At 69.9% G+C, this 44,665-nt stretch carries 35 protein-coding genes and 5 pseudogenes; 17 read left to right on the plus strand and 23 right to left on the minus strand.

Going from position 1 to position 44,665, the window contains the following annotated elements:
- Positions 1-543: 543 nt before the first annotated feature.
- The 3 genes from A2U95_RS00580 to A2U95_RS00590 all read right to left on the minus strand — a co-directional run bounded on the left by A2U95_RS00580 (position 544) and on the right by A2U95_RS00590 (position 3,145).
- Entirely contained in the window at positions 544-936 is a 393-nt protein-coding gene (locus tag A2U95_RS00580; protein ID WP_166020290.1) for a nuclear transport factor 2 family protein, read from the minus strand.
- Between the two features lie 236 nt (positions 937-1,172).
- On the minus strand, positions 1,173-2,018 hold the full coding sequence (locus A2U95_RS00585) for an SDR family NAD(P)-dependent oxidoreductase (protein WP_166020291.1): 846 nt from the start codon (positions 2,016-2,018) through the stop codon (positions 1,173-1,175).
- Between the two features lie 689 nt (positions 2,019-2,707).
- Positions 2,708-3,145 carry a hypothetical protein gene (locus A2U95_RS00590; protein WP_240957147.1) on the minus strand — a complete coding sequence of 146 codons (438 nt, stop codon included), beginning with the start codon at positions 3,143-3,145 and terminating at the stop codon, positions 2,708-2,710.
- Positions 3,146-3,807: 662 nt separating this feature from the next.
- Here A2U95_RS00590 and A2U95_RS00595 point away from each other — a divergent pair.
- Positions 3,808-4,155: pseudogene (locus A2U95_RS00595) on the plus strand (transposase); the annotation flags it as partial.
- Positions 4,156-4,175: 20 nt separating this feature from the next.
- On the opposite strand, the gene A2U95_RS00600 reads toward A2U95_RS00595, so the two are convergent.
- On the minus strand, positions 4,176-5,423 hold the full coding sequence (locus A2U95_RS00600; RefSeq protein WP_420856937.1) for an IS110 family RNA-guided transposase: 1,248 nt from the start codon (positions 5,421-5,423) through the stop codon (positions 4,176-4,178).
- A 118-nt stretch (positions 5,424-5,541) separates the two neighbouring features.
- Between A2U95_RS00600 and A2U95_RS00605 the strand changes: the two genes are divergently transcribed.
- Positions 5,542-6,075 carry an IS5 family transposase gene (locus A2U95_RS00605; protein ID WP_277350856.1) on the plus strand — a complete coding sequence of 178 codons (534 nt, stop codon included), beginning with the start codon at positions 5,542-5,544 and terminating at the stop codon, positions 6,073-6,075.
- Between the two features lie 205 nt (positions 6,076-6,280).
- Here A2U95_RS00605 and mmsB read toward each other — a convergent pair whose 3' ends face one another.
- Genes mmsB through chvE form a run of 3 tightly spaced genes read right to left on the minus strand, consistent with a single transcriptional unit; the run spans position 6,281 to position 10,217 of the window.
- A complete protein-coding gene (gene mmsB, locus A2U95_RS00610; protein ID WP_166020293.1) occupies positions 6,281-7,525 on the minus strand; it encodes a multiple monosaccharide ABC transporter permease in 1,245 nt (414 codons plus the stop codon).
- Positions 7,522-9,072, minus strand: a complete 1,551-nt coding sequence (mmsA, locus tag A2U95_RS00615) for a multiple monosaccharide ABC transporter ATP-binding protein (RefSeq protein WP_166020294.1) — start codon at positions 9,070-9,072, stop codon at positions 7,522-7,524. Before mmsA ends, mmsB begins: the two co-directional genes overlap by 4 nt.
- Before the next feature lie 32 nt (positions 9,073-9,104).
- Positions 9,105-10,217, minus strand: a complete 1,113-nt coding sequence (gene chvE / locus A2U95_RS00620) for a multiple monosaccharide ABC transporter substrate-binding protein (RefSeq protein WP_166020295.1) — start codon at positions 10,215-10,217, stop codon at positions 9,105-9,107.
- Positions 10,218-10,646: 429 nt separating this feature from the next.
- Between chvE and A2U95_RS00625 the strand changes: the two are divergent.
- Together A2U95_RS00625 and A2U95_RS00630 are read left to right on the plus strand one after the other, a co-directional pair.
- Positions 10,647-11,441 (plus strand): annotated as a pseudogene (locus A2U95_RS00625) (IS5 family transposase).
- Positions 11,442-11,629: 188 nt separating this feature from the next.
- Entirely contained in the window at positions 11,630-11,848 is a 219-nt protein-coding gene (locus A2U95_RS00630; RefSeq protein ID WP_166020296.1) for a hypothetical protein, read from the plus strand.
- Between the two features lie 456 nt (positions 11,849-12,304).
- On the opposite strand, the pseudogene A2U95_RS32315 reads toward A2U95_RS00630, so the two are convergent.
- From A2U95_RS32315 to A2U95_RS00645, 3 genes and pseudogenes are all read right to left on the minus strand, one after another.
- Positions 12,305-12,953: pseudogene (locus tag A2U95_RS32315) on the minus strand (MobF family relaxase); the annotation flags it as partial.
- 36 nt (positions 12,954-12,989) lie between these two features.
- Positions 12,990-13,693, minus strand: a pseudogene (locus tag A2U95_RS00640) (helix-turn-helix transcriptional regulator).
- Complete coding sequence (locus A2U95_RS00645) at positions 13,671-14,855, minus strand: threonine synthase (RefSeq protein WP_166020297.1); 1,185 nt, start codon at positions 14,853-14,855, stop codon at positions 13,671-13,673. The pseudogene A2U95_RS00640 and the gene A2U95_RS00645 overlap by 23 nt, the downstream one beginning before the upstream one ends.
- Here A2U95_RS00645 and A2U95_RS00650 point away from each other — a divergent pair.
- Positions 14,854-15,009, plus strand: coding sequence for a hypothetical protein (locus A2U95_RS00650; RefSeq protein ID WP_166020298.1), 156 nt, complete (start codon positions 14,854-14,856; stop codon positions 15,007-15,009). The genes A2U95_RS00645 and A2U95_RS00650 overlap by 2 nt on opposite strands.
- 835 nt (positions 15,010-15,844) lie before the next feature.
- On the opposite strand, the gene A2U95_RS00655 is transcribed toward A2U95_RS00650, so the two are convergent.
- A complete protein-coding gene (locus A2U95_RS00655) occupies positions 15,845-17,926 on the minus strand; it encodes a SpoIIE family protein phosphatase (protein ID WP_166020299.1) in 2,082 nt (693 codons plus the stop codon).
- Positions 17,927-18,540: 614 nt separating this feature from the next.
- Here A2U95_RS00655 and A2U95_RS00660 point away from each other — a divergent pair.
- Positions 18,541-19,473 (plus strand): glutaminase, encoded by a 933-nt coding sequence (locus tag A2U95_RS00660; protein ID WP_166024628.1) that lies wholly within the window; start codon positions 18,541-18,543, stop codon positions 19,471-19,473.
- A 138-nt stretch (positions 19,474-19,611) separates the two neighbouring features.
- On the opposite strand, the gene A2U95_RS00665 is transcribed toward A2U95_RS00660, so the two are convergent.
- Positions 19,612-19,764, minus strand: coding sequence for a hypothetical protein (locus tag A2U95_RS00665; protein WP_166020300.1), 153 nt, complete (start codon positions 19,762-19,764; stop codon positions 19,612-19,614).
- Positions 19,765-20,182: 418 nt separating this feature from the next.
- Between A2U95_RS00665 and A2U95_RS00670 the strand changes: the two genes are divergently transcribed.
- Entirely contained in the window at positions 20,183-21,124 is a 942-nt protein-coding gene (locus A2U95_RS00670) for an ADP-ribosylglycohydrolase family protein (protein ID WP_166020301.1), read from the plus strand.
- Positions 21,125-21,642: 518 nt separating this feature from the next.
- The gene (locus A2U95_RS00675) at positions 21,643-22,701 is read left to right on the plus strand and encodes an NAD(P)/FAD-dependent oxidoreductase (RefSeq protein WP_166020302.1); all 1,059 of its coding nucleotides are present in this window, start codon (positions 21,643-21,645) and stop codon (positions 22,699-22,701) included.
- 28 nt (positions 22,702-22,729) lie between these two features.
- Here the strand turns inward: A2U95_RS00675 and A2U95_RS00680 are convergent, their stop codons facing one another.
- The 5 genes from A2U95_RS00680 to A2U95_RS00705 form a co-directional block, all read right to left on the minus strand.
- The gene (locus A2U95_RS00680; protein ID WP_206282787.1) at positions 22,730-23,299 is read right to left on the minus strand and encodes a helix-turn-helix domain-containing protein; all 570 of its coding nucleotides are present in this window, start codon (positions 23,297-23,299) and stop codon (positions 22,730-22,732) included.
- Positions 23,300-23,797: 498 nt separating this feature from the next.
- Positions 23,798-24,142, minus strand: a complete 345-nt coding sequence (locus A2U95_RS00690; protein WP_166020304.1) for a hypothetical protein — start codon at positions 24,140-24,142, stop codon at positions 23,798-23,800.
- A 450-nt stretch (positions 24,143-24,592) separates the two neighbouring features.
- On the minus strand, positions 24,593-25,171 hold the full coding sequence (locus tag A2U95_RS00695; RefSeq protein WP_166020305.1) for a hypothetical protein: 579 nt from the start codon (positions 25,169-25,171) through the stop codon (positions 24,593-24,595).
- A 773-nt stretch (positions 25,172-25,944) separates the two neighbouring features.
- Entirely contained in the window at positions 25,945-27,753 is a 1,809-nt protein-coding gene (locus A2U95_RS00700; RefSeq protein WP_166020306.1) for a chitinase, read from the minus strand.
- Between the two features lie 470 nt (positions 27,754-28,223).
- On the minus strand, positions 28,224-28,589 hold the full coding sequence (locus tag A2U95_RS00705; RefSeq protein ID WP_166020307.1) for an STAS domain-containing protein: 366 nt from the start codon (positions 28,587-28,589) through the stop codon (positions 28,224-28,226).
- A 339-nt stretch (positions 28,590-28,928) separates the two neighbouring features.
- Here A2U95_RS00705 and A2U95_RS00710 point away from each other — a divergent pair.
- Positions 28,929-29,445, plus strand: a pseudogene (locus A2U95_RS00710) (transposase family protein); the annotation flags it as partial.
- Between the two features lie 11 nt (positions 29,446-29,456).
- On the opposite strand, the gene A2U95_RS00715 reads toward A2U95_RS00710, so the two are convergent.
- Positions 29,457-29,849 carry a winged helix-turn-helix transcriptional regulator gene (locus tag A2U95_RS00715; protein WP_166020308.1) on the minus strand — a complete coding sequence of 131 codons (393 nt, stop codon included), beginning with the start codon at positions 29,847-29,849 and terminating at the stop codon, positions 29,457-29,459.
- 112 nt (positions 29,850-29,961) lie between these two features.
- Here A2U95_RS00715 and A2U95_RS00720 point away from each other — a divergent pair, with 112 nt between their 5' ends.
- Complete coding sequence (locus A2U95_RS00720) at positions 29,962-30,336, plus strand: VOC family protein (protein WP_166020309.1); 375 nt, start codon at positions 29,962-29,964, stop codon at positions 30,334-30,336.
- Here the strand turns inward: A2U95_RS00720 and A2U95_RS00725 are convergent.
- Together A2U95_RS00725 and A2U95_RS00730 are read right to left on the minus strand one after the other, a co-directional pair.
- Positions 30,318-30,521 carry a hypothetical protein gene (locus A2U95_RS00725; RefSeq protein ID WP_166020133.1) on the minus strand — a complete coding sequence of 68 codons (204 nt, stop codon included), beginning with the start codon at positions 30,519-30,521 and terminating at the stop codon, positions 30,318-30,320. The two genes, A2U95_RS00720 and A2U95_RS00725, sit on opposite strands and share 19 nt — an antisense overlap.
- Positions 30,522-30,736: 215 nt before the next feature.
- On the minus strand, positions 30,737-31,342 hold the full coding sequence (locus tag A2U95_RS00730) for a L,D-transpeptidase family protein (protein WP_206282788.1): 606 nt from the start codon (positions 31,340-31,342) through the stop codon (positions 30,737-30,739).
- A gap of 205 nt (positions 31,343-31,547) precedes the next feature.
- Between A2U95_RS00730 and A2U95_RS00735 the strand changes: the two genes are divergently transcribed.
- Positions 31,548-32,546, plus strand: coding sequence for an ArsR/SmtB family transcription factor (locus A2U95_RS00735; protein ID WP_166020310.1), 999 nt, complete (start codon positions 31,548-31,550; stop codon positions 32,544-32,546).
- 879 nt (positions 32,547-33,425) lie between these two features.
- A complete protein-coding gene (locus A2U95_RS00740) occupies positions 33,426-34,049 on the plus strand; it encodes a TMEM175 family protein (protein ID WP_166020311.1) in 624 nt (207 codons plus the stop codon).
- Positions 34,050-34,253: 204 nt separating this feature from the next.
- Here the strand turns inward: A2U95_RS00740 and A2U95_RS00745 are convergent, their stop codons facing one another.
- Positions 34,254-34,736, minus strand: coding sequence for a hypothetical protein (locus A2U95_RS00745; protein WP_420856938.1), 483 nt, complete (start codon positions 34,734-34,736; stop codon positions 34,254-34,256).
- Positions 34,737-35,593: 857 nt separating this feature from the next.
- Here A2U95_RS00745 and A2U95_RS00750 point away from each other — a divergent pair.
- Both A2U95_RS00750 and A2U95_RS00755 read left to right on the plus strand, forming a co-directional pair.
- Positions 35,594-36,037, plus strand: coding sequence for an FAD synthase family protein (locus A2U95_RS00750; RefSeq protein WP_166020313.1), 444 nt, complete (start codon positions 35,594-35,596; stop codon positions 36,035-36,037).
- Between the two features lie 643 nt (positions 36,038-36,680).
- Entirely contained in the window at positions 36,681-37,598 is a 918-nt protein-coding gene (locus tag A2U95_RS00755; RefSeq protein WP_166020314.1) for a slipin family protein, read from the plus strand.
- Positions 37,599-38,056: 458 nt separating this feature from the next.
- On the opposite strand, the gene htpG is transcribed toward A2U95_RS00755, so the two are convergent.
- On the minus strand, positions 38,057-39,988 hold the full coding sequence (gene htpG / locus A2U95_RS00760; protein ID WP_166020315.1) for a molecular chaperone HtpG: 1,932 nt from the start codon (positions 39,986-39,988) through the stop codon (positions 38,057-38,059).
- Between the two features lie 258 nt (positions 39,989-40,246).
- Here htpG and A2U95_RS00765 point away from each other — a divergent pair, with 258 nt between their 5' ends.
- Positions 40,247-42,334 carry a glycoside hydrolase family 31 protein gene (locus A2U95_RS00765; protein WP_166020316.1) on the plus strand — a complete coding sequence of 696 codons (2,088 nt, stop codon included), beginning with the start codon at positions 40,247-40,249 and terminating at the stop codon, positions 42,332-42,334.
- 76 nt (positions 42,335-42,410) lie between these two features.
- A complete protein-coding gene (locus tag A2U95_RS00770) occupies positions 42,411-42,836 on the plus strand; it encodes a pyridoxamine 5'-phosphate oxidase family protein (protein WP_166020317.1) in 426 nt (141 codons plus the stop codon).
- Between the two features lie 177 nt (positions 42,837-43,013).
- Here the strand turns inward: A2U95_RS00770 and A2U95_RS00775 are convergent, their stop codons facing one another.
- Positions 43,014-43,802: an MBL fold metallo-hydrolase gene (locus A2U95_RS00775; protein ID WP_166020318.1), complete on the minus strand. Its 789-nt coding sequence runs from the start codon at positions 43,800-43,802 to the stop codon at positions 43,014-43,016.
- Positions 43,803-43,898: 96 nt separating this feature from the next.
- Between A2U95_RS00775 and A2U95_RS00780 the strand changes: the two genes are divergently transcribed.
- Positions 43,899-44,510, plus strand: coding sequence for an ABATE domain-containing protein (locus tag A2U95_RS00780; RefSeq protein WP_166020319.1), 612 nt, complete (start codon positions 43,899-43,901; stop codon positions 44,508-44,510).
- Positions 44,511-44,665: the final 155 nt, after the last annotated feature.

A 44,665-nucleotide genomic window follows, 5' to 3' on the forward strand; every position in this document is an offset into this window, starting at 1 on the left:
CACCTCACGCAAAGCCACCACCCGCCCCTCGCACTCCACGACGCGGGCCACTCCCGTACGCATGGCGAGAGCGATGCGGTGGTTGAGGGCCGGGGCAGCGAAGAAGGCGGCGAAGAGCTGGCTGCAGCGGGAGATCCCCACACGGACCGCCGTACCCAGAAGCCGCCCGCCCCGTCCACATCACCGGACATCCAGCCACCGCAGCATTCCTCCCCCACCTCGGCGAAGGAGCCGGTAGCAGGCCTGCCCCCTCACCCTCGGCACAGAACCGGCGCAACATCCCATAGCCAGGAGCGAGGAGACGCTCATGGCCCACGCGGGCAGGGTCCGCCGCCGACCGCAGACACGTCGGCAGACCCCCACACCCCTGACCTTCACGACACCCGACCGCAGACCGCCTTGTCTGCAGCCTTCCTCTCCCACGCCATCACCGCCCGGAACGACAGGGCTCCTGCGCGAGCTTCCGTCACGAGCGGGTCGTCGTTCGTCTCCCACACCCCCCATCGCCCCACCTGGCCCAACACCTGGCCGGAGCAGGTGTGTTCAGTCCTCCGGCACGGGAGTGCCCTGGTGGTAGTAGAGCCGCCATCCGGCCTCACCTCCACCCTTACGCCACAAGGAGCTGCGACGGGCCCGACGGCCGGCGATGACACTCTCGTACGTCAGATGCACGAGGCCCGGAGCAAGGAGCACCCCGCGCATGCCGAAAACCTCGATACGCGGGCTGTCCTCTCCACCGTGCAGCGTCGGCAGGGCCGCGACCATCTCCTCGTACGTCCAACGCCGCCCCGAAGCACCGACCTCGACGAACTCGGGATCGAACAACCCAACACCGACAGCGGAAACCCGGACAACAGGATCGTGCAGGCGCAGTTCACCGTCCACCGCCGCAGCGATCGCAGCCCGCTCCTCGGAGTTCTCAGCCGTGTCAACCATGAACGCATCCTCCCCCGCCCCGAACCCGTCGACAACGAAAGGCAGGAGGACGGCCGGGCAGGCACACAGGGCGCCAGGAGGCGTTCGCCGGACGGGACCGCGGGCTTCCAAAGGAAATACCGTACACACACGGGCAAGGCAGCAGGCTCACCGAACACAACTGCCCTGTACCAGCGAACCGACCCGAGAACCATGGGATCAGCTGCAAAGCATGGTGAACAGTATGAAAGCGACCTTTAGCGCGGGGGCGGAGTCGCGTTCTTGGCGGGGATGCCGTCAGCGGCCCGGATGACGGCATCCCAGGCGGACACACCGTCGAGCCGCCGCTCACCGGCCTCCACAGCCGCACGAAGGGCGAAGCTCCCCAACGGCAACCGCCGGGGCGGATCCACACTGTCCACGAGGGCGAGGACGGCCGGCACGGTCGCCTCGGGAGGCGGCAGAGAATCAGGGGTCAGGGTCGGATCGAGCAGGTCATGCAGAGGCGCGTACGCGGGATACGAGGCGGAACGCCGCGCGGCGGAGAACCAACCGGTCGCATATCCGCCCGGCTCGAGCACGGTGACCCTGATACCGAACGCCGCGACTTCCTCGGCCAGCGCTTCCGACATACCCTCCACGGCCCACTTCGTAGCGCAATAAAGACCCATACCCGCATACGCCTCGATGCCGCCGCTGCTCGACACCTGGATCAGATGGCCGCCTCCCTGAGCGCGCAGCAGCGGGAGCGCTGCCTGGGTGACGGCCAGGGTGCCGAGGATGTTGGTCTCGATGACGGCTCGGGCCTCGTGTTCCGTGACCTCCTCCACGCAGCCGATGTGGCCGACACCCGCGTTGTTCACGACGACGTCCAGACGCCCGAAATGGGCATGGGCACGCTGAACGGCGGCGAACACCGCGGCCCGGTCGGTGATGTCCAGCGGGAGAGGGAGTACGGCATCACCGCTGTCGTCCGCGAACGCCCGGAGGGCTGCTTCACTCCGGGCCGCTACGGCGACCTGGTCACCGCGGGCCACTGCCGCCTCTGCCCAGCAACGCCCGAACCCACGTGACGCCCCGGTGATGAACCAGACCTTGCCCACATGCCCTCCGTGAAAGATCAGGGGCCATCAACCGCGGCAACCACGGCGAACGACAAGGGTGTCCGGCCGCCACCACAGCACCTCCCAGCCGGCATGGCCATCCGGACGGCCTGTCCGCCAGACTGACAGACACATCGACGAACCGTCCAGGCCGCCTCCGGACCCGACCCGCCCCGACCAAGAGAACAATCCCAGTGACCCAGGTGGAGCAGGAAACGGGCCGGCCGACCCCACCCGAAGCAGCGCCCCGGACGGCGGCAACCACTTCGGCCCGCCTCCCCCACGACCCGAACCAGGCCCCACCCCAGACCCGCACCAACAAGCCCGAACACACCACCAGCCCTGCCACAGACACGCGTCCGGACCACCGGGACCGATCCATTCAAAATGCCGACTGAAGCGAGCTGCTCCGGTCAGGTGCCCCTCTCGTCCTGGTGCGCCCGTGCTTCCTCTTCAGGGAATGCAGGGCAATATGCCTAGATCAAACGTCCTCTCGGAGCAGCGGTGCTCCGCCACTGGAACGGCACTTCACCCCCGCGCTGCGCGCGGGGGTTCGCGCTCCCGCTCCGCGGGGAGAGTGACGGCCGTTCGGCCCTTCACCGCATTGCGGCCCGAACCGGGCGGGTCCTTCCGGCTGTGCCTCCAGAACCGTTGGGGCCCGCTGACGCGAGCCGGCTGCCGGGGTAAGGCTATTCGGGCTGAGTCACCGTCAAAGACCAGCGGACCCTCTCGTCAGAAGCGTCGACACCGATGGCGAAGGACCCGAATCTCACCACTCCCGCGTCCATGACCACCGAACCCATTCCCGGGGTGCCGGCGGGACAGTCGACGGTGAAGTCGGCGACCTGATACCCCTGGGACTCCATCGTCACGTCCACGCTGCCTCCCTCGCACGCCACCGTCAGCACCGTGGGCAGGCCCTCCCACGCACCACCGGAAGCCACGCCCCCGTCACCAGTCATCTCCTCCACCCACACCAGACCATCCGGGCCCGGATGAGGAAGAAGACCACCCGCCGCTGCTGCCGGCCCGGCGCCAGCCACAGCCATCACACCGGCCGCCAACAGCGCTGCTATCGACAGATTCCTCGCACGCATCACGCACGTCCCTCCCTGAATTACTGTCACAACATGCACTTCCCTACCCCTGCAGGCAGGGAAGTGCACATGAATACACCAACCCACGGACAGCAATCCAGACCGGCGGGCTCGAACCGCGCCCCGCCGACCGGACTCTGCCGGGCAGCGGGGCGGCCGACGGATTTTTCCTGACAATGAGCAGTGGCCGCTTCTGCCTGGCGGGCGGTGACTGCCAGATAACCGCGGGCAAGTATCGAACGGTCGAGGGCCAAGAGATGGCGGGAGCCAGGGGTCGCTTGTTCGTGTCGGCTTCGGTGTATCGCCTGCATCAAAATGACGCCGCATATAATGCTGGAGAAAATGTGGAGCGGGATTCGACGGGTCGCAAAGGTCAGCCGGCCCAGTCCTTCCAACGAGGATGGGCGGGTTCGCATTGCCCATTCTCGACTGCTTGTTGGTGAGCCTCCTCAGGGCTCAGCGGATTTCCGAAAGAAAGGAAGGTACAGTCGGGGTAGACCGGCTGCATGCCGTACCAACCGACTGACATGAGGAGCACGAGCAGGAGCGAAGCGAGAAGGTGCTTCCACGTTGGGGGACCTGAAGTGGGACGGATCACGCAGAGAGCGTAGGGCAGTTGTGAGCTGTCGGACCTGCTGGTTCCCCACTCGTCCCCTAACAAGTCATCTCATTTGGCCGGATAGGCTGCTGCTGTGGCGGGGATTGTTGAGCGGCTGGTGCCGGATGAGCTGTGGGACTTGTTCCAGCGGGTGGTGCCCGAGGCGCCATCACGGCCGCAGGGCGGCGGCCGACATCGACACGGCGACCGCGAGGTTCTGGCCGCGATCGTGTTCATCGCGACCTCGGGCTGCACGTGGAAGCAGCTGCCGACGGCTTCGTTCGGGCCGTCCGGCGCGACGGCCCATCGCCGGTTCACCGAATGGACCAAGGCCCGGGTATGGGCCGAACTCCACCGCCTGGTCCTCGACGAGCTCGGCGCCCGCGGCGACCTGGACTGGTCACGGTGCGCGATCGACTCGGTCAGCATGCGGGCCCTGAAAAGGTGCCCCTATGGTCTCCGTCAAGCTGATGTGCCAGCTGGAGCTTGGTAGAAGGTGCCGTCACGGAGCATGGCGAACAGGACGTCGACTCGTCGTCGGGCAAGGGCGATGACGGCTGCGACGTGGTGTTTCCCTTCCCTGCGTTTCTTGTCGTAGTAAGCGCGGGACTCCGGTTGCTTGAGCGAGGCGAACGCGGCGAGGTAGAGAGCGCGTTTGAGCTGCCTGTTGCCGCGTCGGGCGGGGTGCTCGCCGCGGATGGAGGAGCCCGAAGTTCGGGTGACCGGGGCGAGGCCGGCGTAGGCCGCCAGGTGCCCGGCGGTAGGAAACGCGGTGCCGTCGCCGACGTCGATGAGGATGCGGGCTGCGGTCCTGGTCCCGATGCCAGGCATGGAGGTCAGGACCTGGGAAAGAGGGTGGTCCTCCAGGAGTTCCTCGATCCGCGCGGCCAGGGCCTTGCGCTGGCCGAGGACGGAGGAGAGCGAGGAGGCCAGACTGAGGATGATCAGTGCTGCGGCCTCGGTCCCGGGAACGACGACGGTCTGCTCGTCGAGGGCGGTGAAGATGTCGTCCGCCAAACGCTCCGCCGTCCGAGGCGCCTTCGGTCGCAGCAACGAGACCAGGCGGCGACGTCCGGCCTTGCGGATCTGTGCGGGTGAGCCGAAGCGTTCCAGCAGTGCGAGAACGGCGGGATGGTCCAGGCGAGGGCCCAGGACCTGTTCAAGTGAGGGATGGATGTGGGTGAGCAGACCACGCAGGCGGTTCTTGATGCGAGTGTTCTCGGCGGCGAGGTCGTCGTCGAAGCCGGCGACCATCTGCAACTCGGCCGTGGTCTCATCGGCCGGGCCGACGGCGCGGAGCGTGTGCGGCATCGCGCGGGCAGCGTCGGCGATGACGTAGGCGTCCCTGGCGTCGGTCTTGGCCTCACCCGGATACAGGTCGGCGATCCGGCGCATCGTCAGGCCCGGCAGGTAGGCGACCTGGCAGTTCATGTCACGGGCGACTGCCAGCGGCAGAGCCCCCATGGAGGCCGGCTGGTCGACGACGACAAGCACGGTGCCGTGTTTGGCCTGCAGCTTGGCGAACAACTCGCGTAACTTCGGCTCGGTGTTGGGCAGCGGCTTGTCGAAGGTCTTCTTCCCGGCCGGGGTCAGCGCGGTGGCGTGATGCTCACCCTTGCCCACGTCCAGGCCCAGATAGATGTCGACGGTCTCGTGCTCGTTCACGATCTTGTATCCCGACTCCGAACCGTCCCGGCCTGCCTGCGGCATCAGCGTGCCGGCATCCACGTTACGAAGAGCCTGCCTCACCCTGTGCGGGATCGGCGCCCATGCCCCTGATCAGCGGTCTGCCGATGCCTCCGTGCCCGGTGACAGCACCTTTTCGATCATGACCGACTGGGGACCTGAGTCATGCCGGGACCGGAGGCCGGGAGCCCCATTGCGGGGCCACGAAAAAGGTAACGGGGACCTGACAGGTCCGAATCCTGTCGACCGGGGCAAGTACGGCTCGAAGATCCATCTGATCACCGAGCGGACCGGTCTGCCCATCTCCGTCGGCATCTCCGGCGCCAACGTCCACGACAGCCAGGCGCTGATCCCGCTCGTGAAGGGCATACCCCCGATCCGGTCCCGCCGCCGCCCTCGTCGGCGAAGGCCCGGCAAGCTCCACGCCGACAAGGGCTACGACTACCGTCACCTGCGGCAATGGCTGGCACAGCGAGGAATCCAGCACCGCATCGCCCGCAAGGGCGTCGAAACGTCACAGCGAGTCGGCAGACACCGCTGGACCATCGAACGGACCATGGCCTGGCTCGCCGGCTGCCGCCGACTCCACCGCCGCTACGAACGCAAGGCCGAGCACTTCCTCGCCTTCACCAGCCTCGTCTGCACCCTCATCTGCTACCGCCGACTCGCCGAATGAGATGGCTTGTCAGTGAGGACGGGTGACCCGGAAGTCGGCAGCCACCCGTTCCAGCATCACCCCAGGCACAGGGTTGTGCGCGAATCGTACGTTCCAGATGTCAGCCAACCCTGCAGCAGTCCCGTTGTGCCGTCGTGACCAGGGCCGGAAACAGTCCTGTGCGAGGAGACAAGGGCCCCGCTCCTGGGAGCGGGGCCCGGGCGGCTTATGAACCGACCCTGCGCTTGTTCCACACGTCGAAACCGACCGCGGCCAGCAGGGCAAGGCCCTTGATGACCTGCTGCCAGTCGGTCCCGACGTCGAGGAGGTTCATGCCGTTGTTCAGCACGCCGAGGACGAGGCCGCCGATGATCGCGCCGAAGACGGTTCCCACTCCGCCGCTCATGGACGCGCCGCCGATGAACGCCGAGGCGATGGCCTCGAGTTCGTAGTTCAGGCCCGCCTTGGGCGAGGCCGCGTTGAGACGGGCGGCGATCGCCATGCCCGCCAGGGCCGCCAGCGCTCCCATGTTCACGAAGACCAGGAAGGTGACCTTCTTGTCCTTCACACCGGACAGTTTGGCCGCCGGCAGGTTGCCGCCGATGGCGTAGATGTGACGGCCGAAGACGGTGTTGCGCATGACGTAGCTGTAGCCGACCACCAGCACGCCGAGGATCAGCAGCACGATTGGTGCACCCTTGTAGCTGGCGAGCAGCAGGGTCACCACGAGGATCGCGGAGGCCATCACGGCGAGCTTGAGCAGGAAGATGTTGCGCGGCAGCACGTCGAGGGCGAACTCCTGCTGCCGCCCCCGGTCCCGGATCTCCTGCAGGACCACGAAGACGATCAGCGCGATGCCCAGCAGCAGGGTGATGTTGTGGTAGTTGGTCTCCGGGCCCGCCTCGGGCATGAAGCCGTTGCCGATCTTCTGCATGCCCTCGGGGAAGGGACCGAGGGTCTGGCCTGCCAGCAGGATCTCGGTGAGACCGCGGAAGATCAGCATGCCGGCGAGGGTGACGATGAACGACGGTATGCCGCCGTAGGCGATGAAGAAGCCCTGTACCGCTCCGGCCACCGCGCCGACCAGCAGACACAGCACCACGGCGACGGGCCAGGAGATGTCCTGCTGCACGGTGAGCACTGCGGCGAAGGCGCCGACGAACGCCGTCAGCGAGCCGACCGAGAGGTCGATGTGGCCCGCGATGATCACCATCATCATTCCGACGGCGAGGACCAGGATGTAACTGTTCTGCAGGACCAGGTTGGAGACATTGCGCGGCAGCAGCAGGTCGCCGTCGGTCAGCCACGCGAACAGCGCCACGATCAGACCGAGGGCGATCAGCATGCCGTACTGACGCATGTTCCGGCGCAGACCGTCCCGCATCAGCTGCAGCAGGCCTCCGCCCGAGGCCGGACCGTCCTTGCCGGGCGGTGCCGGAGCCGACGTCGTGGCAGTCACATCGGTGCTCATCGTGTTACCTCTTTGTCCTTCGTCATCTGACGCATCAGCGCTTCCTGTGAGGCCTCGGCCCGCGAGAACTCACCGGTCAGCCGGCCGGCCGCCATCGTGTAGATGCGGTCGCACATGCCGAGCAGCTCCGGCAGTTCGGAGGAGATGAAGACGACCGCCTTGCCCTCGGCCGCCAGTTGGTCGATGACCGTGTAGATCTCGTACTTGGCTCCGACGTCGATGCCGCGCGTGGGCTCGTCCAGGATCAGCACGTCGGGACCGGCGAAGATCCACTTGCTGAGGACGACCTTCTGCTGGTTGCCGCCGGACAGCTTGCCGACCGGTTCGAAGACGGTCGGCGCCTTGATGTTCATGGACCTGCGGAAGCCCTCGGCGACCTTCCGCTCCTCGTGCTCGTCGACCACGCCTCGCTTGGCGACCTTGTCCAGTGCGGTCAGCGAGATGTTGCGGTTGATGGTGTCGATCAGGTTGAGCCCGTAGTGCTTGCGGTCCTCGGTGACGTACGCGATCCCGTGCGCGACGGCGTCCGCTACGTGCCGAGTCTGGATCTCCCTGCCGTCCTTGAGGACCGTGCCGCCCGCGTAGCGGCCGTACGTCCGGCCGAATACGTTCATCGCCAGCTCGGTGCGACCGGCGCCCATCAGGCCCGCGATGCCGACGATCTCCCCGCGCCGGACGTGGACCGACACGTCGTCGACCACCTTGCGGGTCCGGTCGATGGGGTGGTACACGGTCCAGTTGCGGATCTCCAGGGCCGGGGCCGCGCCCTCTTCCGCCCGGTGGGGAGTGCGCTCGGGGAAGCGGTGGTCGAGGTCGCGGCCGACCATGCCGCTGATGATGCGGTCCTCGGTGGTCTCCGAGGCCTTCACGTCGAGGGTCTCGATGGACCGCCCGTCACGCAGGATCGTCACCGAGTCGGCGACCCTGCGGATCTCGTTCAGCTTGTGGGAGATGATGATCGAGGTGATGCCCTGCTTCTTCAGCTCCAGGATCAGATCCAGGAGTTTGCCGCTGTCCTCGTCGTTGAGCGCCGCGGTCGGCTCGTCCAGGATGAGCAGCTTCACCTTCTTGGACAGGGCCTTGGCGATCTCGACCAACTGTTGTTTGCCCACGCCGATGTCGGCGACGCGGGTCTCCGGGTGGTCGTCGAGCCCCACCTGGCGCAGCAGCCGGGTCGCGTGCCGCAGCGTCTCGTTCCAGTTGATGAAACCGCGCCGGGCATGCTCGTTGCCGAGGAAGATGTTCTCCGCGAGAGAGAGATACGGCACCAGCGCGAGCTCCTGGTGGATGATGACAATGCCGCGCTGCTCGCTCGCCCGGATGTTTCTGAAGCGGCAGGGCTCCCCCTCGAAGAGGATTTCGCCCTCATAACTTCCGTGGGAGTGAACGCCGGAGAGGACCTTCATCAGGGTCGACTTGCCTGCGCCGTTCTCCCCGCAGATGGCGTGGACCTCGCCCTGGCGGACGGTCAACGTGACGTCCGACAGCGCCTTGACGCCGGGAAAGGTCTTGACGATCGAGCGCATTTCCAGGACGGGTCCCGCCATGGTCGTGCCTTCCAATCAGTGGGGGATGGAGGTTACTTGAGGTCGCTCGCCTTGATGTAACCCGAGTCGACGACGACCTTCTGGTAGTTCTCCTTGTCCACGCTGACCGGCTCCAGCAGGTGGGCCGGGACGACCTTCGAACCGTTGTCGTAGGTCTTCTCGTCGTTGACCTCGGGTTCCTTGCCGTTGAGCAGGGCGTCGACCATGCTCGCGGCCACCTTGGCCAGCTCGCGGGTGTCCTTGTAGACGGTCATCGCCTGCTCGTCCGCGATGATCGACTTCACCGAGGCGACCTCGGCGTCCTGACCGGTGACGATCGGCAGCGGCTTCGCCTTGGAGCCGTAGTTGTCCGACTTCAGCGCCGACAGGATGCCGATGGAGATGCCGTCGTACGGCGAGAGCACCGCGTCGACCTTCTCGGACTTGTACGACTTGGTGAGGATGTCGTCCATCCGGCGCTGAGCCGTGGCGCCGTCCCAGCGCAGGGTGGTGACCTGGGTCAGCTCGGTCTGGCCGGAGCGGACGACGAGCTGCTTCTTGTCGATGTAGGGCTGCAGGACCTTCATCGCGCCCTGGAAGAAGTAGCGCGTGTTGTTGTCGTCGTTGGAGCCGGCGAACAGCTCGAGGTTGAACGGCCCCTTCTCGCTGCCGTCCTTCAGTCCCAGTTGTTCGATGATGTACGTGCCCTGCAGCTCGCCGACCTTCTCGTTGTCGAACGACGCGTAGTAATCCACGTCTTCGGTGCCGAGGATGAGTCGGTCGTACGAGATCACCGGGATGTCGGCGTCCTTGGCCTGCTGGAGCACGTTGTTGAGCGACTTGTTGTCGATCGCGGCCACGATCAGAGCGTCCACACCCTGCGCGATCATGTTCTCGATCTGCGAGACCTGCTGGTCCGGCTTGTCCTCGCCGAAGACCAGCTTGGTCTCGTAGCCCTTCGCCTTCAGGTTCTCCACCACGTTGTCGCCGTCAGCGATCCATCGTTCCGAGGACTTTGTGGGCATCGAGATGCCGATGGTGGCACCCTCGCTGCCGCCCTTGCCTTCCTCGCTGCCCCCCTCGCTGTTCTGGCCGCAGGCGGAGAGAGTGAGGGCGAGGGAGGCGGCAGTGGCCAGGGAGGCGAACGCGGCTCTGCGGTTGCGCATGGTCATCATCCTTGATGTGTGCGGGCGAGGTCTGCGGCCAGGAGTGTGCAACGGTGCGGTCGGGCGGGAAGAGGGCTGCCGCGAACCTTGTGAGCACGTTCCACACGAGCCGACCGGACGCGGAAGACACTCCTCAGTGTGAGCGCTAACAATTCCGGAACGCAAGGGTCGTGAGCTGGAAAGCTTCGCCGAATCGGATGGCGGTCAGGAGTTCTGGCCTGCGCCATCAGGCAAGTCGCCGAGCGAGGGTTCAGCGACTTCGACAGTCGACAGGGCACTCGCCGCCTCCACTCAAGGCGATGTAGGTGTAACGCCCGCTTCGGAGGGGTTGAGTCTTGTCATTGTTAGCGCTAACAATGACGCTTTAGGTCGTGTCCTACGTGGTGAGGCGGACGTTGTCCCGGTATGGGGCGGGGGACGTGAAGCTGGATCGTGCCGGACGGCTTGCGGGAGATCGCCAGGCCGCTGATTCCGGAGCAACGGCGGCGGCCGCCAAGGGGGAACACAGAACACCGCTGATGAGACGGTGTTCGCGGCAATCGTCCATGTGCTGGTCAGCGGATGCGTCTGGCGGTCACTGACGCCCTGCTTCGAGGTGTCGAAGTCGACCCGTCCACCGCAGGTTCCTGATCTGGTCCAGGGCGGGCGTCTGGGGCCGACTGCACGAAGCCGTGTTGCACCGCCTGGACGACGCCGGCCTCCTCGACGTCTCCCACGTCGTCCTCGACACCGTCCACGTCAGGGCCAAAAAAAGGGGGCGAACACACAGGTCCGAGTCCCGTGGACCGGGGCAAGCCGGGTTCCACGATGCACGTCCTGTCGGACGCGAACGGCTTGCCCGTCCTTGTCGGCGTCTCCGCCGGCAACGTCCACGGCAGCGAAGGACTGAAGCCGATGATGGAGGGTCACCGAACGAGACCCGCCCCTCACCGCGGCCGCCACTTCAAGCCCCGGCGCCTGCACGCCGACAAAGCCTACGACCGGGCCGAGCTGCGCAGATGGCTGCGCGGAAAGCGGATCAGCGTGCGGATCGCCCGCACGGGAATCGAGCCCGGCGAGCGATTGGGACGCCGCAGATGGGTCGTCGAGCGAACGATGTCCTGGCTGTCCGGCTACCGCCGCCCCAGCCCCCGCTACGAACGCGACCCCCGCAACTACCCGGGCTTTCCCGGTCTCGCCGCTGCCCTCTGCTGCTACAAGCGGCTCGTCCGCCTCACCACGTAGGACACGCTCTCATACGTTGCACTGCCACGTATGAGACGGCGGAGTCGGCACCGCAGGCGGCCCCCACCGCTCCCTGACCCACCCTCAAACGGGCACAGGAGCGCGCCCTGCCGCTTCCCCCGGCTTGCGCCATACGGGAGGAGCATGTGGCTCCAGGTATCGGGGAAGTTGCCACCCAAGGAGGGTGCATGAGGCGACGGGTGTCGAAGCGGGAGTTGGTCGAGCGGCTGGAGGCCGTGGAGCGGCGCCTGGACCGACTCGAGGCGAGTCCGCTCGCCGGGCAGGAGACCATCCCCGTCATCCCCACGGTCCACGACCACCACTACGAAGGCCCCGGCCCCTGCAGCGCGGACGTGTTCGGGCAGGAGTGCGGTGCGCACCAGGCCCTCCACGCCAACCCCGACTAGAGATCGTCGATCATCGCGGCGCGGGCGGCGATCGACTGCCCGTCCGGCTACGTGCGCATCTACCCCTAGATCAGTTTCGGCGGCCGGCCCTCGGTACGCCGGGCCTCGGACGGCAGCGTCGACGACCTGCCCTCCGCGACCGCTCCATCCATGACCTGCGCGGCTACAACCTCAACGACCGGGCTCGCTCCCTGAAAAATCAGCCGCAACGACTGTGACTGAACACCCCGGCAAGCGGATACAGGAAGACCCCCGAGCCTGAACAGCAGGATCGGGGGTCTTCCTTGTGGAGCGCCGGGCAGGCCTTGCACCTGCATTTCCCCGCAGGAAGCGGGGCGTCTTTCCTTGGACTACCGACGCACAGCACGCCACCGACAACCTGGCGACGCGTTCAAGATCTACTCTACCGCACTCACAGCACGCCACGCACACCCCGGATACCTCCCGCCAACCCATCCCTAGTCGGTCCGCGCGGCGCACCGCCTGGGCGCGGACCCTCAGTGCGTCGGCGGCGATGCGTGCCCGCTCGTACGGCGGGGAGGTCCGCTTGCGTGTCAGTGGGCAGCACGGCCTGATCCTCGGTATCGCGCGGATACAGGGCGCGCAGGTCGGCGGGCGGATGTAGTCGTCGACGGCCGTCTGCACGATCTGTTCGTCCAGACCCACCTGGTGGGGCCGACGGCGCAGGACGTAGGAGAGGTGGCGGCGGGCTTCGGCGAGCAGGTGGTGGCGCTTGAACGCGCCGCGCATCACGTACACCACGGCGACGACGTCGACGGCCGCCAGCGCTACGTCGACCACCGGCCGCGCCCGCGCCCACACCGCTGCGGCCGCCGCCCGCGCCCGCTGTGCCGGCCGGTAGACGGTGCAGGCGCCGAACGCCCGGATCGCCGAGGAGTGCCATCGCGTCCGCAGCTCGGTCAGCGACCGCATCTCCGTGGGTTTGGGCGGACGCATCCGGTCGGCGGCCCGGCGCGTAGGCGGCCCGCTCCCCCGGTGCGTCTCCCTGCCGCTCCTCGTACCTGGCGGTCAGGACGGGCAGCGCGTCCTCGATCTGCTGTCGGCGGGTCGACTGCCAGCCGATGGGACGCCGGTCAATGCCCGTCCTGGTGGGGCACATCACGGCCGGTTCCGAGGGTGTTCACAGGCCCGGCTGCTTCGTGTAGTCGTAAACGGTCGCCCGGGATACGCGGAGTTGGCCGGCGATGAGTTCTGCGGTACTCCGGGTCTCGAAGAGGCCCTCGCTGTTCAGCCGACGTACCGGCCCGTGTTTCTGGCCGTGGTTGAGGCCACGCGGGGTACTGAAGCGCTGCGCCGCGAAGGAGCCGAGACCGGGCGGAGCTCGCGTCCGCTGCGGTCGCGTGGCGCCTCCGGAGCTCCACCCTGCTGCTCGGAATCCATGACGACGAGGTCGGCCAGGGTAAGGGCCAGCAGGGGACAGCGTGTCGACGTCCAGGTTCGGGCACAGGGCCGCGACGTAACGTCCTTCGGCGCTTTGATGCCGATCGAGGTGCTCTTGGGCGGGCGTCCATCGGGGAACTGGTTGCTGTAATTCTGGATGACACCGGGGTGGTCGGGGCCCGCGATGCGGCGCAGGCTCAGTTCGGTGGCGGAGTCGCCGACCTGCCGTCCGGACAGGTTGTTCTCGATGATGCGGATGGCGCTGTCAGGTCGGCGCAGATCGTGCGGGACGACCTCGCACGGACCTGGGAACGTGCACCCGACGGCGACAGCGATGCGCTCGGCCTCCCGTACGGGATGCCCGTCTTCCGGTACGGCAGGCTGATCGGGGCGTTCCCCATCCGGTCGGCCGGTGAGCGGGTTATCGAGCGCTGTTCGATTCATGAGCGCAGTCATCGTGCTCGGCGAACACTGCGGCCATCTTCTCGGCGGACTTCAGCCCCGCACCGGTGAGCACGACCACGGTCGTCTCGTCCGGAGCGATCTCTCCGATCGCGATGAAGTGATCGAGGGTGGCCGCGGCGACGCTGCTGGTCGGTTCGGCGTACAAGCCGCGCGCGCTCAGGGCGCGGACCGCGGCGTGGATCTCCGCCTCGGGGACGGCGTAGGCGGCGCCGTCGGAGCGGCGGATGGCATCCACCGCCTCGGGCAGCCGGACCGGGTGGGCGATGGACGCGCCCTCTGCGATCGTCGGCACCCGCTCGCCGCGGCCGGCCGGGTCAATGCCGTTGAACGTGTCGGCGATGGTCGCCCAGTGCTCGGGCTGTCCGACGAACAGGCGCGGGCGCCTGTCGATCTGGCCGGCGTCGAGCAGTTCGCCGAACGCGACGTCGCACCCGATGATGTTGCTGCCGGCCCCGGCCACGAGGACGACGTTGTCGGGCGCGGTGAAGTCGAGCGACTCCCACATTTCGTAGGCGATGGTCTTGGTGCCCTGGATGAACATGGGGTGCCAGTTATGGCTGGCGTAGGGGATCTGCTCCGACTGCCGGATTGCCTCGTCCGAGACCTCGTCGCGGGTGCCGCCCACAAACTCGATCTCGGCTCCATAGGCGCGGGCCTGGAGGATCTTGGCCACCGAGGTGGAGGCGGAGACGATGATCTTGGCGCGGATACCGGCAGCGGCCGCATAGGCGGCCACCGCTGCACCGCCGTTGCCCGAACTGTCCTCGAGTACACGGTCAGCGCCGTGCGCCGCGAGGTGGGACATCATCACCGATACGCCCCGGTCCTTGAAGCTGGAGGTCGGGTTGAACCACTCCAGCTTGAAGTGAACGCGCCGACCGGCCCAGACGACCGGGACCATCGGTGTACACCCTTCGCCCAGGCTCACCCGTCGGGCGGCCGGAACAGGCAGGGTCGCGTGGTAGCGCCACAAGGACCGTTCAGCGGTGTCGATCTGTTCGGGACGCAGGCCTGGCAGTGCGCTGACGGCGAGAGGGCTGCCGTCCTCGCCCCGCCAACGGGGGTCGTCCAGGGAGTAGCGCTTCCCGGACCGGTCATACATGTCGGCAGTGACGAGGGCTGAGCGCTGTCCGGCGTTCATGGGTGATTCCGGTTTCTCTTCAGGCCCGGAGCTGGGTCTGGGCGTCGAGGAGGAGGTCCTGGGCCTGGCGGGTGCGGCCGGTGCGGCGCAGCGGGCCACGCGGGCCGCGGCGGCGGCCAGCAGCGGCGGCAGTGTCTGCCGGAGGCAGGCGTAGTCGTCGGCCGCGAACAGGTGGCGCACCGCGGCGACGTCGCCGGCCGACAGCCCCGGCGCGCTGGGATGCGGGGGCGGCCCATGCAACCGGGCCGCCTGCCAGTGCCGCAGCTCCGAGGGCGGCTCCTGCGGTCAGGACACCCTGTCGGTCCATGTCCGTCTCCTCTCCCCGCCCGGGCCCGGGGCTGGTGTCGGTGTCGGTGTCGGCTCGACACTACGGGCGGGCGGGCCGGTCCGGGCAGGGCGCACGGGTGGCAGGCGAGTGCGCCCTGCCGCCTGCCCAGGACCGGGCGGGTCGCCGGGTCCGTCCATGTAGCCCTTCGCGATGAGCCGCCCCCGTTCGTCCGTCTCGCCCGTCAGCTGATGGGTCCAGCCGGCTTTGCTCAGTACCTCTCCGTACGCGGCCGATGCCGCCTCCGCAGTGAGGATCCATCCGTCCTCCGGACCATCTTGCAAGATCACTCGTGTTGTCATGGGGCGCGCCGTAGAGGGGTCGGCGTCCTGACGTCGCGCGCTCGGCGTCGAGCTCGGGTCCGGTGTGTCGGTGGGGCGCTGGACGCTGCACCTCATGCCGACTCCGGATGATCTGTCGCCGCATCGGCGGGCGAGGCTGCTGTGGCGCCGGGCCCACAACGTGCACGGGCTGGAGGAGATGGTCCGGGAGCCGGGTGAGCCGTGCCGCGTCGGCGGGCCGACCGGGCCGTGCCCGGTGACGGCGGACAGCGGGACGTCGAGGGCCGCCCGTGCTGGAGGGCCGCCGGTTGTCCGCGGTCGGTGGGGGCCGTGGTGGGCGCAGGGTGGTGAAGACCTGGGTGGGGATGCCGACGACGAGCGGTTCAACGCCCTCGGTCACGCGTTCGGCGACGCGGTGCAGAGGGGGCCTGCGTGGAGGAGGGCCGTGCGCCGCCCGGGCCGGCGGAGTTGTGGCCGGAGTTCCCTGGATCGGCGCGGAAGGAGATCAGGGCCGTGTCGTCGCGCTTGTCGGAGAGGTCCTGCAGCCGCCGCAGCAGTTCGGGCAGGGGGTTGTCGCGGTGGAGCGCGGCAGCGGCCAGGAGCCTCTGCTGCCCTTCGTCGAGGGATGCGGCGGGTCTCTCGATGAGGCCGTCGGTGTAGAGCAGGACGGTGTCGCCGGGGGCGAGCTGGTGGGTGTGGCTGGTGCGGTGCATGCCGGGGAGGGCGCACAGCGGGGGGTCCTGGTCGTCGCCGGTGAGGAAGTACGGTGCCTCGTGGGCCGGGAGGAGGAGGGGCGGCGGGTGTCCCGCGTTGGACCAGGTGAACCGCCATGCGCCGTTGGGGGTCCGGCGCAGGCGGGCATGGACGGCGGTGGCGAAGGAGGCGATGTCGAGCCCTTCGGCGGCGCTCTCGAGCCTGGACAGGACGGTGGACGGCTTGCACGTGGGGCCGTTGCTCCAGGCGAGGCCGCGGAGCATGCTGCGCAGCTGCACCATGGCGATGGCCGCGGTCAGGTCGTGCCCGGCGACATCTCCGATGTCGAGGACGAGAGTGCCGTCGGAGTGGACGACGGCGTCGTACCAGTCACCGCCGATCTCGTTGGCGGAGCTGGCCGGTTGGTAGCTCGCGGCCAGACTCGCGCCGGGCACGGCCGGCGGGTTGGTGAGGTGGGCCCGTTGGAGGCGCAGGGCGGTGCGACGCGCCCGCTGGAGGTCGAGGGTCTTGCGGAGGGGCGGTTCCACGTAGTGGAAGACCCTGCGCAGCAGTTCGGTGTCGGTCGGCCCCGGGGCGGGCGAGTCACCGATCGCGCTGGTGACGGCGTAGCCGAGCATGATGTCGTCGGCCATCAGCGGGTGGAGCGTCACACTGGTGGCGGCCGCGTCGGCGAGCCACCGCTCAGTGACCTCCGGGACCAGGCCGGGCGGCACCCGTCCCCCCACGGTGAGGTGGATGGTGTGAGGGGTTCGGCTCTCCAGGACCGTGCGGACGGCGTCATTGATGACGACCTCGCCCTCCAGCAGGGGAGGTCGAGGTGGCAGATCGCGTCGGGTCGCCGAGGCGGCCCGCCGGGCCGTGACGGCGGTGTTCTCCGGCGGCGGCCACTCCTCACCGGTCAGCAGCATGATCACGCAGGCGTCGACGAGTTCCGGGACAACGACGTGCACGACCGCCTCGAAGACCTCGTCCAGGGTGCCGCCGGACACCTCAGCGAGGTGCGCGAGCAGGTGCTCGCGCAGCGCCGCGCTCCATCTGTCCTCGACGTCCTCGGTGGCGGCGATCCATTCCGTGGTACGGCCGCCGCGCATGATGGGCACCGACCGGGTCGCCACGTGGCGGTACGAGCCGTCGGCGGTCCGTACCCGGAAGGCGGTCTCGACGATGCGCGGGGGATGCCGAGCCAGCATCAGACGCCGGTCGTGCTCAAGCCGGTGGCGGTCCCGGGGATGGACGTACGTGGTGAAGCGGCTGTCCATCCGACCGTGCCACGGCTCCCCGGTCAGCTCCTGCCAGCCGGGGACGATCTCCTCCGCGGAGCCGTCCGGGCGCAGTACCCACACCATCTGCGATACGGCCGACGCCACCGCCTGGTAACGCTCGAGGGCCACGATCTCGGCCGTGGTGTCCAGCGCGACGACCATCGCCCCGGAGCCCTCGGCCGTGGTGACGGGCGTGCAGGAGTAGACGAAGAACCTCGCCTGTTCCGGAGAGCCGGGATCGGGTTCGCGTGTTTCGGGGAGGCGGCGGGGCCGCCCCGTAGCGACGACCTCGTCCAGCACGGCCATGAACATGTCGGCGTCCTGTTCGGGGAACGCCTCCCGTGCGGGCAGTCCGAGGGGCCGTGCGCCGAGCAGTCGGGCGCACGCACGATTCTGGTAGACCAGCCGGTGTTCCGGACCGGTGAACAGGGCGACGGCCGCCACGGTCTCGTCGAAGAGCCGCACGTCGAGGGGCTCCAGCGGACTCATGGCCGTTCCCTCGTGCCCCGTGACCGTCGGACGTCCGACCGGTCGGGGGTCCGCCGGATCAGCGCCGTCACCGCGTGCTCCGCTCCCGCCGAAGGCCTCAAGGACCTCACCCTTCTTCCCGCGCCCGAGTCCGAGGCCGGGGTGCGCGAACTCGCACCACTGCCAGCATCACCTGTGCGCGGCGGGCCCGACGACCGGGCCTGCGTCGTACGAGTGAGCACATGCGCCCGGGTCCGGCACGCTCGGTCTCGTGGGATCGCGGTCAGGGCGACTTCGGAGCCGGTGTGCCGTCGCGCAGAAGGTCTCCGGCCTGGCTTTGGTCACGAGTCCCGGTTCTGGCTCAGGTTCCGTGCGGCGGCCGGCATCGGCCCGCGCCCTCACGGACGATGTCGTCGGTCAGGGAGCCGGAGTCGGTGGTGCCGTCCTCGTCGATCGCGCTGAGCACGGCCTGGACGAAGCCTGCGGCGGGCCGCTTCCAGGCGTTCGGCGTGGTCCACCGCGAAGATCCGCGGTAGCGACCTGTCGAGTCCTCCGGGCAAGGGTCGGAGGTCGCCGACGGTTCGCGCCGTCGCCGGCGAGGGCCTCACCGCAGCCCCGTGGGCCTTGTGAGCACAATGGGCGCCGTGACATCGACGATGGACTATCAGCAGGTTCTGGAACAGATTGCCGAGGAGATCGCGCGGACGCCCGGCCGGGGACGGTCCGCCGACTACATCCCGGCGCTCGCCGCCCGCGACCCGCGCGCCTTCGGCATGGCCGTCGCCGAGCTGGACGGCACCGTCCACGGGGTGGGCGAGTGGCGCGAGCCGTTCTCCACGCAGTCCATCACCAAGGTCTTCACCCTGGCACTGGACCTGGCCCATGAGGGCGACGAACTGTGGGAGCACGTGGGCCGCGAACCCTCCGGCAACCCGTTCAACTCACTGGTACAGCTCGAGCACGAGAACGGCATCCCGCGCAACCCGTTCATCAACGCCGGCGCCCTGGTCGTCACCGACCGCCTCCACACCCGCACCGGTGACGCGGCGGGCGAGCTCCTGCGGCTGCTGCGTGCCGAGAGCGGGAACCCGGACCTTGATTTCGACCTGGCGGTCGCCGCCTCGGAGACCGCGCACGGCGACCGCAACGCCGCCCTCGGCCACTTCATGGCCTCCTACGGCAACATCGACAACCCCGTCCCGCTCCTGCTCGACCAGTACTTCCGCCAGTGCTCGGTCACAGCCTCCTGCGCCGACCTCGCGCTGGCGGCCACCCTCCTGGCCCGGCACGGCATACGCGCCGACGGCACCCGGCTGCTGACACGCAGCCAGGCCAAGCAGGTCAACGCCGTCATGCTGACCTGCGGAACCTATGATGCCGCCGGCGACTTCGCCTACCGCGTCGGCCTGCCCGGCAAGAGCGGGGTGGGCGGCGGCATCATCGCCGTCGTGCCCGGTCGCTGCGCACTGTGCGTGTGGAGCCCCGGCCTGGACGAACGGGGCAACTCCGTCACCGGAGTGGCGGCGCTGGACCTCTTCACCACGCTCACGGGGCTGTCGGTCTTCTGATCCCGCCACCCCGCACAGCAGCCGGGCGTGCACCGCGGCCGTCGATGAGTCGGCCCCCGGCCGCGTGGTGCTGTGGGTGTGGCTGCTGCCCTTCGGCAGCGCCACCGAGGCGGCCGGTGAAGGGATACAAGGTGCACGTCACCGGCTCGTCACCCCTGACACGGGCGGTCCCGTCCAGGGCCACTGCTGGTGGACGTCGTCCAGGTCGATCCGGTGGACCGCGGCGCCGTACCCCTTGCCGAGCGCCGCGACGGTCAAGTGGTCACCGCGCAGTTCGACAAGGAAAGACACCAGCCGCTCCTCTCATGTGCAGGTCGCCGACAGGGAGAACCGCTTGTCGGCGTGAGTGTCGAGGCAACTCCCTGTGCCATTTCCTCCGGAGATGTTCGATGGTTGCCGGCAAAGAGGGCCAGACGGCCATCTGTCCGGCCGGTCACGGCTGCGGTCCGCCGACAACGCGGGTCCTGGATCGGCGAGGGGGCTCCGTGGTTCAGGCCGAAGGCCGTGCCGGCCGACTGGGATCTGTCGCGGCAGTTGTCCAGCATTCCGCCGGGATGGCGTTGACCGCTGCCGCGGGATGGGTGTCCCGGACCCGGGTGTCCCAGACGGTGAGCCTTCGCAGATGAGGCTCTTTCACCGCCGGAGATCAGGGCTGCGGGGAAGGAATGGGGCCACACGGCCGTCGGCGCGCCGCGGATAACCTGCGTGAATGAAGCAGATCCAGCGGGCCGCCGGCGCGGTCGTCGGCTCAGCGGTGGGGGACGCCCTGGGCGGACCCTTCGAGTTCGGTCCCCAGGGCGCGTTCTCCGCGCGGTTTCCCACGCCCGGTGCCGGTGACGAGATGTGCGGAGGCGGCGGCTGGGACCCCGGCGAGGCCACCGACGACACGCAGATGGCAGTCCTGGTCGCGGAATCGCTGCTGGAGCGGGGCGGTCTGGACCTGCCCGACATCTTCGCCCGCTTCCAGCGGTGGGCGGCATCAGACCCCAAGGACATCGGCCTGCAGACCGAGGACGTCCTGACCAACGGCATGCCCTGGGACCTCGCCGCCGCGATCCATTTCCAGGTCAACCAGCGAGCAGCCGGAAACGGCTCCTTGATGCGGGCATCAACCTCTGCGGTCCACTTCGCGGCGGCCGGTCGAGAAGTCACCATGGACGCGGCCCGCCGCATCGCCGCCCTGACCCACGGTGACCGTGCGGCCTGGGAAGGGACCGCGATCTTTCACGAACTCATCCGCCTCACGCTCGAGAACGCCGATCCCCTCGCCGCGCTCCCGGACGTCTTGGCTCTTGCCCATCCCGACCACCGTGGCCGCTACGCCACCGTCCTCGCGCCCGACTGGCACCCCGATCAGGCGACCGAGTTCAACGGTGCCGTCTGGCCCTGCCTGGGTTCCGCCGTCTGGGCCCTGCGCACCACCAACAGTTTCGAAGACGCGATACGCGCGGCGATCGATCTCGGCGGCGACACGGACACCGTCGCCGCGGTGACCGGAGGCCTCGCCGGGGCGTACTACGGACTGGACGCCATCCCCGCCCGCTGGACCCAACCGCTCCACGTGCCTCTCCCGGGCTTCGACGGACGGGTACTGCATCTGACAGACCTGCTCCACCTCGCGCACCGCCTCCTGGAGGAGGGCCGTCGATGAGAAGACAGACGTGGCTGCCCACACGAGCGGTGAGCTGGTGGTGTGGGAGGCGGACCCGCCTGCCTTGCGGCCATCAATGCCGGGACAGGATCTCGAGAACCGCCGCACCCGGCAACCGGACCCGGCACGGCGTCCGGGGCCGGCGCAGCGCAGTACGGACGGCGTTCGCGGCCGGGCCGGGCGTTCCACGACTGCCGCATCGTGCGCGGGTCGTACCGGCCCGTGCGGCCGGTCCTGGTCACCGCGGGCGAGCGACCCTTCTGGGTCGGAGCGCTAGACGCGGGAAAGGCCCTGTGCCGGTGCGTCGCGGGTGGTGGCGAGCAGGTCGGCGGCTTCCCCGACGGTGACGACGGGCTGGAGTCCGGGCACGTGCGGCCAGCCCGGCCGGCGCGGCATCACCCGGCGGCATCGCCCGGCGCCCGGCGCGGGGCCGCCTCAGTGCACATCGTCAGGGAATCGTCTTGCTGGTCCGGCAAGAGAAGTGGCCCCGCCGGCGGGGGTGCAGCACGGTGGGCCGCATGAACACGGAAGAGATGCCCGAAGAGTTCGATGTCGTTGTCGTCGGCGGTGCGACCGCCGGTCTGTCGGGGGCGCTGACCTTGTCCCGGGCCCGGCGTTCGGTGCTGGTGCTCGATTCCGGGCAGCCGCGCAACGCCCCCGCTGCCGCGGCCCACGGCCTATTGACGCGCGACGGGGCGGCGCCGCAGGACCTGCTGCGCGCCGGCCGTACCGAGGTGGCCCTCTACGGGGGCACTCTGCTTCAGGAAGGCGCGACGTCCGTACGCCGGACGGACGGCGGGTTCGTCGTGGGCACGCAGGGCGGCCGGACGTTCCGTGCCCGCCGTCTGCTGGTGGCGACGGGCCTGACGGACGAGCTGCCGGAGGTACCGGGTCTGTGGGCGCGGTGGGGGCGTGACGTGCTGCACTGCCCGTACTGCCACGGCTGGGAAGTGCGTGACAAGCTGATCGGGGTGCTGGGTACCAGCGCCGCGTCGGTGCACCAGGCGCTGCTGTTCCGCCAGTGGTCACCGCGCGTCACGCTGTTCCTCCACAACGGCCCCGAGCCGAGCGAGGAGCAGTGGGAGCGCCTCGCGGCACGCGGCATCGAGGTCGTCCGGGGCGAGGTGGCCGGCCTGGACATCACCGACGACGCCCTGAGCGCTGTCCGGCTGGCCGAGGGGCCACGCATCCCGGTGGAGGCGCTGGTGGTGGCCCCGCGGTTCGTGGCGCGCAGTGAAATCCTGGCCGGCCTGGGGGTCGACCCGGTGGAACACCCCATGGGAATGGGCACCTACGTTCCCTGCGGACCGGGCGGCGCGACGGAGGTTCCCGGGGTGTACGTGGCGGGCAACGTCACCGATCTGATGGGCGGCCTGCCCGCCGTGCAGGCGTCCGGAGTGGCGGCGGCTGCGGCGATCAACGCCGACCTGGTGAACGCCGACGCCGACGAGGCAGTGGCCCGCCGCCGGTCCGCACAGGTCTTCGGCCCGGTCAACGAGACACTCGTGTGCGAGCGGGTCCTGGGCGACCGCCGGCACGGTCTGGAATCGATGCTGCCCCCCGAATCCGGCCGGTAACGGGAGGACACACCCCGGCGGGCGGGTGTCAGGCGGGGCGGGCGCGCAGGTGGGCGCGTTCGCCCTGCTTGCCGAAGATGACCAGCAGTTCCACCGGCTGGTCGTTGTCGGGGCCCAGCCAGTGAGGGAGGTGGGTGTCGAACTCCGCGACTTCCCCCGGCCCCATGACCAGGACGCGGTCGCCGAGGTGAAGGCGGAGCCGGCCGTTGAGGACGTAGACCCATTCGTAACCCTCGTGCGTCCGGAGCTCGGGCTCACCCGCAGTGGGGCCGATGATGAGCTTGTGCGCGTGCATGCCGCCCGGCCTGCGGGTCAGCGGCACGTACGTCATGCCGTCGCGCGTGACGGGGCGCAGATGCACGCGGGGATCGCCCGTCTTGGGAGCGCCGACGAGATCGTCGAGCGGGACGTTGTACGTGCGTGCCAGGGGCAGCAGCAGTTCCAGGTTGGGTTTGCGGCCCCCGCTCTCCAGGCGGGAGAGCGTGCTCTCCGAGATTCCTGTGAGGTCGGCCAGCGCGGCCAGTGTGATGGCGTGCCGGCGGCGCAGGTCCCGTAGCCGGGGCCCGACACCGGCCAGCACCTTCTCGAAGTCGTCCATGCCCCGCATCTTGCTGAACCGGCATGACGGATTACAACTCTTCCTCAGCTGGGCGCACCCTCCTGGCGTCGTGGTCCACGTCCCTTGTGGACCACCGAGCCCCTGCCCCTCGTCGCGTCGGTCGCCACCCTCATGGTCGTGCTGGACGTGTCCATCGTGAACATCGCGCTGCCGCAGGCGCGTCCTCGTCATCGGGCTGTTGGGCTTCGTCGCGGCTTCCATGCTCGGCGGCCTGGCGCCCAATCCGGGGACCCTGTTCACCGCACGCGCCCTGGAGGGCGTCTTCGCCGCGCTTCTGGCTCCCGCGGCGCTCTCCCTCATCACCGTGGCGTGGCCTTCACCGACCCCGAAGAACGTGCCAAGGCCTTCGGGATCTTCGGTGCGTTCCAGGGCGGCGGAGGAGCCGTCGGGCTTCTCCCGGGCGGCGTCCTCACCCGGGCCGCCTGACACGGTGCGCGCCGCGGCACGCCGGTCCGCACGAGGAGCGGGGCCGGGCGGTCAGCCCAGCAGTCCGTATACCTGCCACGCGGGCCACGCGACCACCAGCCCAGCCAGCACGAGCATGGCGGCCACCAAGACCTTTCCGTGCCGGTGCCGCGACAGCGGCGGCACGTGGTACGCCGCGCAGACCCAGCCGGTGAAGGCCAGCAGGCTTCCCACCAGTATCGCGGGACTCGAGCCCGACGGGCAGGGGACGCCGTACCTGCCGCCGCAGGAGTTGCCGGGCATCTGATGGAATCCCCACGCGATGCCCACCACACCCAGTGCGAGCACCGCGCCCGCGATGACGACCAGGAGCACCGCCCTTCTCAGTGGCCGCAGCTCGTCGGTTCGCTCCGTCATGCTTCCCCCCGGAAGTCGGTCGTCACCGCCCGCGGCGGCAGGCCAGTGTAAGCATCTCGGCAGAGGACGCCCTTGGTCGGCTCAGGCTGCCATGAGGAGCGCGGCGGCGGTGGCGCACAGACCGCTGTGGTCGGTCATCCGGGCGGCGAGGTTGCCGGCGCTGTGGTGGCGGCAGCGGACCGCGCAGGGTGCCCACCTCACGCCCGTCCCCGGTCCGGCACAGCAGGTGCTGGGAGGCCAGGCCGGCTTCGGCTCGGCGCGGCTGGTGGTCTTCCAGGCGCTGGCCGCCGTCGGGACCAAACACGAGCAGGCCGACACCGTCGTGCGAGGCGGCCTGCACGACGGCCGCTGGTCCCGGCGTGGGAGGAGCGGCGGCCCGAGCCCGGTGCGGGCGCGGCTGGGTGACGGCCGGGTCCGGCGGCGTGCCGGGGCCGGCCGTCGTTGGATCTCTCAGGTGCGCGGCCGGGCCGCGGCCGGGCTCGAGGTGCTGGGCGCGGTCCGGGTGCTGAACCCGCGCTGCTGGGCCGTGGCCCGCACGAACGAGATGTGGGTGGGACACGTCTCGACCACCGCCACCTCCAGGCCGTCGGCGTCGACGAGGGCCAGGCGCTCGGCGGCGGCGGGGACCTGCCCGTAGCGGTCGCGCATCCCGCGCCCGACGCACACCTCGCACTCGGTGTAGGAGCCGGGTGGAAGGGGCGGTGCGGGGACCTCGACGGTGATCTCGCGGACGACCTCGACCACTTCGATACGGGTCATCGCGGCGCGCTGTGCGGCCTTGACTTCTTCGGAGTCCACCTGGGCCGGCGGCATCGTCCACTTCGCCTCGATGGCCGCGGCCCTGGAGGCCAGGTCGGCCAGCCGCTGCTCGGGCGGCAGTGCGAGACGGGCCTTGCGGGCAAGTTTCGCGGCGCGGTTGCGTTCGTTCTCCGCGCGCCGCCGGGCCTTGAGCTCCGCCTGCTCCACGGCGTCCCGCCGACGTCGCGCCTGGGCGTGCCGGACGTCGCCCGGCGTCGGTGTCCCTGCCATCCCCGTCTCCTCACGAACCGGCCGGCCTGAGCCTGCTCGGCAGCAGGTTGACGACGCCACCCGCCGCTGCCGGGCTGTTCCAGGACGCGGTAACACGATCGGGTGCCGAGCCGACCGCGGCGAGCCGGACCGGTACGAACCACCGGCCACACACGGCCCAGTCGCTGCCTCGTCCGGACGGCGCGCGGTGGTGGCCACGGCCGTCCGGCAGGTCGGGGCTGTCGGGCGGTCAGCCGGCCGTCCGGGCGAGGTCAACCTCGCCGGCCTCCACCAGGGCCCGGCGCGACTGCCGCGTCCCGGTGGAGCGTTCGACCTCCGGCAGCGCCGTGGCGGCGTGGAGCACGGCGCGGGCGGCGCCGGGGGGGCGGTGAGCGCGGTCAGCAGTCGGCTGGCCGCGGCCGCGCCGCCGGGGCCTGTGGTCCGGGTCCGTCCAGGCGGCCGCCGGATCGCCCAGGACGTCGTCGGCGCGGTGAGCAGGGCGCGGGCGAGGTGCTGGTCGGCACTGGGCGGGTGCTCGCGGACTGTGGCCAGGAGCGGGCTCCGTCCGAGGGCGGCCGGCAGCAGCGGGTCGGGGCCGCCCCGGACCCGGGAGCCGGGAAGCGGCCATGCCGGACGACGAGCCGCACCTGCGCAGCCTCCCGCCACGCGTCGGTGTCCGAACCCTCGGTCTGCGGGTGACACCGGCGGAACAGACGGGCCGGACCTCCGTGCCGTTCCGGCCCGCCTGTTCCGCGAGGTGACGGGCCGAGCCGTCACCTCGCGGAGGTGGGTCGTCAGTTCCAGGTGTAGGCGTCGAAGTTCCGGCTGAACTCCCAGTTGTTGAAGCGGTCCCAGTTGATCGACCAGGTCATCAGGCCGCGCAGGGACGACCAGGTGCCGTGGGTCTGGTAGGAGCCGCAGTTCTGCTTCTTGGTGAGGCAGTCCAGGGCCTTGTTCACCTCGGCGGGACTGGTGTGACCGTTGCCCGCCTGGGTGGAGGCGGGGAGGCCGATGGCCACCTGGTCGGGGCGGAGGCCGGGGAAGAAGCGCTCGGCGTTGCCGGCGACCGGGAAGCCGGTGAGCAGCATGTCGGTCATGGCGATGTGGAAGTCGGCGCCGCCCATCGAGTGGTACTGGTTGTCGAGGCCCATGATGGGGCCGGAGTTGTAGTCCTGGACGTGGAGCAGGGTGAGGTCGTCGCGCAGCGCGTGGATGACCGGCAGGTAGGCGCCGGCGCGCGGGTCCTGGCCACCCCAGGGGCCGGAGCCGTAGAACTGGTAGCCGAGCTGGACGAAGAAGGTCTCCGGGGCCATCGTCAGGACGAACTTCGCGCCGTACTTCGCCTTGAGGGCCTTGACCGCCTGGATGAGGTGGACGACGACCGGGCTGGTGGGGTTGCGGAAGTCGGTGTCGCCGGCCTGGAGGGAGAGCGAGTGGCCCTCGAAGTCGATGTCGAGGCCGTCGAGCCCGTACTCGTCGATGATCTTCGAGACGGAGGAGACGAAGGCGTCGCGGGCGGCCGGGGTGGCGAGCTGGACCTGCCCGTTCTGGCCGCCGATGGAGATGAGGACTTTCTTGCCGGCGGCCTGCTTGGCCTTGATGGCGGCCTTGAATTCGGCGGGTGACTCGACGCCGGGGCACTCGGCGGCCGGGCAGAGGCTGAAGCGGATGTCGCCCGAGGTCACCGAGGTGGGCTCGCCGAAGGCGAGGTTGATGACGTCCCAGGAGTCGGGTACGTCGGCCATGCGGGTGTAGCCGGAGCCGTTGGCGAAGCTGGCGTGGAGGTAGCCGACGAGGGCGCGGGCGGGCAGCTCGCCGCCTGCCCCGCCTCCCCCGCCTGCGGAGGCCGTGGTGGCGGTGACGGCCGTGGACTTCGCGGACTCGCCCGCGCTGTTGACCGCCGAGACCTGGAAGGAGTACGCGGTGCTCGGGCTGAGGCCGGTGGCGGTGTACGAGGTGCCGGTCGCGGTGCCGAGCGGGTTCCCGCCCCGGTAGACCTTGTACGAGGTGGCTCCCGCGACGGCGGGCCAGCTGAGCGGCACCGAGGTGGCGGTCGGGGTGCCGGCGGTGAGGCCCGTCGGGGCGGCGGGGATCTGGACCGGGTCGCCGCCGGGCCCGATGAGGGAGAGGTCGTCGGCCTGGTAGGCGGGGGTGCCGTACCAGCCGTGGGTGTAGACCGTGACCGAGGTGGTGTTCGCGCCGGTGGTGAAGGTCTTGGTGAGCTTCTGCCAGTCCGGGGCGGACTGGGTCCAGGCGTACCCGTCGGTGGTTCCGGTGCCGGTGACGCCGAGGTACACGTAGCTGCCGCGGACCCAGCCGTTCAGCGTGTAGGTCGCGTTCGGCTTCACGGTGACGGTCTGGGAGCACTTGGCGTTGTCGCTGCCGGCCGGTGTGGCCTGCAGCGCCTTCGTGCCGCTGCGCACGGGGGTGGTGACGGCGGCGCCGCTGCCCGCCGTACAGCTCCACCCGTCCAGGCCGGCCTCGAAGCCGCCGTTGCGGGTGAGTTCGGAGTCGGCGGCCTGGGCGGCCGGAGTGAGCGCGGCGAGCCCGCCGACGGCGAGCGCGCCCACCAGCAGCAGGGCGAGAGGTCTGGTGCGGTCCACGACTGCCTCCGGGAGTGAGGGATCGGAGTGGAGCGCGCCACAGCATGGTCCAGACCAATCAAGTGGTCAAGACCTCTGTACGGGACTCGACGAGCGGGCCGACGACCACACCCGTCCGCGTGTGCGTCCGCAGCGCCGGCGTCAACGGTCGCCGCAGGAGGGAACCGTGCGCAGCGCCACCACGCCTCGGTCGGTGCCGTTGCCGGCCGGTCTTCTCGGGAACGGCGTGCGTGATGCCGCGGGCGGTCAGCGGGAGGCGGACAGGACCGGGTGGCCGATGTGGTGGTGCTCGACGTCGACGCCCCGCGCGCCGCTCCACGCGGTCCAGACGCGGCGGGCGACCGCTTCCCGTGACCGCTGGCGCTCGGGTGCCCGTCACGGCAGTACCGCGGCCCCCCACGCACCACGCCCTGAACAGCTGGACGAACACACCCCGGCACGCTTCCGCGCGACGCGCGCGGGGTTCGCCCTCACACGGCCAGAGCCTGTTGAAGGGTGGGGTAGCAGGGGATGATGCCGTCCAAGCCGACAATCCTGATGACGTGCATGACAGACTTGAAGGGACCGGCCAGACGCAGCCAGCCGCCTGAGCCTTGGGCGGCGTGGTGGGCGGTGATGAAGGCGTTGATGCCGCTGGAGTCGATGAAGGTGACAGCGCTGAGGCTGATCACCGTGCGGGCCGCAGCCGCGCCGTGGGGGAAGAGCAGGACGTCTCGCAGGTGATCGATGTTGTGGTAGTCGATGTCGCCGTGCAGTGTGATGACGCTGATGGCTTCGGCGGCCGTGGTCTGCCCGGATGACAGCTGACCGTACGGTGCCCCGTAGTGGGATGGCATGGATGCCTTCGATGAGCTGTCGAGGACAGGGAACTGGGGTCCTGTCCGGGGATGGACGACTGACGGGCCCTTTCGAGGATAGGCATTGTCTGCTCGCGGCGTCTGCGGTCCGCCGGCCGGCCTGACGGGTGGCCCAGGGGGCGGAGACAGCCGTGACGCGGGGAAGCGGAAGGGAGCAGGTCGTGCTGCAGCTGACCGGCCGCAGCGAGGACCTGACGGTCGCCGCACTTCCACAAGACGTCGATCTCTGCGCCTGTGAACCTCTTTCGTCCTGTGCTGCAGGGGTGAAATGAGCTGCTCAGTGGGGGTGGTGACGCGGCAGGGCCCCTCGTCGCCGGCGTGGTGATTCCACTCGGCACGCCGGCGACCGGAGGGGCCCTGTTGGTTCCGTATCCGCCATGCTCGGCGTTCCTCACGAGCCGGTCGAGCATGTCTTCTGACTCCTCCACGCCCGAAGGCGTGAACTGAACTCGCCGTGGCGGAAGCCGGGCTGTTTCCAGCAGGCCTTGCCCGCCCTGGCACATCTCCGGAAGAACGAGACATTCGCCCAGCTCGACACTGGTTTCGCTGCCTCGGGGCAACGGCCCGGCGCCATGCCGACGAGGCCCTGGACGTCCTCGCCTCGCGGGCACCCGGCCCGCACGAAGCCCTTACCGGACTGGGCGAGGGCAATTTCGTCATCGTGGACGGCACGCTGATTCCGATCGAGCGCACCGCTGCGGACGAGCCGTACCACTCGGTCAAACACCGCGAACACGGCATGAACGCGCAGGTCATCGCCCGTCCGGATGGCACCCCGCTGTGGTTCTCGCGCGCAGCCCCGGGACGTACCCATGACCGGCCCGGCTGTTCCCACCTGCAGTCACGTCACACCGCACGGGCCGAGTCGAACCGGCGCCGCGCCTCCTCGATATGGTCCAAATAGGTGCGGGTCCAGGCGCACATGCCGTTGACCGTGGTGCGCAGTGCCTGGCCGGCTTCGGTGAGGCGGTATTCGACACGTGGCGGCACCACCGGGTGAACGGTCCTGTCGACCAGCCCGTCTCGTTCGAGGTGCCGCAGTGTCTGGGACAGCATCTTGTGACTGATGCCTCCGACCTGCGTCTGCAACTCGGTGAACCGCAGGGTGCGGTCAGCCAGGACGTTGATGAGCAACAACGCCCATTTGTCGGCCACGCCCGCGAAGACCTCACGGGCCAGCGAGTCGGCGCGGGTGAGATCCGTGTCGGCCGGATCACGGGCGGGGTGCTTGGTTACCACGAGGTGCCCCTCTCACGAAAAGGTGCGTTCTTCCAGTTCGGAGCACACTCTCCTACGGTTAGTCCGTTCCTGCTGGAGATTGAGGCAGCCTGAACGGACCCCTGGAGCAACGATGATCCTCAAGACGTACGCCCGTCTTTGGGCCGACGACCTGAGCACGGCCCTTCCCCTGCTGGAGCGCCTGACGGGAACGCGTCCACACTTGCACTTCGCCTTCGACGAGATCGAGCTCGCCGCCATCGGTGACTTCCTGGTCATCGCCGGACCTGCCGAGGAACGCGCTCGGTATGCCCACGCCACGGCCACAGTGATTGTCTCCGACCTGGATCAGGCGCGCGCGGCCCTGGACGAGGCAGGCGCCGAGATCACAACGGGGGAGACAACCAGCGCAACCGGCCGCTTCCTCTACGCCCGTCATCGGGGCGGAGTGGAGGCCGAGTACGTCGAATGGAAGCCGGAGGTGCGGCGTCAGGTACTCGGCGCGTAGGTGTCGGCCTCGGTGAGAATGCCGAGCTTGACCAGGCGTTTCAGCTTGGTGCGAGTGCCTTCGACATCCTTCGGCAGCAGTTCGTGGCTGAGGGCCTCGCAGACATCCTTGGTCCGTAGTGGTCCGGCCGCGTGGCGGAAGGCGTCGAGGATGCGGGTGGCGTGGCCCCGCCTGAATTGCAGCAAGGCAGGACACCACTCAGGGCGCCGGCCGTTCCATCACGGCCCGGCCGGTGGGTGCGGGTTCCCCACCCACCGGCCGGGCCGCTCGAAGCCCTGTGCCACGCGCTACCGCGCCCCGGAAAAGCCGGCCTCACACGGACAGGCGCCCCGGCCCTCAGGACAACCCCCTTCGTCCCAACCACACCCGCCCATGCCTGGGAGGCGCGGTCCGAGGGCCGTCAGGAGACGACGGTGAGCTTGGCGGTGACTGTGCGGGAGGCCGGGTGGTACCGCTTGTAGTGGCTGGCCAGGGACTTGATGTCGGCGGGCTTGAGCTTGATGCAGCCGTTGGACTTGTAGTCGCCGTTGCCGTCCCAGCGCTGGGACTCGACGTTGCGGTTCTGGCCACCGCTGCGGGTCATCTCGCTGTGGATGAACAGGTCGGTGCGGGTGGTGGTGCCCGCGGAGCACTTCTTGTTGTTCAGGCGGAAGGCGACGCCCTTGATGATGCTGCCGTTGTAGCTGGGGTGGAGCGTGATGTCGTAGGAGCCGTTGGGCAGCCACCCCTTGTTGCGGGTGCAGTCGTTCTTCACGCCGATGCCCGATCCTGCCCGCCAGGAGACGTCCACGATCTTCCTCTGGCGGCCGTTGTCCTCGACGCGGTAGACCCGCCAGTACAGACGCGAGTTGCTCGGGTCGGCGGGGTTCTTGTCGAAGATCAGCCGCGTGGAGTAGCCCACGGCAGCCGTGCCGACGGGTGCGGCGGCCGCCGGCGCTGCCAGGGCCAGAGTGGCGGTGGACACGGCCACGGCGGTGGTGGCGGTGATCTTCCTCAGGTTCCGCATGGTTTCTCCTTGTGGTTCGGCTACGGCTCCGCCGTGGCCGTGGACGGGCAATGCGCGCAGGTCTCCCGGCGTCCGGGGGCGGCTTCGGGCCGCGGCCGTCAGCCTGCATCGATCGGGTCTGCCGCGGCGCCGTTCCGTGCCACGATTCGAGGAGGTTCGAAGGGAAAGGGCCGCGGGTGCGGCGCGGCCGGACAACGGGAGGGTCATGATCGAGCTCACCGTCGACGCCGCGGGGCTCGCCCGTTCACGCTTCGCCGTGTCGCCGTTGCACGAGGTCGTCGCGACGCTGCTGCCCTGGGGCCTGCAGCCGGCGCCCGGTGCCGATCCGTGGGTCGCTCGCGCACGGCGTGTGCTGCGTCGGGCCCACCTGCCGTTGCTGTCCGAACTGGCGCTGGACGGACCCGGTTATGTGCCTGACTTCCTCACCCCGTACCCCTGCGGCCCCTCCCCCACCGTCGAGGAGGAACTGGAGCGGGTCCGGTGCACTCCCCCAAGGCGTGTCCTGGGCGAGCTGGAGGCGTTACGCGTCGGACGGCCGTGCAGCGGCCTTGCCGGTTCCGGGCTGCCGGAGGGGGTGCGCAGGGCCATGATGCGAGGTGGCGCGCATGTGGCCCGGCAGGCGGCGGACGAGTTACGGCGTTACTGGGAGCTGGCGTTCGCCCCGCACTGGGAGGCCGCCAAAGCCGTCCTCGACGCGGAGGTCGGCCGGTGCGCCGGGATGCTGGCCGGACACGGAGCAGCGAGGCTCTTCAACTCCTTGCACCCCGCGGTCGAATGGGCGGGGGGCACTTTGCGTGTCGAGGGCGGGTTGCGGATTGCGCTGCCGGTGCCCATGGTGGTCGTCGTGCCGTCGATCGTCGCGCCTCGGCCGGGTGTGGGAGTGGATCCCACGCGAGAGGAGGACCGGCCCCCGACGCTCATCTATCCGGTGCGTGACAGGGTTGTCGTCGACGCCATCGCTCCTGCGGTCCCCTCCGCCGAGATCGCCCGTCTGCTCGGCCCCACCCGCGCCGGGCTGCTCGCCGCGCTGACGCGGCCGGCTTCCACCGCGCAGTTGGCGGCGCGTTACTTCCTCAGCCCCGCCACGGTGTCCTATCACCTTGGTGTCCTGCACCGGGCCGGTCTCGTCACTCGCGCCCGGTCGGGCCGGTCGGTGCTCTACCGTCGTACGCTCGAGGGATCCCGGCTGGCGAGAAACCGGTAGGCAGGGTGACGACCCCGCGGCACCGTCATCCCGCACAGGACATCCCGCCGTCCTCGTCCGGCCGTCCCTCGTCGCCGTCCTCGCGCAGGCACCGGTACTGGACGCGGGAAGGAATCGGCCGCGGGTGCGGGCTGCAGCGTGCTCGGGCCGATGCGACAGGTGCCGCTGGGCTGGAACTGGTCGACGGCGAGACCAACGGCGGCACGGGCGCACCGACCGGGACGGACCTGCTGCATCGACGCCCCGAGGGCGAAGCACTCCCTTCCTCACGGTCCGTCGGCGGCCCCGCGCCGTCTGCTCAGGAGGCCTGACCGGTGTAGCGGAACGTCACCCGCACCCGTGCCGGACTCCGCAGCTCCTCGGCATCCGAAGGTACGCGCTCGAGGAGGATTGCTCCGGCCGACGGTGTGCCGTACCGGACCGGCTCTCGCAGGACCTCCAGGCACGCCTGCTCCCTGCCACGAGCTCGTGCCCGGCACCCGGAGTCCGGAGAGACCCGGCTGCGGGCGCAGGACGTGGAGGCGTGGATGAACGCCGTCGGCGTGGACGGCGTGGCCGTCGCTGCCGCCTGCTTCACCACGTCCCTCTCCCTGTCGGCGATGGACGTGGTTCTGGACGGCATGCGCATCAAGCACGCCCGCGGGGAGGAGAACCTCTCCCGTCCGTCCCGGCCCGCGCGGGCCCTGTCCTTCTCCGGCGGGGCAGCCGGGGCAGGCAGGCGGGCTGCGGTGCAGGGTGCGCGGTCCGACGCGACCGGCAACGTCAGGGAGCCGGCCGGACAGCCGGACACATCCTGGTCCGGAGTCCGGTCCGCGACACGCGCGCGGCCCGGTGGACGGGTGCCGGGGTGTCGCGCTCGGGTGGTGCTACCACAGGACGATGGATACGGGCCACAGGCACACAGCCGCCCCTTCGGAGCAGATGTACCTGCCGAAGCACAGGATTCTCGCGCTGACCGACGGCGTGGTGGCCATCGCCATGACGTTGCTGGTGCTCGACATCGACGTGCCCGAAGGGCTCCGGGGGCAGGCTCTGGTGGACGCGCTCGACGACGTGCAGGGCCAGGTGTGGACGTTCCTGTTGAGCGCTGTCGTGATCGCTCTGTTCTGGCGGGTCCACCACTCGGTGCTGCGCGACGCGGAGTGGATCAACGGCTCCCTCTTCTGGTGCAACGTCGCTTTTCTGGCGCTGGTCTCCTTGATCCCCTTTCCGACGAGGGTGCTGGCCGACTACGGCCACCGGCCGCTCGGACCGGGCCTGTACGGCGCGGTTATCGGCACGGCCGCCCTGGTGCTGTACGTGATGGCCGTGTGCATCGCCCGGGGATCGGGGCGCCGGAGGCCCTTCCCGCCCTTTCCCGCGCAGGCGTGCGTCTTCCTTCTCTCCGTCGGGATCGCCCAGTTCTCACCCCTGGCGGCCGTCTACAGCTGGATCGCCTCCGTGCCCCTCTCCGTGCTGGCCCACCGGCACGCCGCCCGCGCCTCGCGGGCCTCCGGGCCCTGACCGGAGACCGGCGGCAGGACGACCGCACCGTCTCGTCGTTCGGATCGCTCGTGCCGCCTGGGGGAAGGTGCCGTCAGGACGGCGGATGCCGCCGGCCTTCGGTCGGCTGCGGCTCTGTTGGAACGGCCAGGGCCGGCGGGTGGGCCGTGGTGCAGGTTGCGCGGTCCGACGCGACCGGCAAGGTCAGGGAGCCGGCCGGCCGTCTCACGCCGTCGCAGGTGCCCTCTCGGCTGCGGAACGGCGTTTCCCGTACGCGACGGTCAGCACGCCCAGCAGTGGCCCCCACAGGGTCAGCGGCGCGTAACACAGATAGAACCAGGCAGTTTCCCAGCCGCCGACTCGGCTGGGGTGGTCGGCCGGCAGGGCGCCACCTCGGACCGTGGTCCCCCTGATCTCGGAGACGACGAACAGAAGGGTGAACAGGAGGGTGAGGCTCGCGGCCCCGATGGTGGCCAGGAGGACGGCCACCCTTCTCGGAACCCGGCGGTCGCGAAGGAACGGGATCCAGCGCGGGAACACCTCACCCCAGTGGGCGATCAGACCGATCGCAGCGAAAGCGAAGACCTCGGACAGAACCGACAGGAAGACGACGTACATCCGTTCACCGAGTCCGCGGCCGTCGCCGAACGCGGCCGGGAGCCGCCAGATACTGGAAGGAAGGACGGCCAAGGGCACGGCGTAAGCCACGAGCCGAATCCGTCGTGACACTCCGGCAACGGGCTCGTGGGCCGTCCGCCATACGACGCGTAAGCGTCCGAGGGGGACGGTAGTGGATTCCTGGGCGTGCTGGAGCTGCTGCATGGGCGGTCCTCGGCTTGGATGAACTGCTGTTCGACTGTTCAGTAAGGAAGATCCCAGCCACGAGGGCTCCGAGCGTCACTCCGAAGGCCGACTCGGCTCCGGCTGACGGCCGATGAAGGGGTACGGCCGGGGAATGAGTAACGGCCTGTCGACGGTGCGGGTCAACGGATGGCCGTGAGGAAATCGACGTCCGCGAGCTCCTGGCCCTGGCTTGCGCGTTTCCCGCATGGTGAACCGTCACCGCAGTGGCGCCTCCGCGGAGCCGCCCTCATCGAATGACCGGGCTCACGCATCCACGGTTGCGCTTGACTGCTTTGTGCAGGATGCAAGCGTTCCGAGTCCTTTTCGGGAACGACTTCACGCTGCACCATTCGGCAGTGGGTTTTATGGGAGCAAGCAGGCAGGGCCCAGGCCGGCAAGGACCAGGCTCCGGTCACGGAGGTACACGGCTCCCCAGTGCTGGACCGTGCAGTCGACGGTGGCGTGCGCTCCTCTTGCCTGCAGACAGCACGACCCGCGAGAGCGGTAATGCACACGCGTGGGACATCGGGCGCGGGCAGGCTGCGTCATATGTTATGACTGACAGCCAATCAGGACGCTGCCTACACTGTGGCAGCGCCATCCACCCCAAGCGCCTCGACCGACCCGCCCCTTCTCGCGCGCACCCCGCACTTGTCCCGGCGTTCCGGCACGGCAGTGACCCGGCTCGGCGCGTCTTTCGCCTGTCACGAAGGAGTACAGCCATGTCTCGGGTTGTCGGCTACGCCTCAGGGGTTTTCGATCTCTTCCACATAGGTCACCTCAACCTGCTCAGACACGCCAAGGCACAGTGCGACCATTTGGTGGCCGGCGTACTCACCGACGAGGCGGCAGGCCACAAGGGCCACGCCCCCGTGGTACCGCTGACCGAACGAATGGAGATCGTGAGCGCCGTCAAGTACGTGGACGAGGCGATCGTCGACCACACCCTGGAGAAAATGGAGGCATGGAGGCAGGTCCGGTTCCACAAGCTCTTCAAGGGCGAGGACTGGAAGGGCACCGCCCGCGGCAGGCAGTGGGAGCGTGACTTTGCCGAAGTAGGTGTGGAAGTCGTCTACCTGCCGTACACGATGCACGTTTCAAGCACGAACCTTCGCCAATTGATCCAGAGCGTGATCGATGACGCCGACAGGCGGCTGGGTCAGTAAGCTTCGCCACCAGGCCGACGAGAACTCAGCCGACGATCAGGAAAGCCGTAAGCGCGGTGTCCTGCCCGGTACCTTTTGACATTCCGGACACCGAAACGCTCGAAGAGGCATTGCCTGTCGCCTCCAGGCCGGTCCTCATCCGCGTCAGCGTCTCGGCTTGCGCATTTCAGAGCTGCTGGGGACGCCCTTGCCCGTATCGGCCTTGGCGATGGTGAAGGCGGGCGAGCTGTGGACGCCGTTCCGGCGGAGGAGCATTCCGGCGGAGGAGCATCGCCGACGGAGGTCATACGCCCGCAAGGGCATCGAGTCCTCCACGCGGTTCGACCGATGCCGCCGGGTCGTCGGGAGAACGGTCTTCTGACTCGCGGGACGCCGAAGGTTGCGCTGCCGCTACGAGCGCAGGCTCGGGCACTTCCTGGCCTTCACCGGCACAGCCGCGGCCCTCGTCGGCTCATCACGTGAAACGACGCCCGAGCCCTGCTCAGCGGGTCCGCGCCTCGCGCGGCCGGGTTTTCCGCCGCCCCGCCAATACCGAGCCGTTCGGGATGCCGGTCTGTCGCTGAAGGATGCGACGGGACGGTTTACCGTGGAAGAAATAGACCAATTATTCAATTTCTTTCATTTTGAGCCTCAAGGGGTCACGATGATCGAGGAACTGCTGATGGTGGGCGGGTCGCTGGGGGCCGTCGGCGCGGTATATCTGGCTGCGGCGGTGCGGGTCGTCAAACAGTACGAGCGGGGTGTCGTCTTCCGTCTGGGAAGGCTTCGGACCCCGGCACGCGAGCCGGGTCTCACGCTGATCGTTCCGGCGGTGGACCGGCTGCGTAAGGTCAACATGCAGATCGTGACCCTGCCGGTGCCCGCGCAGGAGGGGATCACGCGCGACAACGTGACCGTGAGGGTGGACGCGGTCGTCTATTTCAAGGTCGTCGACGCGGCCGACGCGATCGTCCGGGTCGAGGACTATCGTTTCGCCGTTTCCCAGATGGCACAGACGTCGCTGAGGTCCATCATCGGCAAGAGCGACCTCGACGACCTCCTGTCCAACCGGGAGAAGCTGAATCAAGGCCTGGAGCTGATGATCGACAGCCCAGCGGTCGGGTGGGGCGTGCAGATCGACCGGGTCGAGATCAAGGACGTGTCCCTGCCTGAGAGCATGAAGCGCTCCATGGCCCGACAGGCCGAGGCGGCCCGGGACCGGCGAGCCCGCGTCATCAACGCCGACGCAGAGCTCCAGGCGTCGAAGAAGCTGGCCGAGGCGGCTCAGCAGATGGCCGACACCCCCTCCGCGCTCCAGTTGCGGCTGCTGCAGACGGTGGTGGCGGTGGCCGCCGAGAAGAACTCCACCCTCGTCCTGCCCTTCCCCGTGGAACTCCTCCGCTTCCTGGAGCGCGCCGCCCAGCCACAGGCTGCTGGAGCGGTCGGGCCGGTCACCAGGCCGACGACCATGGCGCCGCCGCCCACCGCGACGGCGCCGGGCGAGGGGGCGGCGGAAAGCATTGTCGAGCGTCTGCGGGACCTTGCGGAGTATCCGCAGCGTGCGCAGGAGCGGGGCAGGTGAGGCGCTTGACGGTGACGTTTCCTTGCGGCCGAGGCGGCTGCTGGTGAGGCCGGGGCGGGGGCGTCTGCGAGCTTTCCCGCTCCGCCTGGAACGTCACCGGGCCGACCGCGCGGCCCTCCGGGGGTGAAGCGGTTCTGCGGCGCCCGCCCGGCTTCCGCCCGTCGTGTACGTGCTCGCGCTGGGCACGTTCCCGATGGGCACCACGGAGTTCGTCGTGGCCGGCACCGTCTTCGCCGCACTGCCCCTGATCCCCGCCACCGTCCTCGCCCTGAACCGCCGCCACCGACCTCGACGGCGTCCCGGCCGGCCACCAGGACACGGCCGACCGCAGGGGCCTGAAGGTGCCCGGAGGGGCGAGGACGCGTATACGCGTGTGGGCACTCGGATGGGATGTCGCGCCGCCGCCCGGGACCGGCGGGTTCCGGGCGGCGGCGGGGTGGTGGGGCGTGATGTCCCGTCTAGAGGGTCCTCTCCAGGCGGTCGGCGACCAGCCTGACGAACTTCGAGGGCTCCTTCGGGCGGCCGCCCTCGGCGAGGACCGCCAGGGTGTGCAGGAGTTCCGCGGTGTCGGCGAGTTCCGTACGGTCCCCGTCCTGCGCGTACGCCCGGTTCAGCCCCTTGACGAGCGGGTGCTCCGGGTTGAGTTCGAGGATGCGCTTGACGGCGGGCACCTCCTGGCCCATCGCCCGGTACATGGCCTCCAGCGCCGGGGTCATGTCGTCGGTGTCCGAGACGACGCAGGCCGGGGAGACGGTGAGGCGGGAGGAGAGGCGGACCTCCTTCACCTCCTCGCCGAGCCGCTCGGTCATCCAGCCGAGCAGACCGGCGTACTCCTCGTTCTGCCCGTCCTTCCCGGAGTCCTTGCCCTCCTCCCCGTCGGTGCTCTCCGTGCCGAGGCCGATGTCGCCCTTGGCGAGCGAGCGCAGCTTCCTGCCCTCGTACTCGCCGACCGTCTCGGCCCAGACCTCGTCCACGGGGTCGGTGAGGAGCAGCACCTCGATGCCCTTGGCCCGGAAGGCCTCCATGTGGGGCGAGTTCTCGATGGCCTGCCGCGAGTCGCCGGTCATGTAGTAGATGTCCGTCTGGCTCTCCGGCATGCGCTCGGCGTACTGCGCGAGCGTCGTCGGCTCCTCGGCGTCGCGGGTGCTGGCGAAGGAGGAGACGGCGAGGAGGGCGTCGCGGTTGTCGGGGTCGGTGACCAGGCCTTCCTTGAGGACGGCGCCGAACTCCCGCCAGAAGGCGCGGTAGCGCTCCTGGTCGGTGTTCATCATGTCCTTGACCGTGGACAGGACCTTCTTCGTGAGGCGGCGCTGCATCATGCGGATGTGCCGGTCCTGCTGCAGGATCTCGCGCGAGACGTTGAGCGAGAGGTCCTGCGCGTCCACGACGCCCTTGACGAAGCGCAGGTAGGAGGGAAGGAGTTCGGCGCAGTCGTCCATGATGAAGACGCGCTTCACGTAGAGCTGCAGTCCGTGGCGGTAGCCCTGGGTGAACAGGTCGTGCGGGGCGTGGGAGGGGACGAAGAGGAGCGCCTGGTACTCGAACGTGCCCTCGGCCTGCAGACGGATCGTCTCCAGCGGGTCACGCCAGTCTTGGCTGATGTGCTTGTAGAGCTCGTGGTACTCGTCGTCCGAGACCTCGTCGCGGGAGCGGGCCCACAGCGCCTTCATGGAGTTGAGGGTCTCGGGCTCGCCTGCGGCCGTCTCCTCGTCGGTGGCGGCGTCGGACGTGGCGGTCCCGGCCGGGAGCAGCCGGACGGGCCAGGTGATGAAGTCCGAGTAGCGCTTGACGATCTCCCGGATCGTCCACGGGGCGGTGTAGTCGTGGAGCTGGTTCTCGGGGTCGGCGGGCTTGAGGTGGAGGGTGACGGCGGTGCCCTGGGGCGCGTCGTCGACGGTCTCCAGCGTGTAGGTGCCCTCGCCCCGCGAGGTCCAGCGGGTGCCCTGTCGTTCTCCGGCACGCCGGGTCACCAGGGTCACCTCGTCGGCCACCATGAAGCTGGAGTAGAAACCGACGCCGAACTGCCCGATGAGACCGTCGGCGCCCGCCGTGTCCTTGGCCTCCTTCAGTTCCTGGAGGAACGCGGCGGTGCCGGAGTTGGCGATGGTGCCGATGAGACGCGTGACCTCGTCGTAGGACATCCCGATGCCGTTGTCCCGCACGGTCAGGGTGCGGGCCTCCTGGTCGGCCTCGAGTTCGATGTGGAGGTCGGAGGCATCGGCGTCGAGGGACTCGTCCCGCAGCACGGCCAGACGCAGCTTGTCGAGCGCGTCGGACGCGTTGGAGATGAGCTCCCGCAGGAAGACGTCCTTGTTCGAGTAGACCGAGTGAATCATCAGCTGGAGCAGCTGACGAGCCTCAACCTGGAACTCAAACGTTTCGGTCGGCATGATCCGCGTATACCTCTCAGGGTCGCAGGCGTGGGAACCGGAAGTGGTACGCGCCTACTCTAGATCGCCGCGAGGGGGCCGGGGGGCAGGACCGGTACGGCCGGACGGGCCGGCGCGAGTTCCCGGAGGTCCTTCCCCTCGCCGTCCCCGGGCCGCGGCCGCCGCTCCCCCGCGCCCCGCCCCTCGGCTGTTTCCCCGCTTCCGGCCACGGGTACCCGCCTGCGCACGCTCCCGTTCCGGCAGAGGGGACATGGTGGCGTGACAGTACGGATCGACCCCTTTGTGACGGCCGAACCGGAGCCCGGGGCCGGGGCCGGAGCCCTGCGGGTGACCTTCGCCTCGGGCCGTGCCGTACGGGTGGAGTGCTCCGTGCCCGTGGACGGCGTCCTGCGCCTGCGCACGGACGGCCTGCCCGGGCCGGGTGGCAGGAGCGGGCCGGACCGGGATCCGGAAGGGCCGTGCTCCCGCGCGACGGGTGCCGCCGATCCCGTCCTGCTGGACCTGCCGCACCGGCCGGCCCGGCTCGCCCGTGTCGCGGGAGGAACCGAGATCACCGGCCCGGGCGTGCGGGCGGTGTGGGAGTCCGGCAGGGACGGGGGCGGCGGCTCCCCGGGTCTGCGGTTCGGGGCCTTCCGGCGGTTCTGCGAGCCCGAGGGCGACACCCTCCCCTTCACCGCCGGCTGCCTGCTCGACGACGGCTGTCCGGCCGGATGGGCGGAGACCGTCCACCTCGCTCCCGACTCCGCCGTCCACGGGGGCGGCGAGAGCTACCAGGGCCCCAACCTCCGTGGCCGTCACCGCGCGCTGCGGAACGTCGAGGAGAACCGTGCGGCGGGCCGGGACTCCGCCTACCTGAACGTCCCTCTGCTGTGGTCGGACGCCGGCTGGGGGCTGTTCGCGCACGCGGGCGGGCCGGTGCGGGCGGACCTGGGCGCCACGCACGCGGAGGCGGCCCTGGTCGAGATCCGCAGCAGCGCCCTGGACCTGTTCCTCGTCTCCGGTGACGCCCCCACCGTCCTCGCCCGGTACCGGGCGCTCACCGGCCGCCCGTACCGGCCTCCGGAGTGGGTCTTCGGGGTGTGGATGTGCCGCTCGTCCTACTTCACCGCGGAGGAGATGGTCCGCACGGCGGACGGTCTGCGGGAGGCCGGCTGCCCGGTCGGCCTCATGCACGTCGACGAGTGGGCGTCCGAGGCCGTCCTGGAGACCGCGTCGTGGAACACCGGCGCCGACCGCGACCGCTTCCCCGCCGGCTGGGCCCGCCCTCTCCACGAGAGGGGCATCCGCACCAGCCTGTGGATCAACCCCTACGTCGAGCAGGGCACCTCGCTCACCGACGACCTGGTCTCCCGCGGCTTCCTGCTCCTCGGCCCCGACGGCAGGCCGGTCCCCACCTCCGGCAACCCGCGGACCTACCTGGTCGACTTCCTCAACGCCCGGGCCAGGCAGTGGTGGTGCGAACGGCTGGCCCGCACCCTGCGTGAGGAGGGTGCCTCGGCGGTGCTGGCCGACTTCGGGGAGGAGATCCCGGAGGAGGCCGTCTTCGCGGACGGCAGCCGGGGCGTGGACCGGCGGGACACCTACGGTCTCTTCTACCAGGACACGGTGGTGGAGGCGGGCCGCAGGGTCCACGGCGACGCGTTCGTGTCCGTGCACCGGTCCGGCACGGCCGGGTCGCAGCGGACGGCCGTCCACTGGGCCGGTGACCTGCCGTCCACCTGGACGGGTCTGGTCTCCGCCGTGCGCGCCCTGCTGTCCATGTCGCTGAGCGGCTTCTCCGTCGTCGCCCACGACGCGGGCGGCTACTGGACCCCGGACTCGTTCGCCCGGGCCCACGAGCTGCGCCGGACCATGACTCCCGACGCCCTCCCCGCCGACGTGGAGCCGGAGTTGTACGGCAGGTGGGCGCAGTGGGCGGCGTTCTCGCCGGTGATGCGGTTCCACGGCATGGGCCGCCGCGAGCCGACGGCCTACCCCGAGCCGGTACGCGGTGCCGTCCTCGACGCCTGCCGCCTGCGGCCCCGGCTGAGCGGCTACCTGGCCGAGGCGGCCGGCGAGCCCCTGCCGCTGATGCGCCCGATGCCCCTGGCCGTGCCCGGCGACCGCGCCGCCCGTGACGCCGACCTGCAGTACCTGCTGGGCCCGGACGTGCTGGTCGCCCCGGTGCTCGAGCCGGGAGGCGAGCGCACGTTCTACGTCCCGTCCGGGGTGTGGCTGCCGCTGATGGGCTGCCCGCCGCTGCAGGGGCCGGGCTGGCGCACCGTGCTCTGCGCGGCCGACGAGTTCCCGGCGTACGTGCGCGCCGAACGCGGCGTCGACGGGGTGCTGACCGGCGCGAAGAGCTGACCCGGGCCTCGCCCCGCCCCGGCGTCCTGCGTGACGGGCTGGGACAATCGAGTTCTTCGTACGAGGAGACTTCCCCTTGAGCACAGACACTCCGCCGGTCGCCGAGGGCGACGCCTTCTGGCAGGAGCGCCGGACCTGCTTCCTGACCACCTTCCGGCCCGACGGCACACCTCACCTCGTTCCCGTCGGGGTCACCTACGACCCCGGGACCCGGATCGCCCGCGTCATCAGTGACGGCGGAAGCCGGAAGGTGCGCAACATCCGGGCCGCACTCGCCACCGGCGCGGAAGCCCGTGTCGCCGTGGGGCAGGTCGAGGGCCGGCGCTGGTGCACCCTGGAGGGCACGGCCGTCGTCAAGGACGACCCCGCCTCCGTCGCCGATGCCGTGTCCCGGTACGCCGACCGGTACAGGACCCCGCGGGTCAATCCGAACCGGGTCGTCATCGAGATCACCGTCACCCGCGCCATGGGAACCGCCAGGCCCTCCGGCTTCGACGCCTAGGAGCGGGTGTCCGTCCCCGGTCGCCTTCCCGGCCGCGGGCCCTCGTGGTCCGCCCGGTCGGCCGCGGGTACGGGCGTCCCGGCGCGGGCGGCGGCCGGGGGCGCCGGCGCGGGCGGCGCCCGCTCCCCGAGGCACTCCCGGTTCCTAAGCGTCCGCATCGCGCGGGGAGCGGGGTGTTCAGGCGCGCTGGATCCAGTCCGCGTCCAGGCGGTCGGCCAGGCCGGCGGCGGTGAACGCGGCCTCCAACTCGTCGCGGCCCTCGGTGAAGTGGGCCCAGCCGTCGTGGTGGACGGGGACGACGCGGCGGGCGCCGAGGATCCGGGTGGCTTCCGCGGCCTGGGCGCTGTCCAGGACGAGCAGCCCGCCGTCGAAGAGCATGGGGAAGCGGGGTGCTCCGGCGAACAGGACGGCGGTGTCCACGGCACCGAACCGCGCGGCGATCTCCCTGACCGCCGCGAGGGAGGCGTTGTCGCCGCTGACGTAGACGGTCGGCAGCCCCTGACCGGTCAGGACGAAGCCGACGACCTGGCCGGTGAACGGTTCGACCTTCTCGCGCGGGCCGGGGCCGTGGACGGCGGGAACACCGGTGACGGTGAGCGTGCCGCCGTCCGGGCGCTCCAGCTCGATCGACTCCCAGTCGGCGAGGCCCTTGGCCCTCTCGCCCAGGCGCTCGCCGCCGCCGGGGGTGGTGAGGGTGAGAGGGACGTCGGCGAGCAGAGCGCGGCCGGAGGTGTCGAGGTTGTCGGCGTGCTCGTCGTGCGAGAGCAGCACCACGTCGACGGGGCCGATGTCGGCGGGCGAGGTGGCGGCGGGCGTGGTCTTGACCAGGGTCGGACCGGGCGAGGGGTACTCGCCGGGACCGTCGAAGGTCGGGTCGGTCAGGAAGCGCAGGCCGCCGTACTCGAACAGGGCGGTCGGTCCGCCCAGGACGCGGACCGGGAACTGCTGGACATCGTGCCGGGACATGTCATCTCCTCGCTTCTCACGGATACATCACGCGTTTTCCGTGACACCCACGGTAAGCGGGGCTCACGGAAAAACGCAATCGCTACCATGAGAGTCATGGACGAGACCCTGGCCGCCGACCTCACGAAGTCCGCCCTGCCTCCCGCCCCGGGCGCCGACCGCCACCGCTCGCTGGACTTCGCCGACACGGCCGCGACACTCCCGGCCGGCCAGAGCTACGACCTGCTCGCCACGCCCGCCGCGGCCATGCGCTGGCTCGCCGGCCACGACCTGACCACCCCCGACGTGCGGCTGTACGAGGTGTGCGCCCGGCGGATGCGCACACTGCGCGGACACGTACGCGCCCTGTTCGCCGCGCGCGTCGACGGCACCGCGCCGTCCGAGGAGTCACTGCACGCCGTGAACGCGGCCCTGACCGCCGTGCCCACCGCTCCCCTGCTCGCCTGGGACGGCGCCCGGGGACCTCGGCGCGTCCAGGCGCACCCCACCGACCAGGCCGTCAACCACGCACTCGCGACCCTCGCGGCCGACGCCGCCGACCTGCTCACCGGCGCGGACGCCGACCGCCTCGCGGCCTGCGGCTCCGCGCCCTGCGACCGCTTCCTCCTGCGCACCCACGGCCGGCGCCACTGGTGCTCCACCCGTTGCGGCGACCGCGCCCGCGCCGCCCGCGCCTACGCCCGCCGCGGCGGCGGCACAGGGAACTGAACGCCCGGCGCCGCGGGGAGGCGGAACCTCCACGTGAGCACGCGCCGGAAGCTTCCGCGCCCGGGCCGGACGGGCGGCGCGCGCCGCCGGCCATGACGGGCCCGTTCCGCGCGGGCAGCGGCCTCCGCCACGTTCGGCCCGGGCCGCCGGGCGGC

Origin of the sequence: Streptomyces chilikensis (assembly GCF_001642695.1) — a bacterium.
Taxonomy (GTDB): Bacteria; Actinomycetota; Actinomycetes; order Streptomycetales; family Streptomycetaceae; genus Streptomyces; species Streptomyces chilikensis.

Coding starts and splice junctions, on each gene's coding strand:
- A2U95_RS00680 (WP_206282787.1), bottom strand. CDS start 23,299: ATGGACGACTTCGAGAAGGTGCTGGCCGGTGTCGGGCCCCGGCTACGG.
- A2U95_RS00645 (WP_166020297.1), bottom strand. CDS start 14,855: ATGAACGCCGGACAGCGCTCAGCCCTCGTCACTGCCGACATGTATGAC.
- A2U95_RS00735 (WP_166020310.1), top strand. CDS start 31,548: ATGATCGAGCTCACCGTCGACGCCGCGGGGCTCGCCCGTTCACGCTTC.
- A2U95_RS00655 (WP_166020299.1), bottom strand. CDS start 17,926: ATGAGTCCGCTGGAGCCCCTCGACGTGCGGCTCTTCGACGAGACCGTG.
- A2U95_RS00605 (WP_277350856.1), top strand. CDS start 5,542: ATGACCGACTGGGGACCTGAGTCATGCCGGGACCGGAGGCCGGGAGCC.
- A2U95_RS00600 (WP_420856937.1), bottom strand. CDS start 5,423: ATGCCGCAGGCAGGCCGGGACGGTTCGGAGTCGGGATACAAGATCGTG.
- A2U95_RS00750 (WP_166020313.1), top strand. CDS start 35,594: ATGTCTCGGGTTGTCGGCTACGCCTCAGGGGTTTTCGATCTCTTCCAC.
- A2U95_RS00780 (WP_166020319.1), top strand. CDS start 43,899: ATGGACGAGACCCTGGCCGCCGACCTCACGAAGTCCGCCCTGCCTCCC.
- A2U95_RS00670 (WP_166020301.1), top strand. CDS start 20,183: ATGAAGCAGATCCAGCGGGCCGCCGGCGCGGTCGTCGGCTCAGCGGTG.
- htpG (WP_166020315.1), bottom strand. CDS start 39,988: ATGCCGACCGAAACGTTTGAGTTCCAGGTTGAGGCTCGTCAGCTGCTC.
- A2U95_RS00705 (WP_166020307.1), bottom strand. CDS start 28,589: ATGCCATCCCACTACGGGGCACCGTACGGTCAGCTGTCATCCGGGCAG.
- A2U95_RS00755 (WP_166020314.1), top strand. CDS start 36,681: ATGATCGAGGAACTGCTGATGGTGGGCGGGTCGCTGGGGGCCGTCGGC.
- mmsB (WP_166020293.1), bottom strand. CDS start 7,525: ATGAGCACCGATGTGACTGCCACGACGTCGGCTCCGGCACCGCCCGGC.
- A2U95_RS00630 (WP_166020296.1), top strand. CDS start 11,630: ATGAGGCGACGGGTGTCGAAGCGGGAGTTGGTCGAGCGGCTGGAGGCC.
- A2U95_RS00730 (WP_206282788.1), bottom strand. CDS start 31,342: ATGCGGAACCTGAGGAAGATCACCGCCACCACCGCCGTGGCCGTGTCC.
- A2U95_RS00740 (WP_166020311.1), top strand. CDS start 33,426: ATGGATACGGGCCACAGGCACACAGCCGCCCCTTCGGAGCAGATGTAC.
- A2U95_RS00675 (WP_166020302.1), top strand. CDS start 21,643: ATGAACACGGAAGAGATGCCCGAAGAGTTCGATGTCGTTGTCGTCGGC.
- chvE (WP_166020295.1), bottom strand. CDS start 10,217: ATGCGCAACCGCAGAGCCGCGTTCGCCTCCCTGGCCACTGCCGCCTCC.
- A2U95_RS00775 (WP_166020318.1), bottom strand. CDS start 43,802: ATGTCCCGGCACGATGTCCAGCAGTTCCCGGTCCGCGTCCTGGGCGGA.
- mmsA (WP_166020294.1), bottom strand. CDS start 9,072: ATGGCGGGACCCGTCCTGGAAATGCGCTCGATCGTCAAGACCTTTCCC.
- A2U95_RS00650 (WP_166020298.1), top strand. CDS start 14,854: ATGGGTGATTCCGGTTTCTCTTCAGGCCCGGAGCTGGGTCTGGGCGTC.
- A2U95_RS00720 (WP_166020309.1), top strand. CDS start 29,962: ATGATCCTCAAGACGTACGCCCGTCTTTGGGCCGACGACCTGAGCACG.
- A2U95_RS00660 (WP_166024628.1), top strand. CDS start 18,541: ATGGGCGCCGTGACATCGACGATGGACTATCAGCAGGTTCTGGAACAG.
- A2U95_RS00695 (WP_166020305.1), bottom strand. CDS start 25,171: ATGGCAGGGACACCGACGCCGGGCGACGTCCGGCACGCCCAGGCGCGA.
- A2U95_RS00690 (WP_166020304.1), bottom strand. CDS start 24,142: ATGACGGAGCGAACCGACGAGCTGCGGCCACTGAGAAGGGCGGTGCTC.
- A2U95_RS00580 (WP_166020290.1), bottom strand. CDS start 936: ATGGTTGACACGGCTGAGAACTCCGAGGAGCGGGCTGCGATCGCTGCG.